Below are 57343 nucleotides of genomic sequence, written 5' to 3'. Positions count from 1 at the left end.
ATAGAAATGTAACCGGTGGTGAAAATATTTATAAATACTTGTTAAATATTTTTGCAGGTCAACCTACAGTTCCACCTAAAGCTTTAAAAAATACAGCTGTTAGTTCTTTATGTTTGTTCAGCAATGCTGAGCAAATTTTACCTTCAGATTTTACACCAAACTGGATTAAAGATAACTTGCCAGATATTCTTGAATCGAGAATAATTGCTAGGTCAGGTGAGGTGATACACAAAAACTCGATGATAGGATTTATATTTTCTATCGCAGAAACTCCCAAGGAAGCTGAATATCTTTGTGAGTTGGCATTCAATAAAATTAGGAAAGACTTCAAATTAAACTTACTTACATGATTTTAAATTTCAAAAATGTACTGATCGCTAAAATTTACTTGAAAAATAAATGTTTTCGCTGATAACTGCCCTTAATCCTTCACCGGGCAGATCAGAGTCAGAAACCAACGTTAAAATTATCCAAGAGAACTTTATACCGTGGTCAGTTTTTTACTCATAAAAACGGTCGTGCCACCTTTGAACGGTTCACGTCTATCGATTTTATATCCGAGCGCTGTATATAGTGCGATGTTCGCCTCGAACGCCTCGTTCGTCTGCAAGCGGATTTCCCCAAGCATCGATTGAGCAGTCTTACTTTCAACATGCGCCAGCAATGTACGCCCGATCCCCATTCCCTGCCAGTGCGGATGGACCGCTATATTTTCTATCCAGAAATGATCGGCACCTGGCCATACTTCGATCAGGCCGACAACTTCCCCTGCGACAATAGCGAGATTAATATCATGCTCACGGACGGTTTTGTTAAAATCAGCCGTCATGGGCGTCGGTTCGCGACCAATAACCGAAATCCATTTGGAATAGGCAGCACACACTATCTCACGCACTAATTCTGCTTCATCTTCTTCCGCGCGGCGTACCGAAAGGATTGCTTCAAGCGACTTGCTCATATAAACCCCTTAAAGCTCGACTTGTCACTAGAATATACAACATAGCAGGCTTTGCAGTTTTGCTACTGCTTAACCCTAGATTGCTGCCACCAATTTGGCCTTGCCACTGCCGGATGGTTGGCGCTGGACAGAATAACTAAAGTGTATAACTGGAGGGAAAATTAAGAAAGAATCCGTGCTAGCGACCTGGCTGTGCGGATTGAATCGATAATTGGGATCTCCCCTGTATCATCAAATTGAACAGGCAGGTAACGTCCGTTTCTCCCAGCTCATAACAGACCTAAGCCGTTTCCGTGAATAGTTTTGTATAAGAAGAGGACCTCACACTTTCGATTCACGCAAGTTAATCCGGTTGAAGATGCTCATAAACGGCTTAACAATTTCTCCGAATTAAAGCCAGAAAAATGCCGTACCAGTACAGACTGATACGGCTTTTTTTGAGGTTTATTTTGTCAGAAGGGCTATCTCATTGTGTAACTGATTTCCTTCCCACAAATATAAGGCGGCACATACTCTTTCCGGCACATATCCAGATAATCCGACCACCATTGCATCATCGCTTTACGGGCATCGAGATATTCTGCTTTATGGATGTAAGCCGCTCGAACGCTGTTACGCTCCTGGTGACTCATCTGCCGTTCAACCGCATCCTGCGGCCACAGCCCAGACTCCATCAGGGCACTACAGGCCATTGCCCGAAACCCGTGGCCGCAGATTTCATCTTTTGTGTCATAACCCATCAGGCGTAGCGCCTTGTTGACCGTGTTTTCACACATCGGTTTATACGGATTGTGATCGCCGGGGAATACCAACACCTGATGCCCGGATATTTCCCGTATCTGTTTCAGAATAGCAATAGACTGACAGGAGAGTGGAACGATATGTGGAGTACGCATTTTTGCACCACGCCCAGAGTAGCGGACACCGGGGATGGACTCGCGAGTGGCAGGAATGGTCCAGATTCTATTTTTGAAATCGATCTCAGACCAACGGGCGAAACGCAGTTCGCTGGAACGGATGAAAAGGTGCAGGGTTAGTGATACGGCCAGGCGGGTTAACTCTCGTCCTTGCTGGTAGTCCTTAATGCGAATCAACAGTTCCGGCAGTCGCTCCAGCGGAAGGGCAGGGTAGTGGCGTTTAATGGGAGGGGCGATGATACCGTCCAGATTTGCTGCCGGATTGTTCTCTATCAACTCCTGATGTACGGCATGACGTATGATGTTGCACATATGCTGCCGGGTACGTGCTGCGACTTCCAGCAGACCTTTTTTCTCAATCCCTTTCAGCAGGTCGATGAAATGGCGGGTTTTCAGTTCTGTGACCGGCAGGTGTCCAATTATCGGGAAGATATGGTTGTTCATGCTGGCAAGCAGGCGGGTTGCGTGGTTCTCTGACCATGTCCGGTTGCTGTTATGCCACTCCAGTGCCACATGTTTGAAGGTTTTTTCTGGTGTGGAAGGGGTTCTTTCAGCAGAGCGCTGCTGTGCTGGATTGATATTCTGCGCCAGCAGCTTGCGGATACCGTCACGCTGTTGTCGGGCATAAGCCAGAGAAACATCGGGATAGGCCCCTAAACCGAGGCGGGATTCTTTTCTATCGATACGATATTTGAGATACCAGAGACGTGAACCGCCTGGATTGACCAAAAGGTATAGACCGTGCGAGTCGGAGACTTTGAAGGGTTTTTCGGATGGTTTTAAGTTGCGGATTTTTGTGTCGTTAAGAGACATTTGGGGGTCACTCCGTCATCGAACCAACTTGACCCCAAATCTGACCACCAAATTCTCCCGATGCGGAGGGAAAACTGAAAATGCATCGGGAAGACTTTTCACGCTAACTCATTGAATTCGAATCATATAGGGATTCGCAAAGTGGCATGAAAATAAGAATTTGGCTCCTCTGACTGGACTCGAACCAGTGACATACGGATTAACAGTCCGCCGTTCTACCGACTGAACTACAGAGGAATCGTTGGAACGGGGCGAATAATAGCGACTGCCTGTGGGCATGTCAAAGGGTTAACGAAAAAAGTTGTCTGACTGCTTTCTTAATATTCAACTTGTTGACTATTAAGGCAAAGTGATTAAAACCTCTGCCATTTTTCTGTACGTCACGCCTTTTCACGTCTGTATTGCACTAAAAGTATTCACAAGTTGCCTGATTGTTGTGCAGGAGTTATCGGTAAGTTTTATTCTGGCCGTTATTCTGCAAGTTTTTTGCCAGCCACTGGCCATAAAATCGTCATAAATTCAGATCTGCTGCACAAATTTCACTCATATTTCGAAACTGGCACACCCCGTGCATTGTTATTTTACTAACAACGGCTAGCTTTTTGACAATGAAGCAACAGGGGATTAACTGATGCAGCCAGCGCAGGATGTGATTGAACAAATCGAAGCCTCGTTTGCCGGGCAGACACCCACGGGCAAACGCATTGCCAGCTATCTGCTGGCAAATCTTGCACAGATCCCGTTTGAAACGGCGGACAGCATTGCGCGCAGCGCGGCGACCAGTGGCATTTCTGTCGGGCGATATCTGCGCAGTCTCGGCTATCGCAATCTCGATCACTTCAAGCAAACGCTGCGCCTGCAAAGCGGCACATCATATCAGCCGTGGGTGGTTACCGACCGTCTGGGCGCTTATCGCGAACGCAGCAAACAGCCGCAGCAGGAAAAGTTGCAACAGTCGCTGACGCTCGAACTCGAAGCCATTAATCACGTGTATCGGCTGGCGCAAACTGACAGTTTTGCACAGGTCAGCCGCCGTCTGGCCGATGCGGAGGCGGTGTTTATTCTCGGTATCCAGTCGGTACGCGGCATTGCCAACAACTTCTCCAGTTATCTCGAGTACTTACGGCCAAAAGTCTATTTCGCCGACGGGCTTTCCGGCACCTATGTCGAATCCCTGAATTCGGAATTCGCGCAGCCTTATCTGGTGGTGACCGACACCCGTGCCTATTCGAAGATGGCGCAAACTTATTGCGAAGCTGCCTGTGAACGCGGCCTGAACGTGGCACTGATCACCGACATTTACTGTCCGTGGGCGCGCGATTATCCGGTGGATTTATTGCAGGTGAAAACCGACACCGGCCAGTTCTGGGACTCGATGGCGCCGCTAAGCTGCCTGTTCAATCTGTTGTGCTCGGCGGTGCTCGAACTGCGCGGTCACGATGTAGAACAGCGCCTGGCGAATAACCGCATCCTGCAAAAACAGCTCGGACAATTTGAATCCTGAACTTCTAAACCAGCGGACAGATTTATTGATGAATACGAAAACACCTGATGTTGCCCTGATCGATCTGGCTGAAATTCTGCCCGATGCGGTGATCGACCTGAAATATGCCACCGCCGATAACCTGACCGGTCAGCCGATTTATCGCGAATCCCTCTGCCTGCTGCATCCCGATGCCGCGTCGGCGTTGGTTCGTTGTAACGAAGTCGCGAAACTGGCCGGATTCACGTTGAAAATCTATGACGCTTACCGGCCGCAGGCGGCGCAGGCCTGTTTGTGGGCGGCGTTTCCGAATCCGGATTATGTGGTGGATATCAGACTCGGTTCGCACCATAGCCGCGGTGTGGCGGTGGATCTGACCTTGCTGGATGAGCAGGGTGAGGCGGTGGATATGGGCGCGGGCTTCGATGAAATGACCGAAGTATCGCATCCGTTTTACCCTGATTTACCGCCACATATTCAGCGTAACCGCTTGCTGCTTAACGCCGTGATGGCGGCGGGGGGCTTTAAGGGTATCACCAGCGAGTGGTGGCACTTTGAATTACCGGATGCCAAAACGTATCCGTTGTTGGAAGAGCGGTTCGGCTGCTATCCGCCGGTTAATGCCGCGTAATTATTGCACGTCTCTTATCACTTTTTGACAGAGCCAGGAGTTCTCAGATGAGCAACACAGCAATCAACACGTTCCGCAAAAATACGAAAACACAGGTCGCCGGTGCCATTTTTCTCGCCTTGTCAGGCTTAAGTTTTGCCACGCAGGCCGCCGTGCCGAAAGACATGCTGGTGATTGGTAAAGCAGCCGATCCGCAAACGTTGGATCCTGCGGTGACTATCGACAACAACGACTGGACGGTCACGTATCCGGCGTATCAGCGTCTGGTGCAGTATAAAACCGAAGACGGCAAAGGCTCGACGCAGGTTGAAGGGGATCTGGCGGCAAGCTGGACGGCATCACCGGATCAACGGGTCTGGACCTTCAAACTCAAGCCGGGCGCTAAATTTGATGACGGTTCCGACGTCAATGCCGATGCGGTGAAATGGTCGTTCGAACGACTGATGAAAATCGGTCAGGGGCCGTCGGAAGCCTTCCCGAAAGACATGACGGTGACCGTTGTCGATCCGATGACGGTGACCTTTACGCTCAAAACGCCGTTCGCGCCATTCCTCTATACACTGGCGAATGACGGCGCGGGTATCGTCAATCCGGCGATTGCCAAAGCCAATCCGGCCGATGAAGGTAAGGCGTGGCTGGCGGGACATACTGCCGGTTCCGGCCCTTATAAACTCGATCGCTGGCAAAAAGGTCAGCAACTGGTGCTGGTGCCCAATCCGCATTACAGCGGCGCAAAACCAGCCTTTAAACGTGTGACCGTGAAAATTATCGGTGAAAGCGCCACCCGCCGCCTGCAACTGTCGCGCGGGGATCTGGACATTGCCGATTCCCTGCCGATGGACCAGCTGGCTGCCCTGAAAAAAGAAAATAAAGTCGCCGTGGAAGAATTCCCGTCGTTGCGCGTGACCTATCTGTATCTCAATAACGGCAAAACGCCGCTGAATCAGGTGGATTTACGCCGCGCAATTTCTTCTGCCGTGGATTATCAGGGCATGGTGAAAGGCATTCTCGGCGGTAACGCCAAACAAATGCGCGGGCCAATTCCTGATGGCATGTGGGGTTTCGACCCGACGGCGAAGCAATACACCTTAGATCTGACGCAGGCCAAAGCTGACCTGGAGAAAGTCAAAGACAAGCCGCAGACGCTGGACTTCCTGTATTCCGATAACGATCCGAACTGGGAATCCATCGCGCTTTCCGTGCAGGCCAGCCTCGGCCAGGCCGGGATTAACGTGAAGCTGGAAAAACTGGCTAACGCCACCATGCGTGACCGCATCGGGCAGGGTGATTACGACATCTCAATTGGTAACTGGAGCCCGGATTTCGCCGACCCGTACATGTTTATGAACTACTGGTTTGAGTCCGACAAAAAAGGCCTGCCCGGTAACCGTTCCTTCTACTCAAATCCTGACGTTGATGCGTTGCTGAAAAAAGCCGTGTCAGTGACCGATCAGAAACAGCGCACCGACTATTACCAGCAGGCGCAGAAAATCGTTATCGACGAAGCGGCATACGTGTATTTGTTCCAGAAAAACTATCAGGTGGCGATGAACAAAGACGTCAAAGGCTTTGTTTTCAACCCGATGCTGGAGCAAGTCTTCAATGTTGGTCAGATGCATAAGCAATAACCGCAATATCATTCACGAAAACCCCTTTCACGACCTGAAAGGGGTTTTACGGGGAAAAACTATGACTTTTTGGACTCTGATTCGCCAGCGCTGCTGGGGTCTGATACTGGTGATGGCGGGCGTGTGCGTCATTACTTTTATCATCTCGCATATGATCCCGGGTGATCCGGCGCGGCTGCTGGCGGGCGATCGTGCAAGCAATGAAATGGTCGAACATATCCGTGAGCAACTGGGGCTGAATCAGCCGCTTTACGTGCAGTTTTTCCGTTACGTCAGCGATTTGTTGCACGGCGATTTGGGCACGTCGATCCGTACCGGTCGTCCGGTACTCGAAGACCTGAAAGCGTTCTTCCCGGCGACCCTGGAACTGGCGGTCAGCGCACTGTTTCTGGCGATTGTGCTCGGCATTCCGCTGGGCGTGTTGTCGGCGGTGTACCGCAATAAATTTCCGGATCATCTGGTGCGTCTGCTTTCCGTGCTCGGCATTTCCACGCCTGCGTTCTGGCTGGGACTGGGCGTCATCATCCTGTTCTACGGGCATCTGAACCTGCTGCCGGGCGGCGGAAGGCTGGATGACTGGATGGATCCGCCCGCCAATATCACCGGCTTTTATGTGCTCGATTCCCTGCTGACCGGTAACCGGGACGCCTTCTGGAACAGCCTGCAACATCTGGCGATGCCTGCGCTGACGCTGGCGTTTGTACACATGGGGATCGTGGCGCGGCAAATTCGCTCGGCGATGCTTGAGCAACTGAGTGAAGACTACATTCGGACGGCGCGGGCTAACGGGTTGTCACGCTGGCGGGTGATCCTGAGCCACGCCTTGCCGAACGCGCTGATCCCGTCGGTCACCGTGCTTGGGCTGGCGATGGGCGATTTGTTGTATGGCGCGGTGCTGACCGAAACGGTGTTTGCCTGGCCGGGTATGGGCGCGTACGTGGTGAATTCGATTCAGGCGCTGGATTTCCCGGCGGTGATGGGTTTTGCGGTGGTGGTGTCGTTTGCCTACGTCATCGTCAATTTATGCGTCGATTTACTGTATGTGTGGATCGATCCGCGCATCGGCCGTGAGGGGTGAGCCAATGTCTGTGATTGAACCGGGCGTCAATAATCCTCGGGCCGACATCGTGGCGCCAGATGTCAAACCGCGCTTTGCCAACTGGCGGCGCACATTCTATCTGCTGAGCCGCAGTCCGCTGACGATGTTAGGGCTGGCGATCATGCTGATTGTGCTTTTCATCATGATCTTTTCGCCGTGGCTGGTGCCGCACGATCCTAACGCCATCAGCCTGACTGACCGCTTGCAGGCACCTTCCGCGCTGCACTGGTTTGGGACTGATGAAGTCGGGCGGGATCTGTTCAGTCGTGTGCTGATAGGTAGCCAGCAATCCGTAGCCGCCGGGCTGGCGGTGGTGATCATCGCGGGCACGACAGGCTCGTTGCTTGGCTGTTTTTCCGGCGTGGTCGGCGGTGTGGTGGATGCGCTGATTATGCGCTGTATGGACATCATGCTGTCGGTGCCGTCGCTGGTATTAACCATGGCGCTGGCCGCCGCGCTCGGGCCGAGTTTGTTTAACGCCATGCTGGCGATTGCGGTGGTGCGCATTCCGTTTTATGTGCGGCTGGCGCGCGGTCAGACGCTGATGCTGCGTCATCAGGCTTATATGCAGGCTACGCGGACGTTCGGCGCGTCACGCTGGCATCTCATTACCTGGCACGTGCTGCGCAATGTGATGCCGCCGCTGGTGGTGCAGGCTTCTCTGGATATCGGTACCTCGATTCTGATGGCGGCAACGTTAGGGTTCATCGGCCTGGGCGCTCAGCAACCGACCGCAGAGTGGGGCGCGATGGTCTCCAACGGCCGCAATTATATTCTCGATCAATGGTGGTATTCAGCCTTTCCAGGTGTGGCAATTCTGATTACCGCCACCGGTTTTAACCTGTTCGGCGACGGTCTGCGCGACCTGCTGGATCCGAAAAGCAGAGGGCGCTGAGATGACTGAACAATCCCAGGCGCCGGTACTGGAAATCGACAATCTGCAACTGGTCTTTCCGGTTTACGGCGGAGAAGTGAAAGCGCTGAATCAGGTGTCGCTTTCAGTGAACGCTGGCGAAATCGTCGGCGTGGTCGGTGAATCCGGCTCAGGCAAATCGGTCACGGCGATGATGGCGATGCGCCTGCTGCCACCTGACGGTTTTACCGTGACCGGCGGTGCGTTACGCATGCTCGGCACCGACGTGATTCACGCCAGTGAGGAGCAGATGCGCACATTGCGCGGCGCGCGCGTGGCGATGATTTTCCAGGAGCCGATGAACGCCCTGAATCCGACGCGTAAAATTGGCCGTCAGATGTGCGAAGTCATTTGTCTGCACCAAAAACTCAGCAAGGCACAGGCGTGGCAAAAAGCCATCGGCCTGCTGCAGGACATGCAGATTGCCGATGCGGAGCAGGTGATGTCACGTTATCCGTTCGAACTCTCCGGTGGTATGCGTCAGCGTGTGCTGATCGCCATGGCATTTTCCTGCGAGCCGGAGCTGATTATCGCCGATGAACCGACCACGGCGCTGGATGTTACGGTGCAGCGTCAGGTTTTGCGTTTGCTCCAGCGCAAAGCCCGTGCCAGCGGAACCGCCGTGTTATTTATCACTCACGATATGGCGGTGGTGTCCCAGTTGTGCGACCGGGTGTACGTGATGTACGCCGGACACGTCATTGAAAGCGGCAACACGACGGATGTGATCGACACGCCGTCGCATCCGTATTCCATCGGATTATTACAGGCGGCACCGGAAAACGGCGAGCCGCGCAGCCTGCTGAAAGCCATTCCGGGCACGGTGCCGAATCTGGCAAAACTGCCGCAGGGCTGTGCGTTTCGTGGCCGCTGCAATCATGCCGATGACCGCTGCATTGCGACACCGGCGCTGGCCTCGTTGCCGCATTTTCCGCAGCAATCTGTTGCGTGCTGGCATCCGCAGCGTTATGCCGGCGACATCCACATTCAACGCATTGAGGAGCATTCCTGATGATGGCTGAGGCACTGGTAGAGTTGCAGGATGTGCGCGTGCGGTTCGCGGCCAGTTATAACTGGCGCGGCAAACCCACCAGTTATGTGCATGCGCTGAACGGGCTGGATCTCAATATTATCCGCGGCGAAACGTTAGGCATTGTCGGCGAATCCGGTTGCGGGAAAAGCACGCTGGCGCAGTTGCTGATGGGGCTGCAAAAGCCGAGCAGCGGCGAAGTGCACCGTGCACGCCATGACAATTCCTGGTTCGGCTCCGGTATGCAAATGGTGTTTCAGGACCCGCAATCGTCGCTGGATCCGCGTCTGCCGGTCTGGCGGATCATCACCGAACCGGTGTTCGTGCAAAAACACAACAGCAGCCGCGAGCGTCGTGAACTGGCTGCGACGCTGGCAGAGCAGGTGGGGATCCGCAGGGAATACCTCGACCGTCTGCCGCATGAGTTTTCCGGCGGTCAGCGTCAGCGTATTTCTATCGCCCGTGCGCTGTCTTCAGAGCCAGACATCATCGTGCTGGATGAGCCGACCTCGGCGCTGGATATTTCAGTGCAGGCGCAAATCCTTAATTTGCTGGTGGAACTGCAACGCCAGCGCAACCTGACTTATGTGCTGATTTCTCACAATGTGTCGGTTGTTCGCCACATGAGTGACCGCGTGGCGGTGATGTATCTCGGGCAAATTGTCGAGCTGGGCACTGCGGAAAAAGTATTGTCCGAACCGCAACATCCTTACACCCGTCTGCTGCTGGATTCGGTTCCCCGCGCCGGTCGTCAGCTTGATGAAGGGATAGTCGATAAGAAAGGTGAATTACCCAGCAACCGTAACCTGCCGATGGGATGTTACTTCCGCGAACGTTGTCCGCTGGCCGGGGATGGTTGTCAGATGCCGCAGGATCTTGTGCATGGGGCGGGCGGCGTGGTGGCGAGGTGTCATCGGGTTATGCCGGAGCGGGTGTAGTTTTTAGCTCCTCCCCCTGCGAAGGGAAGGAAGCACGCCAGTTAAATCTGACCAGAGTTTGGTTTTAGCTCCTCCCCCTGCGAAGGGAAGGAAGCACGCCGGTTAAATCTGACCAGAGTTTGGTTTTAGCTCCTCCCCCTGCGAAGGGGGAGGCGGGGAGGGGGTATTAATGGCGAAACGATTGTTGAAGTATCCGCCGGGTAAAAACGTGCCAAAGCAAACTTCAACGCTATGATTTCTCTGTAATACCCCACCCCAACCCTCCCCTTCGCAGGGGAGGGAGTTGACCGGTTTTCTCCTCCGGTCAGGTGAGAAAGGGACAACTTATTTTCGTAAAAGATCTACTGTCCTCCCCCAGTCAAACGGCTCCAGATCCGAATACCTGATCCCCTTCGCGGCCAGCGCATCCACCAGCCCCTGCTGGGCAAGTACGGTTCCCCGGCTCAGGTTGGGCGCGACGCCGACGTCTTCCAGTGTTTTCACCACTTCACGCATTTCCTCGGCGCGGCGCTTGCCGTGTTCAGCGATGCGGCTGATAAGATAATGCGGAAACGGTCCGTCCCAGCCCAGTGACGGAAAGCTGGCGTGCAACGAGGCGAGCACTTCTTTCTCGACGCCGTACTGACGTGCGGCGCTCAGGCATTCGGCGGTCAGCGCTTCCAGGCCTTTTATCATCACACTGCGGCACATTTTTATCGCCGAGGCTTCTCCGACGGTGTTGCTGTGAACTTTGCTGTTAAATCCGTTTTCATTCAGCCATTCATTGATCGCGTAAACATGTGTGCCGCCCAGCAGTAACGGGGTTTTCAGCCTTGCAGGCGGATAGGGGGCCATGACGGCGACATCAATGTAATTGCCACCCGCCTGCTCAATCAGCGCCATCGCTTCGCGTTTGGTGTGCGGCGAAACTGAATTCAGATCGAGAAAGAACTGACCGGGTGCGAGATGCCGGGCGACGGCACCGGCCACATTCAACGCTTCGGCGGCGGTCACAGCGGAGAAAATGATCTGACTGCCTTTCACGGCGTCTTCCGGTGACGGCGCAAAATGCACTCCGGCGTCACGGGCGCGCTGCCGGATAACCGCTGAATCTGTCAGCTTATCAAACGCCACGATATCCGGTGCCGGATTTTGCTTTTTCAGATCCGTTGCCAGAATGGTGCCCACTTCGCCGAGGCCGATGAGGGTAATGCGGGTCACGTTATTCATGATGAGATCCCTGTTGATCGTCCTGATGACCCTCCCAGACGCTGGCGGGGATGGCGACACGGCCTTCAAAAATCAGCCTTGCGGTACGTAACAGGGCACAGCCAGCCAGCCGTTCTGCCCCTGTTTTTGTCGGATCGAGTTGTAATTCCACGCTGAATTCCCCGGCCGGATGTTCCACGCTGATTAAAGGCGTGTTGCCGGACGGCGTATGTGCCAGCCCTTCGGTGATGCTGCCGGGGATCAGGCAGGCGCTGGCGACGCTGACCGCGCCGAGTACGCCAATCGAGGCGTGGCAGCGATGCGGAATAAACGTCCGGCTGGAGATGGCACCGCCATTTCGCGGTTCGGCAATTAATGTCATTTTTGGCACGGTGCGCTGCGTGACATCGCCGAGTTTCATTTTCGGGCCCGCCTGTAAGCGGATGGATTCGAGGCGTTTTTTCAGCTCCGTGTCTGCATCCAGCTGTTCACGGCTTTCATAACCACTGCGCCCGAAATCGGCGGCGCGCAGCAGAATAACGGGCATGCCATTATCGATGCAGGTGACGTCGATACCGTCAAACGTGTCACGGGCGTTACCGGTCGGCAGCAACGCGCCACAACTGGAACCGGCGATATCGGCGAATTCCACGCTGATTTTGGCCGCAGTGCCGGGTACGCCGTCAATGCGCAAATCACCCTGATAGCACACCTGCGCGTCTTTTACCGGCACATGAGCGGTCGCAATCTGGCCGGTGTTTTCCATGAAGATCCGCACCGGGGTAATCCCTTCAACCGCGCTCAGCAGTTGCCTTTCAATGGCGAACGGGCCAACGGCAGCCAGGATATTGCCGCAGTTTTGTCCGTAATCCACCACGGCTTTATCGACATTAACCTGCGCAAAAAGATAATCGACGTCGGCGTCAGGGCGTGCCGAAGGGCGGATAATCGCCACTTTGCTGGTCAGCGGATCGGCGCCGCCAAGGCCATCAATCTGGCGCGGATCGGGGGAACCCATCGCCGCCAGCAGCACATTGTCGCGTAAGGCCTGCTCGTGCGGTAAATCGTCCGCCAGAAAAAATGCGCCTTTTGACGTCCCGCCGCGCATCAGCAGGCAGGGGATTCGGGTCTGCGGCATATCGGCTCCTCAGCGCCTTGCGGCATTTTCCAGTTCTTCCAGCGAATCGAAATACTTCAGGCCTTTTTCTGCCAGACGCGGGCGCATATTGTAGATATCCAATCCGAGTTCACCGTCTGCCATCCTGGCACGTTTACTTTCTTCCAGCGCTTCACGCTCACGGCTGGCCTGTGCCACTTGCGCGACCTCTTGGCGGGGGATGACCACAACGCCGTCATCATCGGCCACAATGGCATCGCCCGGATTCACTAACTGTCCGGCGCAAACCACCGGCACGTTCACGGAGCCGAGCGTTTCTTTGATCGTACCCTGCGCGTGAACGGCCCGTGACCAGACGCGGAAACCCATATCTCGCAGCGTTTTGGTATCACGCACGCCGAGATCGGCAATCAGCCCGACCACGCCGCGCGCTTTCAGTGACGTTGCCAGCAAATCGCCGAAGAAGCCGTCGGAACAGGGCGAGGTTGGCGCAACCACCAGAATATCGCCCGGCTGACACTGTTCCACTGCCACATGGAACATCCAGTTATCGCCCGGTGCGGTGAGCACGGTGACGGCGCTGCCGGAAATCGCACAATCCTGCTGTATCGGACGGATGCCCGCATCCAGCAAGCCTTTGCGACCCTGCGCTTCATGTACCGTCGCCACGCCAAAAGCCGCCAGTGCCGATACATCTGCTTTATTTGCCCGTGGAATATGGCGAACCACGACGCCTTTTTTGCCGACCAGACTCATGCTAAATCCTCCGTCACTCGCGGGAAGAGGCTCTGATAGCCTTCGCCGTAAACGATGTGTTTGGCGCTGGTGATCCCGACGTTACGTTTGGCCTGCACGCCGCGCTGTTGGGCGACGCGGGTATAGTATTTCCACAGATGTTCCTGACCGGCCATGCATTGAATGGCCTGATATTTCTTGTCCCAGACATCAGTGATATCGAGCAGAACATCGGGTTTCCAGTCGCACTGTTCCGGCTGATGTGGTTCAAAACAGTAAACCGGGGGTGCACCGACAATGGTTTCGCCCGGCTTATAGCCTTCTGCCTGCGCGATAATCCGCGCTTCCTGTGCCAGATGCGTCGCCATCGGGTGATCGTAGTTGTACGGGTCTTTCAGCGAATGGGTCAGCACAAAATGCGGCTGTACGCGGCGGTAAACATCGGCCAGACGGAACAACGATTCCTTGTCGGCGCGCAGCGGATAATCGCCCATATCGAAAAACTCGACACTGGCCCCGAGGATTTCGGCGGCGGCCATGGCTTCTTCGCGGCGTGATGCTTTCACGACTTCTTCGGTCATATTGCCTTTGCGCCACAGTTTGGCAGACTCACCGCGTTCACCAAACGACAGGCAAACGATGTGCACGGCGTAACCGGCCTGAGTATGTCTGGCGATGGCGCCACCCGCACGCCAGACGAAATCGGCAGAGTGGGCACTGACGACTAATGCACTTTTAGTGTTCTCTTTTTTTGGCTGAGTCATGGAGATGTCCTTGGTTTTTTGTTCTCAAAAAGTCTGAGTTCCATGCTGTCAGTCTGAGTCTGCGACGGGTAATTCATTTGATTGCAGGGGGTATGCGTTTTATTTATATTGCAGGGAAAGGTCACGCAAAAAAAGCTGAAGGGAGAAGGGGATGGCAGAGTCTGAGATGCTGAGTAACCTGATGCAAATACGGGCATTTTGTCAGGTGGTCGACCAGGGAAGTGTATCCCGCGCGGCTGATGAGCTGTACCGCACGCAATCTGCGGTAACACGGGCGATACGGGATCTGGAACAGTCCCTCGATGTTCCGCTGTTTGAACGTCATGCCAACGGCATGCTACTGACGGATTTCGGTAAATGCGTGCTGCCGCGTGCGCGACGTGCGATTGCCGAATTGCGGCAGATCCCCTCACAGCTGGCGAAATTACAGGGCAAAAGCGGGCAAAGGCGCGGGGATACCGAACCGCTGTATCTGTTTAACGTCCGGCGTCTGCAAATTTTTATCTCTCTGTGTAAAACCCGGCATATGCAGACGGTCGCCACGCTGCTCGGCCTCAGCCAGCCCGCGGTCAGTGCTGCGCTGAAAGTACTGGAAAACGGTGCCGGTGTTGCGCTGCTGGAACGCACACCGCATGGCATGATGCCTTCACTTGCGGGGCAGGATATCGTGCCGAACCTGCGTCGTGCGCTTAATGAATTGCGTCATATTCCCGCCGACATTGCCGCCCGTCGCGGTGTGCTGGAAGGCACTGTGCAGGTTGGCGCTTTGCCACTCGGGCGCACGCGCTTACTGCCGCAGGCGATTATCGGCCTGACGCAGCGCTACAGCGGCGTGAAAGTGGTGACCAACGAAAGTGCCTTCAGCGCACTGGCGTCCGAGCTGCGGTCCGGCGAAGTGGACTTTATTTTTGGCGCGCTGAGATCCCGTGATTATGCGGCTGATATGGCAACAGAAACATTGTTTACCGAAAGCATGGTGATTCTGGCGAGAAAAGGACATCCGTTGCTGGCAGAAAATGTCACGCAGGAAACTCTGCGCGAGGCGCGCTGGGTGTTGCCGCGTGCTGAAACCCCGGCAAGACACCTGCTGGATAACAGTTTTGCCGCCATGGGGATACCGCCGCCGGACCCGGTGGTGGAAAGCGGTGATCTGGGGATTGTGCGTGGGCTGCTGCTCGGTTCGGACATGCTGGCAGCAGTATCAGCCCGCCAGCTTGAGCATGAGCTTGAATCCGGCGAACTGGTTAAACTGCCGCTGGATCTGGCCGATACGCACCGCGCCATTGGCCTGACCTTCCGCGCCGGAAGTCTGCTTTCACCTGCCGCAGAGGCGCTGGTGATGGAGATCAGAAAAGTGTGTGGCAACCCCATTTTCATATGAAAATTTTGATTACGGGTAATTATCGTGTGTGAAATATGAACGATGTTGTTATGTGCTTTGGGTTTTGGGTCATTATTATCCTTAATACAAACAGGATGAATTCCGGTTCGTTGTATAAACAAAATACCTGTATCAGATCGCCCTCGTTTTACAGGCCCTGTCAGTATTGGGAATTCTCTAATTTTTAAGACAAGGTTACGTTTGTGTCTGTTTTGTACATGAATGGCCTGTCATTTTAAGGTAAGATGTCCGCCCTTGTGAAGGGAATGCCTGTTTTTTGATAAACCTTGTATAAATATGTGTTGAGAAATAAAGGTTGAATATTGCTCTCGCGGTTTGAGGGCTGTGAAGAGACTGGACTATGATAACTAAAGAAAAAGAAGTTATTAATAAAAAGAAAATAGTGCTTGTGACAGATTTACTTATCGGGCGTGGCGGCATGGAAAACGTGACCAGCCAGGTAATATCAGCACTCAAAAAGAGTGAAGAGTTTGAGGCGGGTTTTTTCGTCATCAATAGTGGTGAAAAGACGTACTCAAAATCTTGGCTCGATAATGCCGTGCTATTTGAAAGTGTCTGCACACTACGAAATAAAAAAGTAAAAAACTTCATACATACTCTGCGGCTTCTCTTATTTATCAGAAAATATAAACCAGAACATGTCATTACACTTAATACAATACCCAGCTTAATGGCACGTCGTGCAATTACCTTTTCTGCGCATAAGACTGTTTTATCGACATGGATGCATCTTCCACCCCGGGAGCGGTATCGCCCGCATTATCTGTTATCAGCAGAACATCATTTTGCGATCAGCGATGAAATAAAAAATCAACTGACAGAGTTGGGTGTCGACAAAAATAACGTCGATGTGGTTTTTAACCCCGTGAAAAAAACGGATACGGTTATTTTAAGACCCGAGTCGCTCAGAATCCTCTACATCGGCAGAATACATTTTGAAAGACAAAAGCAGTTAAAAGATCTCTTTGATTCGCTTGCCCGGGTCAATGTCCGCTGGTCATTAGATATCGTGGGAGATGGTGAAGATTTGGCCATATGTCAATCTTATACGCAACAGTCGGGGATTTCTGATCAGATTACCTGGCATGGATGGCAAAGTGCCCCCTGGGAATATGTCGAAAATAATATCAAAGAAGTCACTTGCCTGGTCATGACGTCTAATTTCGAAGGCTTCCCGCTTGTGCTGCTGGAAGCGATATCCCGGGGAATATATTGCGTCTCCTCTGATTGTATCAGCGGTCCGTCAGAAATAATTGAAAACAATATTAATGGGCAACTTTATCCGCAAAATGACATTATTACGCTTTCTCAAATCATTAATAAAATAGGCAGTGATCGGGTATTGCCAGAGCAGGCCGTGATAAAGGAAAGTATCGGGAAGTTTTACGAAGATGCGTATATGAATAATTTTAAGAATATTCTTAATAAGATTGCTGAGGGAAAAGATGAATAGCAAATCTGCTACAGCTCCTTTGAAAATAATTGTTAATGCATCAGTTATTGCTCTTTGCATTTCACTTTCATTGAGCATGTTTATTACCGGATGGCCACAAAAAATATTCTATGTTGTTTCTTACGTCAGTTTTTTTACCACTTTATATGCTATTTACAAAAAGGATATCTCATTTAAGAATGAACATTTTTATCTGGTGATGTTCTTTTCATTGTTTTTTTTAGCCGCAGTCCGTTTTGTCTGGGCAATGATGCTAAAGCATAATGGCATAGATCCCTCGCCGACGAGCGCAGGCATCATTAACAATTATTTAGTAGGGAGCAAAAGGATCCTGCTGGGTGCTTTTGTCATCTTATGTCTTTCTGTGTATGGTTCGCTGACAACTCAAAAAACTATATTCTTAAGTAAAGTAATAATCGTGGTGGGGTTGATTGTTACGCTGGGCTTCGGGTTACATGAACATTTTTATACCGTGAATGACCGGATAAAACTGACGACTGATGCATCGTCAATGTCCTCTTATATGATTATTTTCATATACGCGGCTTATCTGGGGTTAAGCCGGTTAGAAAATCATCGTTATTCAAAATGTGTGGATCTAGGGGCTTTTATACTGACCTTTATCCTCCTGTATTTATGTGGGACAAGAATTACCATTCTCGCTCTCATATTCCTTAAGCTTACCTTTATATTTTTAGAGTATAAAATAGACTTAAGAAAAAATTGGCAGATGGCGGGGTTGGTCGTGCTCGCTATTGTGACGATTTTAGGCATCACCGGGCATCGCTGGGCCCAGGGTATTAATGATATCCAGAAATATGATGTACAAAGTTCAACATCACTGGGGGCCAGGGTGGCGATCTGGCAAAGTGGTATATACCTGTTACATCACCATATTGGTTTTACTACGCCTGATGAGAGAACCACGTTGGCCAGAGCGTTTATCAAAACGCATCATCCGGAAAACACGGAAGGCTATACCAATGTTCAATATAATATGCACAACGAATTTCTTGAGGTCACTACACTTCAGGGATTATTAGGAACGTTTTCCTTATTGCTGCCTTATCTGGTTTTAATCTATGGGTGGGTGAGGAAAGTTAATATTAAAGGCATGGTGCTACCATTTATTGCTTTATTCGTTACCGGACTGACGGATTCAGTGATTCTTTATGATCAGACAGCAACATTGTTTGTCATGTCGCTGGCAGTCTGCTGTATTGGTATTCGAAAATCTGCTGAATAACATGCCTGAAATATAAGGATTCACACTCTGAATCCTTATATTATTTAAGTTTTTTTCCAAAAATCTGCTTTATTTATTCAGATTCACCACAGCCTGTCTGATCGCATATTCATAGCCCTGAATGCCAAAACCGCAGATTACGCCGACGGCAACGTCGGAAAGGAATGAATGGTGGCGGAAGGCGTCGCGTTTATGCACGTTGGTGATATGCACTTCGTACAGCGGCAGGCTGACGGCGGTCACGGCGTCGCGGATGGCGACGGACGTGTGCGTCCACGCAGCGGCGTTGAGCACAATCGCGTCCACTTTGCCACGGCATGCCTGAATGCGGTCAATCAGATCTCCTTCGTGATTGGTCTGGAAGAATTCGATTTTTGCGCCGCAGTTTTCGCCAGTCTGATGACAAAGCTTTTCGATGGTCGCCAGCGTGTCGTGACCGTAGGTTTCCGGTTCACGGGTGCCCAGTAAATTGAGATTCGGGCCGTTGAATACGGCAATGTTGTAGTTCATCAGTGTCTGCCTTTTTTCAGTAATCCGTAAATCCAAACAAATCTTTCGGGGTCTGCCACAAAATCTGCTGGCGGATCTTTTCATCAGGAAATAATTGTCCGACCAGCATCAGTAACGTACCGAGATCCATCCGGTGCTCCGCCCGCAGGAACGGCCAGTCGGAACCCCACATGCAATGCTCCGCGCCGAAGGCATCCAGCAGGGCGTGCTGGTAGGCGTGCCCGTCCTGATACGGGAAAGGCTGACGGCTGAATTTCGCTAAGCCTGAGAGTTTTACCCAGGCTCTTTGCTGGTCAGCGAGGCTGAGCAGTGCCTGAAAAGCCGGTTGTTGCAGCCCCTGCGTGACGTCAGGTCGCCCGGAGTGATCAATCAGCAGCCGTGCGCGGGTACGGTTAATCAGCGGCAACAATGCCAGAAGCTGATCGTTTTGCACCTGAATGGCGGCGAACATATCCAGTTCGGCAAGACGCCCCATCAGGCCGTCGAGATGCAAAAACGGCTCCGTGCCGAGCATCGCGACGTTCATGGCAATTCCGACCACACCGGCATTTTTCAGGTTTACAAGCCGCTCAATGCCGATGTCAAACGGCACCACGGCAATGCCTTTGAAGCGCCCGTTGCCTTTTGCCAGCGCATCCAGCAGACACGCACTGTCGGTGTTATATCCCGAGGTCGGGCCGACAATCAGCGAGTGGCGGATGTTGTACGCCTGCATCACGGCACGGTAATACTCGGTGGTGCCAATCTCGTGACCTTCCGGACGATACGGCGTGTCCGGAAGGTACGGAAAGCGCGCCGGATCAAACACGTGGTGATGGGTGTCGATCTTGGGTTGCTCAAAAATTGTCATGCTTTCGCTTTACCTGCTACTGAATAGAGAACTTGCTGATTGCGGGTTTTCTGGAATTCTTCCAGCGATTCGCCCCGCATCGCGGAATAAATATGTAAGTTGGACACACCGACTACCGCGCCGAGTTTTTCCAGCAGAAAGAAACTGACGCCGTAATGGATCATGCCGCGCCAGTCGAGTTCGCGCAGCAGTTGCTGTTCCTCGTCCGTCAGCTTGTTTTCGGTAAACAGCGCATGTTGATCGATAAGAAAACGTTCACGCCATGCAGGCTGGATCAGACGGTGCAGGAAACGGTTGATGCGCAACGCTTTCAGACTGCGTGCCTGGGTGAACGGATAGGTGCCCGGCAGCTTTTCAACGCCCGCCATTTGTTGCGCGATTTTGTCACGCTGGCGCTGTTGCACATCATACGGTGCTTCACGCGACTGATTTTCGAGGATCAGCGTGGCGATACCGGTCATCGACGGCAGGTAATAAGCCTGATGCAGTTTCTTCACATTGGCTGACAGCGCACCACGCATCACCAGCCACATGATCACTTCCGCGCCTTCCATGCCGCCCAGCGTGGCGAATTCGGCCAGCGTCATTTCGGTCAGACGTTCCGGGTCGTTGACGATCATATCGACAAACTGCTCATCCCAGTCCGGGTTGTTAAACCCGCAGCGTTCGCCGTGAACCTGATGCGACACGCCGCCGGTGGCGACAATCGCCACGTTTAAATCTTCCGGGAAACTTTCAATCGCACGGCGCAGCGCCTGACCGAGTTTGTAGCAGCGGCGGGCGGTGGGAATAGGGAACTGTAATACGCCGATTTGCAGCGGAACGATTTGTGTCGGCCAGCCGCCTTCATGCGGGAGAAGGGCGGAAAGCGGCGAGAACAAACCGTGATCCAACGGCTTATCCTGGAAGAACGACATATCGAATTCATCCGCCATCAGGCTGGCACCGATATGCTGAGACAGCGCCGCATGGCCTTTGACCGCAGGCAGGTCACGCGGGCCGCCGCCTTCATCGGCCACTTCATACTGCTCGTCGATACCTAACGTAAAGGCGGAATAGTGATCGAAGAAGAACGAGGTCACGTGGTCGTTGAAAATGTAGACCAGCACGTCCGGTTTTTTCTCATCCAGCCATTTTTGCATCGGCGCAAAGCTCTCGAAAATCGGCACCCAGGCGCTTTCTTCCTGCTTGTTATGGTCAACCGCAAAACCGATGGTCGGGGTATGTGAAACTGCTAAACCGCCTATGATTTTCGCCATCTTAAATCCTCAATACTTTTTGTAGGGTAACTGCGACACGCACGTCGCGCCGCATTATTTATGGTGATGAATATGTTTCTAATTATCAGGTGGCTAATCCGGAGACTAGCGGATATTCATGGTGCGCGACAACTCCGGGATGTCAGTAATATCAACGCCTTTGATCATCTCGGCCGGGTGCGCCGCGCGGTGTAAAAGAATGCTCAGCCCCGCCAGCAACGCAGGCAGCGCCAGAATAATAAAGATCATGTTTTGGCCGGAGAAAACGCCCAGCAGAACGCCGCCCATCGATGAGCTGATAATCGCGCCGCTGCGGCCGATACCGTGCATCCAGCAGACGCCGGTGGCACGCATTTCGGTCGGATAGAAGGCCGGAGAAAACGCCTGCAAACCGGTCTGTGCGCCGTTAATACACACACCGCTGATGAACACCAGCAGGGCGAGAATATCCGGGCCAAAGTTGCCAATACCTTGCGACAGCAGGCTGACCACGCCCATCATGTAGAAACCCGCAATGACACGTTTGGCGGTGAATCTGTCCATCAGCCCGCCGACCATCAGGCCGCCGAAAGTGCCGCCCAACTGGAACAAACCGGCGACGATAGCCGCGCGTTCCAGCGAGAAACCGCCGTTACGCATAATGGTTGGCAACCAGCCGTTGAGCAGATAAATCACGAACAGGCCCATGAAGTAAGTGACCCACAACACCATCGTGCCTTTGGCGTAGCCGTTGGTGAAAAGCTGGAATACTTTGGCCTTTTTCTGGATAACCGGTGCCTTGAGCACAAATTTGGTTCCTTCGCTGAAAACACCCCCGGCGCGGGTCAGCACTTTGGCAATTTTTTCTTTCGCGACGTTACGCACCACCATGTACATGGCGGATTCCGGCAGGATCCACAGCAGTAACGGCAGCATCAGCAGCGGCAAAATCCCACCGGCAAAAATTACTGCTTTCCAGCCAAAGTGCGGCAACAGACCGGCCGCGACAAATCCCCCCGCGCCGGAACCGACGTTAAAGCCGCTGTACATCACAGTGATCATCAGGCTGCGGCGGCGTTCGGGCATGTATTCCGACACCAGCGTCACGGTATTAGGCATGACCGCGCCTAAGCCGAGACCGGTGAGAAAACGCAGGATTGCCATTTCCATCGGCGTGCGGGCAAAGGTACTCAGCAGACTGAACAGGGCAAAACACAGAATCGACCACATCAGCACCCGCTTGCGGCCAAAGCGATCCGCGTTCGGTCCGGCAATCAGCGCGCCGATCGCCACGCCAAACATGGCGGCACCCAGGATCGGCCCCATTTCCGCACGGCTGATGCCCCAGTCTTCGATCAGCGCCGGGGCGATAAAGCCCATCACCGCGGCGTCATAACCGTCGAACATGATGATGATGAAACACAGTGACAAAACCACCCATTGATATTTCGATATCGGGCGTTCATCTATCCACGTTTTCACATCCACGATGGTGTTGTTGCTCATAGGGTACGCTCTCTGTTTTTTTTATTAATATGTGATCGGATTAAAACTTTGAACAAAATTTCACTGACCGGTTAAGCACAGAAAACGGCCGTGAGAGGTTTTTATAAGTGTTATTTTATTTATTAAACAGTAAGTTGGTTATCAATTGTTGTGTTTCCTGATAACCAACTTAGGGGCTGCAAAGCATGCTGTCTGCCATAAAATCATTATGCAGGTATGAGTTTTATTTATAGGGGGTGTACGGAAAGAGCGGCAGACAGGCTGCCGTCAGGAGAGTTTCATGCAAGGGAAGTGAGTCGGGAACGTCCAGCAGGCCAGAATGCTATGCCGGCATATCCCGGAAGCAGTCGTTATCGAGGGTAATTATGGCGATTTTCTGCACCGGGCCACGCATGTTGACCTGAAAGTCGCCGCTGAAACTGATGGCGAGTTTTCCGCCCGGCATCTGTACCGTGACATGGTCATCCACCAGCCCGAGTTTGCGCATCGCGCTGGCTGCCGCGCAACTGCTGCTGCCGGAAGCCAGCGTATAACCCGCGCCGCGCTCCCAGATACCGATGCTGATATTATTGCGATCAAGGACTTGCGCGAACTGCACGTTGGTACGTTTCGGGAAAATCGCCAGCGTTTCAATCTCTGAGCCGAGTTGCTTTACTAAATCCAGATCCAGTTTGTCCACCCGGATCACGCAGTGCGGATTGCCCATGGATACCAGCGTCGCACTGAGATTATGCCCGCCCGCGACGATGGGTAGCGCGAGAGCTTCATCGCCTTCTACACTGGCGGGTAAAGCGGCTGGCGAGAATTTTGCCTGCCCCATATCCACGATCACCTGATGGGCGCCGTCGGTGACTTCGCAACGTACTTGCCCGCCCGGTGTATTCACCAGAAACGGCTCATGCGCGACGCGGCCAATATCAAACAGATAACGGGCGTAAATACGCAGACCGTTGCCGCTTTTCTCAGCTTCTGAACCGTCAGGATTGATAATACGCAGGGAGGGGATATCTGCATCGTCATTGTCGATCAGCAAACCGTCGGAACCGATGCCGTAATGACGATCGCAGATGCGCCGGATTTGCTGGTTACTGAGCAGGGCGGCGACGCGGTGATGGCAGACCAGATAATCGTTACCCAGTCCGTGATAGCGGTGAAAAATCATAATGGCAGCTCCGGAATTATTTATTATTGTTATAAATATCATTAACAGGAAATACCAGAATTTACTTTTAACCCATGTCTGCCATAAAAAAGGAGTTGTTTATGCAGTCTTTTACCGTCCCCGTTGCATCGCCGCCGCTGGCTATCACCACATCGCGACTGATTTTGCGCCAGTGGCAGGATAAAGATTTTGAACCTTTTGCCGCCATGAACGCTGATCCGCAGGTGATGGAATTTTTCCCGTCAGTGCTGGGCCGTGAAAAAAGTGATGAAATGGCGATCCGCTGTCGGGATTTGATCACTGAACGTGGGTGGGGGATCTGGGTGGTTGAGTTACGTGAAACCGGCGAGTTTATGGGCTTCGTCGGGTTGCATACACCGGGATATAACCTGCCGTTCAACCCGTGCGTTGAAGTCGGCTGGCGTTTACGGGCGGATGCGTGGGGACAGGGTTTTTGCACCGAAGCTGCCCGCGCTGCGCTGGATGCCGGGTTTATTCAGCTAGGGCTCAACGAAATTGTGGCATTTACAGCGCTGCCGAATGTCCGCTCACAGGCAGTGATGAAAAAGCTGGGAATGGTGTGCGATCCCGAAGAGAACTTCATGCATCCGGTGATTGAGGAAGGGCACTGGTTGCGGGAACATTGTTTGTATCGGCTAAAACGGGTCTGACTCCCTCCCCTGCGAAGGGGAGGGTTGGGGTGGGGTATTAAAGATAAATCAGTGGGATACGTGACCACGCAGGCCTTTGTTTCAATACTTAAAACCCCCTCCCTGCCTCCCCCTTCGCAGGGGGAGGAGTTGAAACCAAAACTGTACGGCCATTGCAGGGAAAGGATCAAACAACTAACTCTGCATCCTCCCCAGTACCGATGCCCCCACTAATCCGCCGTCGGTCAAAAATTTCCCCGGTATCAGCAACGGTTCTGCATAAGTGTGCAGCACCCCCCCGCGTACTTTCACATCCAGTGCGGCGATAAGTTCTTTTGCCGAGGCCAGCCCGCCGCCCGCGACGATACGGGAAGGGCCGAGGATGTTGACCAGCAGCGCCAGCGGTTCGGCGACCAGTTCCAGCCAGGCATTCACGGTCAGCGAACAGTCGGGATGCCCGTTCAGCCAGCCGGTGACAATCTCCAGACTGGTATTTTGCTGGCTGTGAAAATGCTGATGCAAACGTTCCATGCCACGCGCACCGCCGAGCATATCGAGGCAGCCAGTCTGGCCGCAGCCACATTTCAGGCGCGGAACGGCGTATTTTTTGTTGTCAATCGTCAGTTCCGTGCGGGTAATCGCCCCGTGTCCCCATTCGCCGGTGACGCCGCCGTGACCGCGGACGAGCTGGCCGTTGATCACCAGTCCTCCGCCGACGCCGGTACCTAAAATAATCGCCGCCACGACGGACTGATGTTGTGCGTTACCGGCATGGGCTTCAGCGAGGGCAAAACAATCTGCATCGTTGGCGGCGGTGACCGGGCGGTCCAGCGCAGCACTGAGATCTTGCGCCAGAGAATGTCCGGTGAACGCGGGAATGTTGGTGGCCAGCATTTCGCCGGTTTGGGGGGAGACCAGCCCGGCGGTGGAAATCGCCAGTGGTGTGCCAGCCGGTAAATCAGCACCATACGTGTCGATCAGATTTTGCATGGCGTTAACGAAATCATTCCATGAGGCAACGGGTGTCGGCACTTTGCCGCATTCTTCCACTTCGCCGGAATAACGTGAAACACCAAATTTAATAAATGAACCGCCGATATCGGCGCAAAAAACTGCAGAACTCATGAGCGTGTGTCCAGTAAATCTCGCAGTCCGTCGCCCAGTACGTTAAAACCAAGCACGGTCAGCATAATGGCCAGACCGGGGAACAGCGAAAGGTAGATATTAATGCCGAGGAAGTTCCGGCCATCGCTCATCATGGTACCCCATTCCGGCATCGGCGGCTGCACGCCAAGCCCCAGAAATGACAGGCTGGCAGCGGCGAGAATCACTGTGCCGGCAGTCAGCGTCGATTGCACGATAATCGGCCCGATGGCATTGCGCAAAATGTAATGCACGATAATACGGTAATTTGATAAACCCAGCGCCTGCGCGGCTTCCACGTATTCCATCTGCTTTAAACCGAGCGTCAGGTTACGGCTGAGGCGTGCATATACCGGAATGGCAAACAATGAAATCGCGATCAGCAAGTTCACCAGCCCGCCGCCGAGAATACTGACCACCAGAATGGCCAGCACGATGCCCGGAAAAGCAAACAGCATGTCCATAAACCACATGATGATCATGTCGGTATAACGGCCCGCCATGCCGGCGATAATTCCCAGCGGAATGCCGATAATCATTGCCAGCCCGACGCTCAGTACCACTTCGATAATCGAAATCCGCGCACCATAAATCACTCTGGCGAAGATATCGCGGCCATAATCATCCGTACCGAACCAGTGACTTGCATTCGGAGAAAGCAGGGTATCAATCAGGTCTTGTGCGTAAGGATCGTGACGGGTGATCAATGGCGCAAACAAGCCCATCAGCACGATCAGGCTGACAATAAATCCCCCGAGAGCCACGGCCGGATGACGCCATAACCAGCGGAACAACCGCAACGTGCGCGGTTTGCGACGGGGTAATTGCGTGATAATGGCAGACATTAATCGAACCTTATTTTTGGATTCAGGAAAGCAATCAGTAATTCACCGAGCAGGTTCATTACCACCACGCCGCAGACGGCGACCAGCGCCACGCCCTGAATGACCGGATAATCGCGATAACGCACGGAATCCACCAGCAGGCGACCAATGCCCGGCCAGTTAAACACGGATTCGGTGACGACTGCGCCGCCAATCAGGCTGCCGAAATTGAGCGCCACAATAGTGACAATCGGGATCAGCGCATTGCGAAACGCATGGCTGCAATACACGGTAGTGGCGGACAAACCTTTGGCGCGCGCGGTGCGGATATAATCTTCCGACAAGACATCCAGCATGCTGGAACGCGTCATGCGCGCCATCACCGCCATGGGTAAAACCGCCAGCGTCACGGAAGGCAGAATGTAGCTTTTCCATGATGTCGCGCCGAGCAGCGGCAGCCAGCCGAGATTGACCGAAAAAGTATTCATTGCCATCAGCCCCAGCCAGAAGTTGGCGATGGACGCGCCGGCAATCGCCAGTAACATCACGCCAAAATCCGGCCAGCGGTTGCGGTAAACCGCGCCTATCATGCCCGCCGGAACGCCAACCGCTACAGCCAGAAAGTACGCCAGCACCGCCAGCATCAGGGTATACGGCATTCGTTCCCCGATTTCCTGCGTGACCGGCTGCTGCGACTGTAGCGAGATGCCGAGATTGCCATGCAACACATCACCGGCAAAATGCAGATACTGCGTCACCAGCGGCTGATCCAGCCCGAGACGAACGCGCATGGCATCGACCGCTTCCTGCGTCGCTTCAGGCCCGGCCATCAGACGCGCCGGATCGCCCGGCAGCGCGCGGATGGACACAAAAATCAGCATCGACACCCCGATCAGGATGACCGGGAAGGCGATGAGCTTTTTGGCAAGATAGGCTTTCATGGCTATTTTCCACTGTAGATACTGCGGTTATTTTTTCTGTGCATCTTTCACCACAATTTGTCCACCCGGGATCATCGTGACGCCTGAAATATTCGTGCCGGTAGCGTACAAATCATTCTGGTAATACAACAGCACCTGCGGTGCCTGCTGGTTAATTTCTTTCTGGGCGTCAACGTAAATCGCGTTGCGGGTGTTTTCATCCAGCGTTGAGGCGGCTTTGTCTAACATGTCGTCCAGTTTCGGGTCACTGAAGAAGCCCAGATTTGCGCCGCCGGGTGCGAAGCTTTTGCTGTAATACAGCGGACGGAGTTGCAGATCTGCGCCGTTGGCGCCGGAAGACCAGGAAGCCAGCACCGCACCGGTGTTATCGGCTTTTTTACCGGCCTGATCGGCAAACGCGGCTTTAGTCCACACGCCGCTTTCCATGATCCGCACGTCAAGTTTCACGCCGATTTTCGCCCACATGCTTTGCAGCACCTGACCGATACGGGCATCCTGGCCCTGTACGGCAATCGACATCGTGAAACCGTCAGCCACACCGGCTTCTTTGAGCAGGGCTTTGGCTTTTGCCAGATCCAGCGGATACGGATTCAGTGTTTTGTCATAACCGGCGGTCACCGGTGCCAGCGGGGAATTCGCCGGTTGTGCGAAACCGGACATGATGGCGCGCACCAGTCCGTCGCGGTCGGTGGCATAGTTCAGTGCCTGACGGACGCGGACGTCACTCAGGGGTTTAAGGTCGGTATTCAGCGCAACCCAGAACACGGCGGCACCCGGGCTTTCATGCAAACTGAATTTAGGATTATTTTTCAGTACGCGGGCAAATTGTGGCGGCACAGGGTTGATGACGTCGGTTTCACCCGCCTGCAACGCCATGTTCATGACCGAAGGCTCAGCGCTCCAGGTCCATTTAATGTCGTCCGGCCCGGCGGCTTTATCACCCCAGTAACCCGGATATTTTTCTTCCAGCACGAATTCGCCGGTTTTGTACTGCACCATTTTGTACGGGCCGGTGCCGACCGCTTTGCTGTCCAGCGTACCGGTTTTATCCGCTGCAGGGCTGACCATCAGACAGGCGCCGGTAGTCAGTAAATTCAGGAAGGCGGGATAGGGTTTTTTCAGTTTGAAGACAACGGTGGAATCGTCGGTTTTGGTGACGCTGTCAAGGAAAGTACGCAGACGTCCGCTGGCGGCCAGCCCGCGTTTGGTATCGAGATGGCGGGCAAAGTTGGCGACAACAGCGTCAGCGTTAAACGGTGTACCGTCGTGGAAAGTGACGCCACTGCGCAGTTTGAAGGTCCACACCAGCCCGCTTTCATCGCTGCTCCACGAAGTCGCCAGCGCCGCTTCCGGTTTGAGTTGCGGCGACATGCGCAGCAGACCTTCATACATTGGATCCAGTACCGTGCCGGTAAAGGTCGCGGTCTGGTTGCCCGGATCCATACTGCGCGGCGCTTCGTTTTGCATCACGTTCAGCGTGGCGGCAAACACCGGCAGCGAAAACGCGGCGAGAAGGGCGCTGCTCAGCAGCGTTAACGGTAAGGGACGCCGGATATAACGGGTAATCTTCATGTTCTGCCCTCTGCGTGAAAAATCGGATTAAGTGGCTCTGGCTCAGTCTGCCGGTTGAGTAAAACGCCGGTTTTAATGACAGTTTGTTTTAACAAAGAGATTTAACAAATAGTTCATATGAAATACTTATATCGGAACATTTAGTTTAATTTGTGAACTAATTGGCATTGATATATCCATTTCTACCGTTTAATGTCAATGCAGATGAGCGAAAACTGAGAGCGCCAAAACGAATATGCTAACAACTTTGCAACGTCAGATTTTGGGCGCAGTGAATGCCGCAGGCGGTTTAAGCCGTACCGAACTGGCGCAGTCCTCAGGAATGAGTAAAGCGGCTATCGGCGGCGTGGTACGCGAGATGATCGAGGCCGGTTTTCTGCATGAGGCAGAAACGGTGCCGGGCAGCGGACAGGGGAGACCGTCGGTACGTCTGGTCGTGCATCCTGACGGCGCGTGGTTTGCCGGTGTTTCTTTGCTGCAAAATCCGGCGCAAATGGCCCTGATCAATCTGCATGGCGAAATACTTTCGCGGGTGTCTTTTGCTGCTGATGCGGATCCGCAACAACTGGCAGCCAATATCGCCAGCGCCTTACCGGCGTTACTCGAGCCTCATCCCGAGGCGGCAAAAAAGCTGGTCGGGCTGGGCGTGACGCTATCGGGTCTTATTGATGAGCATCAGTCAACCTGCGTGCAGTCGGCGTTGCTGGGCTGGCGGGATGTGCCGCTGGCCAGGCTGATTTCGCAGGCGACAGGCATGGACGTGGCTATTGAAAATGACGCCAAAGCGCTGGCGGTAAGCGAGAAAAGTTTTGGTCAGGCGCGTGATCTGAGCAGCTTTACGCTGGTCAGCCACGGGGCGGGGATTGGCAGCGCGCATTTCATCGCCGGGCAATTGCATCGTGGTTTACACGGCGGTGCAGGGGAGATCGCGCACTGCACGCTGGAGCTGAACGGTTCACCATGCCGCTGCGGCAAGCGCGGTTGTCTCGACACGCTGGCCTCCCTCAATGCTATTGCGGAAATGGCCAAAGCTGAAGGGCTGGATGCTTCCACGATCGGCGGGCTGGAACAACTGGCGATGCAGGGCCAGACGGCGGCAATCCGTATTTTGCACCGTGCCGGTTCTGCGCTGGGCCTGGCGATATCGCATCTGATTCAAATCAATGACCCGGACCTGATCCTGATTGCCCATCAGGATGCCGATTTTTCCGGGCTGTTCGGCACGGTTGTACATCAGTCTGTTGAAGCCAATGTGTTGCCGGGCAACGCCGGTAAAACACCGGTTCGTACTTTTACCCTAAACGACGACACCTGGGCGCGCGCGGCGGCGAGTATAGCCGCACACCGCTTTCTGGTTGGTCTGAAGCCTGTCTGAGGAATGAGCAACATGCGTATAGCGGTCAGCGGTATCCATATTGAATGCAGCACTTACAATCCGGTGCTTAACGAGGAAAAGGATTTCACCGTCGTGCGTGATGCGCAGTTACTGGCATCACCGCGCTTTCGTTTTTTGCAGGACTATCCTGCGACGTTTTTACCGACAATTCACGCCCGTGCTATTGCCGGTGGTCCGGTAGCGCGTGCGACGTACGATAAATTCAAAGCGGAAATGCTGGCGGGTCTGGAGGCGCGAAAACCGTTCGACGGTTTGTATCTGGCGATGCACGGCGCGATGTATGTTGAAGGGCTGGAGGATGCCGAAGGTGACTGGATTGCCGCGGCGCGTAAAGCCGTCGGGCCGGATTGCCCGATCAGCGTCAGTTATGATCTGCACGGCAACGTGTCACAACGCATTATTGACGCCATTGATATGTTTTCGACCTACCGCACTGCGCCGCATATTGATGTGGAGGAAACCATGCGCCGTTCTGTCGCGATGCTGGTAAAGCATCTGCAAACCGGCGTAAAACCGACGCTGCTGTGGGTGCCGGTACCGGTGGTGTTACCCGGCGAGCGCACCAGTACGGAAGATGAACCGGCGAAAAGTTTGTACGCCCGTTTGCCGGAAATGGATGAAGTTGACGGCGTGTGGGACAGCTCACTGATGGTGGGTTATGTGTGGGCGGATGAGCCGCGTGCGACGGCGGCGGTGATCATGACCGGCACCGACCGTACTGTGCTGGAACAGCAGGCCACTCAACTGGCACAGGCTTACTGGGACGCACGGGAAGATTTTGTGTTTGGCTGCGAAACCGACACCGTTGAGGCCTGTGTGAAAAAAGCGATTGCCAGTGAAACGCGGCCGGTGGTGCTGGCGGATTCCGGCGATAATCCGACAGGTGGCGGTGTCGGTGACCGCGCGGATGTGTTGCAGGAACTGATCAAACAGTATGCGCAGAATACCATTGTGGCCGGGATTGCCGATGCGCCGGCAACCGATGCGGCATTCAATGCTGGTGTCGGGTCAATACTGACGCTGACACTTGGCGCGTCGCTCGATCATTCCAGCCCGCAGGTGAAAGGTGAATTTGAAGTCGTCTTTCTGCTTGACGCACTTGCACCGTCTGACCGTCAGGCCGTGCTGCGCATTGGCGGAATTGATGTGGTGGTGTCGGCGCGCCGCCGCCCGTATCACAACATCAGCGACTTTACCGTGCTGGAACTGGATCCGCATACCGCAGACATTGTTGTCGTGAAATCCGGCTATCTGTCACCGGAACTGGCACCGATTGCCAGCCCGAACCTGATGGCGCTGTCGAATGGCGTGGTCGATCAGTTTGTCGAACGCCTGCCACGCCATCGCAAACCGCGTAAAACGTTCCCGTTTGACCGTGACTTCAGCTACGTGCCGCAGGTGCAGCTTTCCTCCAGGAGCAAATGAAATGACCCCGACCACCGGACAACCGGAAAACCGTCAGCCCGTGCTGAGCGTGAAACATCTCACTACCTCGTTTCGCGGCGAAGACGACTGGCTGCCGGTGGTACGCGATTTGTCGTTTGATGTCTATCCCGGCGAAACGCTGGCGATCGTCGGCGAATCCGGTTCGGGAAAAAGCGTGACGTCGTTGTCGGTGATGCGCTTGCTGAAAGCACAAAGCAGCCGGATTGAGGGTGAAGTCTGGCTGAATCAGCGCAGTTTGCTGGCGCTTTCGGATAAGCAGATGCGTGATATTCGCGGCAATGACATGGCGATGATTTTCCAGGAGCCAATGACGTCGCTCAATCCTACATTCAGTATCGGCAGGCAAATCGCCGAAAGTCTCAAACGGCACCGGGGCATGTCATCTTCCGAAGCGCGGGCAGAAACTCTGCGGTTGCTGGAAAAAGTCCGTATTCCCAATGCAACCAAAAGGTTTGATGAATATCCCCATCAGTTTTCCGGCGGCATGCGCCAGCGCGTGATGATCGCCATGGCGCTGGCGCTGAAACCGAAATTATTGATTGCCGACGAACCCACGACCGCGCTGGATGTGACCATTCAGGGACAGATTCTGGATTTGATCAAGACGTTGCAGGAAGAAGAAGGGATGGCGGTGTTGTTTATCACGCACGATATGGGCGTGGTGGCGGAAATCGCTGACCGCACGCTGGTGATGTATCGTGGTGAAGCGGTGGAAAGCGGGGTGACGGAGGATATTTTCCATCGCCCGCAACATCCTTATACCCGTGCTTTGCTGGCCGCCGTGCCGAAACTCGGGTCGATGCAGGGGCGTGACTGGCCGTTGCGTTTTCCGCAAATCAATCTGCAAACCGGTGAGGCAAGCGTGCCGGGGGAAGTGGCAGGAACGGTCGCTTCGGGGCTGACGCCATTGCTCTCGGTGAAAAATCTCAGCGCACGTTTCCCGGTGTATGGCGGCATCTTCAGCCGTCAGGTCGGTGCGGTACATGCGGTAGAAAACATCAGCTTTGATTTATTCCAGGGTGAAACGCTGTCGCTGGTGGGGGAATCCGGTTGCGGAAAATCCACTACCGGCCGCGCGGTAACACGGCTGCTGAAACCACACAGCGGCGCGATTGATTTCGACGGTTTTGATGTGATGAATCTGGGCAAGCGCGATATTTTACAGATGCGGCAGCGGATTCAGATGATATTCCAGGATCCGTTTGCCAGCCTGAATCCGCGTATGCGTATTGGTGACGCGCTGATTGAACCGATGCTGCAACATAAACTGCATAACCGCAGCGATGCAAAAGAGAAAGCCGCGTCGTTACTGCAAAAAGTCGGACTGTCGCCGGACATGCTGCGCCGCTTTCCGCACGAGTTTTCCGGTGGTCAGCGCCAGCGGATTTGTATTGCGCGCGCGCTGACGCTCGATCCGAAAGTGATTGTCGCGGATGAATCAGTCTCCGCGCTGGATGTGTCGGTGAAAGCGCAGGTGGTGAATTTACTGCTCGATTTGCAGGAAAGCATGAATCTGTCGTACCTGTTTATTTCGCATGATATGGCGGTGGTCGAGCGGGTGAGTCATCGCGTGGCGGTGATGTATCTCGGGGAGATTGTGGAGATTGGCCCGCGTGCGGCGATATTCGATAATCCCCAGCATGCCTATACACGAAAACTGATGGCGTCAGTGCCGGTGCCGGATCCGTCGCGCAGAATGCTTAAGCGGCAAATGCAGGTCGATGAGCTGAAAAGCCCGGTGCGCGATAACGGCTATATTCCGCCGCAAAGGCAATATCAGGAAGTCTCAGCAGGGCATTTTGTTCAGGTTTGATAGTTAACGGCCCGAACCTTCGTGTCGAAGATTCTTCATCCTTCCCGATTTGAGTTTTTATTTAGTTTGGGATTTTTCGGAAGGGGCGGTTGCATATAGAAGATGGTGGTGGGGGAAGGATTACTCGGCCACTGGCCTCGCCCTGCGGGTCGTTGCTGCGCAACGCTGTCTCGCTTCGCTCGGCTCGAACCTTCGTGTCGAAGATTCTTCATCCTTCCCGATTTGAGTTTTTATTTAGTTTGGGATTTTTCGGAAGGTGCGATTGCACATAGAAGATGGTGGTGGGGGAAGGATTCGAACCTTCGAAGTCGATGACGGCAGATTTACAGTCTGCTCCCTTTGGCCGCTCGGGAACCCCACCACAACTTTTGTGGCATTTACTACATACTTCTTGGCCAAAACCATCATGTGCTACATGGATGATTTTTGTCGCTGCAGCGGTTAGCTGCGAACGGGGCGCATAATACCAAATGATTCGAAGGTGTAAAGCGCTGAAAGCGATAATAAAGTTCGTTTGCGGATTTTTTGCGCTTAACGGTGCTTCTCTGAGCGAAAAGCACCGTCAGAAGGCGGATTACAGAATGACAGTGCGGTTGCCGTAAACAAAGACACGCTGCGCCAGCACGCGATATAAGGCACGGCTGAGCACGTTTTTCTCAACGTCGCGACCGGCGCGCATCATATCTTCCGCCGTATAAGTATGATCGACGTTAATCACGTCCTGCATGATGATCGGACCTTCATCCAGGTTGTCATTCACGTAGTGCGCGGTAGCACCAATCAGTTTCACGCCGCGCTCATACGCCTGATGATACGGGCGGGCGCCAATAAATGCCGGCAAGAATGAGTGGTGAATGTTGATCACCTGATGCGGATAATGCTGCACAAAGCCCGGCGTCAGCACGCGCATGTATTTAGCCAGCACCACATAATCAGGCTGATACTGGTCGATTTGCGCAATCATTGCGCTGTCGTGCTGTTCGCGGGTCAGGCCGTCATGACTGACCAGATGGAACGGAATATCAAAACGCTCGACCAGCGTTTGCAGAGTGTCGTGATTACCGATCACCGCAGCGATTTCGACATCCAGACCGCCGTAAGCCGCTTTCATCAGCAGATCGCCCAGACAATGGGCTTCTTTGGTGACCAGGATAACAATGCGGCGGCGTCCGGTGCTGTTGAGTTCGCGCACGGAACCCGCAGGCAGCGCGCTGTCAAGATCGGCCAGCAGCGTGGTGTCGTTGAAAATCCCTTCCAGCTCGGTACGCATAAAGAAGCGTCCGGTGCGGTGATCGACGAATTCGTTGTTTTGCACGATATTAAGTTCGTGCTTGTAGCAAATATTGGTAATTTTGGCGATCAGACCTTTTGCGTCAGGGCAAATGGTGCGTAGTACCTTGGTTTGTACGTTCTGTTGCGGCATGAGGTTGTGGATCCTGTCCAAGACTTAAAATAGTACGGTTGAATTATTTACCGCAGCACTTCTTATATTTTTTACCCGATCCGCACGGGCAGGCGTCATTGCGTCCTGTCTGCGGTTTAATTCCGTCGATATAGTACCAGCGTTCGTTCAAACGAAGAAATCGCGAACGCTCATGGATCAGATGAATATGTTCGTCGCCGGTTTCGGTAAATCGTGCAGCAAACTCAACGAAACCTTCATCAGCATTGCGTCCCTCTGACTGAGCGATCACCTGTAAACCTTGCCAGTGCGTACTGGTAAAGCCTTCCTGTAAACTCTCACGCCAGCGCCCGGGTTGACAATCCGGATGCCAGGTGGCGATCAGATAACTCGCATTTTTCAGGACGTAGGCGGTGTAGCGCGAGCGCATCAGCGCAGACGGTGTCGGCGCCACTTTACACTCAGCGATGTATGGCTGGCAGCACTCTTCGAAAGAAAGGTTGCTGCAGCATGGGCAAAGTTCTGACACGGAAACTCCTGAATTGCAGGGCTTATAAATTTAACAACGCAGGTTGCGCTATTGAATGCACCAAACCGATATGTTACCTAACAAACTCGCCGGGTGACAACGCGCTTGCCCGTTGATTCTAATGCTATGCGCAACATAAGGTCATCAGATGAGCAGAAAAGTCACCATTGGTCTTGCCCTTGGCTCGGGAGCCGCGAAAGGGTGGGCACACATTGGCGTGATTAATGCCCTGAAGGAAATGGATATCGACGTTGATGTCGTCGCCGGTTGTTCAGTTGGCGCACTGGTCGGCGCGGCCTACGCCAGTAACAGATTGCCTGCAATAGAAAGCTGGGTTCGCTCGTTCAGTTACTGGGATGTGCTGCGACTGATGGACTTTTCGTGGAAGCGCGGAGGATTGCTGCGTGGAGAGCGTGTGTTCAATGCCGTGGGGCAGTTGATCCGCATTGATGAGTTTGAAAAGTGCTCGAAGAAGTTTGGCGCAGTCGCCACCAATCTGAGTACCGGTCGCGAATTGTGGCTGACAAAAGGGGACTTGCATGAGGCTATCCGCGCCTCGTGCAGTATGCCCGGCCTGCTGGCACCGGTCTGGCACAACGGTTACTGGCTGGTTGATGGGGCGGTGGTGAATCCTGTGCCCATTTCGCTGACTCGTGCACTTGGCGCTGATATCGTTATCGCCGTTGATCTCCAGCACGACGCGCATCTGATGCAGCAGGATTTGCTGACGGTACAACCGACCGGCGAAGCACTGGATACTGAGAAAGAAGTGAGCTGGCGTGACAGAATACGTCAGCGTTTAACCCGTCCAAATGCCAGAAAACCCAACGTCAGCCCCTCGGCGATGGAAATTATGTCAACGTCCATTCAGGTGCTGGAAAACCGCCTCAAACGTAATCGCATGGCAGGCGACCCGCCGGATGTGTTGATCCAGCCTTATTGCCCGCAAATTTCGACGCTGGACTTCCATCGGGCAGAAGAAGCGATCGAGGCAGGCCGTCTTGCCGTTGAAAAACAGAGAGAGCAATTGCTACCCCTGATTAAAAATAGACAGTTCTGAATGGCTTAAAATGTGTTTGGCCTAATCTGACAATTCTGCCAAGCAAAAACAGGCTTTATGAGCCACTATTAGAATAAGAAATTCTGGGGGACCCTGATGGACAAGCCACTTACAAGCAAGCATATTCTCATCGTTGAAGACGAAGCCGTCTTCCGATCCATACTTGCTGGCTATGTAAGTTCCCTCGGTGCGACATTTACGGAAGCCGAAAATGGCCTTGAGGCTTTGTCTCTGGTCGAAGATTACCCGCCTGACCTGATTCTCTGCGATTTGGCGATGCCTGAGATGGGCGGTATGGAGTTCGTCGAAAACCTGCGATTACAGGGAAATAAAATCCCTGTTCTGGTGATCTCCGCCACGGATAAAATGACCGACGTTGCATCAATGCTGCGACTCGGCGTGGAAGATGTTCTTCTCAAACCGATCAGCGATCTCAACCGGTTACGCGAAGCGCTGCTTTCGTCTTTATACCCGAAGCTTTTTTCATCACAGGCGATGGAGGAAAGCTCGCTGGTTCAGGACTGGGAAGCGCTGTGCCGCAACCCTAATGAAGCACAGCGTTTGTTGCAGGAATTACAGCCACCGGTTCAGCAGAGGCTGGCGCATTGCCGCATCAACTACCGGCAACTGACATCAGCGGAAAGTCCGGGACTGGTGCTGGATATCGCCGCGCTTTCCTCCAAAGATCTCGGTTTCTATTGTCTGGACGTGACCCGTGCCAACGAAAATGGCGTACTGGCGGCGTTATTGTTGCGTGCTATTTTTAACAGCTTATTACGTGAGCACTTAAGTAATCAGCATCAGCGGTTGCCACAAATGTCGACGCTGCTTAAACAGGTCAACCATTTATTCAAGCAGGCAAATCTCGAAGGACAATTCCCGTTGCTGCTTGGTTATTATCATGCCGGGTATAAGAATCTCATTCTGGTTTCTGCGGGATTACATGCCAACGTGAATACCGGCACCAATATGATTCAGCTCAGCAATGGTGTGCCGCTCGGCACCACTGGCGCAACATACTCCAATCAAATCAGTCAGAAATGTGATGCCTGGCAATGTCAGGTCTGGGGTTCGGGTGGTCGTCTGAGATTAATGCTGTCTGTTGATTGAGCAAATTTATTACTATTGATAATAATTTATTAATAATCCTGAGCATTTTTCCCACACGTTTTTTTGTCTTCCCACTTTATTTCAATCTTCTAAGATGTATCTCAATGCAAAATATGCCTTTGCAGGCGCACTTGCGGCTGAAACTGGTATAATCCGTTCCGGTAAATTTGGCTGTCTATTTTACATTGTTTAAAATAACAAATAGGAATTCGCTGATGAAAGTAACAGTTTTTGGTATCGGTTACGTCGGACTTGTTCAGGCGGCGGTTCTTGCTGAAGTTGGGCATGAAGTTTTGTGTATCGATGTAGATGCAAAGAAAGTAGAAAACCTGAAAAACGGGCAGATCCCAATTTTTGAACCGGGCCTGACGCCGCTGGTTCAGAGCAACTATGAAGCAGGGCGCTTGCTTTTCAGTACCAATGCGGCTGACGGTGTAGCGCATGCAACGGTACAATTTATCGCGGTGGGTACTCCACCGGATGAAGACGGTTCCGCTGATCTGAAATATGTGACTGCCGTGGCGCGTACGATTGCTGAGTACATGACCGAACCCAAAGTGGTCATTGATAAATCCACCGTTCCGGTCGGTACTGCGGACAAGGTCCGTGCAGTAATGACCGAGAAACTCAAAGAACGTGGTGCAGATATCAACTTTGATGTGGTATCAAACCCTGAATTCCTCAAAGAAGGTGCAGCAGTCGCAGACTGTATGCGACCTGAACGTATTGTCATCGGTACTGATAACCCGGATGCTATTGATCCGATCCGTGAACTTTACGAACCTTTCAATCGTAATCACGATCGTATGATCCTGATGGATATCCGCAGTGCAGAGCTGACCAAATATGCCGCTAACTGTATGCTGGCGACCAAAATCAGTTTCATGAATGAAATGTCTAATCTGGCAGAAATGCTCGGTGCGGATATCGAGAAAGTCCGCCAGGGTATCGGTTCTGATTCACGCATTGGCTACCACTTTATCTACCCTGGCTGCGGCTACGGCGGTTCGTGTTTCCCTAAAGACGTCCAGGCGTTGATCCGCACTGCTGAGCATATTGGCTATCAACCTAAATTGTTGCAGGCGGTAGAACAGGTCAATTACCAGCAAAAATATAAATTGCCTGCTTTCATTCAGCGCCATTTTGGCGATGACCTGAAAGGGAAAACCTTTGCACTGTGGGGGCTGTCATTTAAGCCTAATACCGATGATATGCGTGAAGCATCGAGTCGCGTATTAATGGAACAACTCTGGGCTGCAGGCGCGAAAATCAAAGCCTATGATCCTGAAGCGATGAATGAAACGCAGCGGATCTATGGTCACCGTGATGATCTGGAATTGATGGGCACCAAAGAAGCGGCATTGCACAATGCTGATGCGTTGATTATTTGTACGGAGTGGCAGAATTTCCGTGCCCCTGATTTTGATGTGATCAAAAAAGCATTAAAAGAGCCGGTTATCTTTGATGGTCGTAATTTATTCGATCCTGAACGTTTGGAGAAACGCGGATTTACTTACTACGGCATAGGTCGTGGCGCATCAATCAATCCGGTTCTGTAAGGAGTTTTCATGAAATATCTGGTCACTGGCGCAGCGGGCTTTATTGGGTTCTATGTGTCACAACGTTTGTTGGCTGCGGGTCATTCCGTTATCGGCATTGATAATCTGAATGACTACTATGACGTCAATCTGAAACTTGCCCGCCTTGCTCAGCTGGAAAATAAAGTCGGCTTTGAATTTATTAAGCTGGATTTAGCTGATCGTGAGGGTATGGCCGCATTGTTTGCGGAACAGCGTTTTGAACGGGTTATCCATTTAGCCGCGCAGGCGGGTGTCCGATATTCAATCGAAAATCCTCTGGCTTATGCGGATGCCAACCTCATAGGATTTGTTAATGTTCTGGAAGGTTGTCGTCATAATAAAGTCGGACATTTGCTTTATGCCTCTTCCAGTTCAGTTTATGGACTGAACAAAAAACAGCCTTTTTCAACGGATGATTCTGTGGATCATCCTGTTTCGCTGTATGCCGCAACGAAAAAGGCTAATGAATTAATGGCTCACACTTATTCACATCTTTATAAGATCCCTACGACCGGATTACGTTTCTTCACCGTATATGGCCCGTGGGGACGCCCGGACATGGCATTGTTTAAGTTCACCAAAGCAATACTTGCCGGGCAGAATATCGATGTTTATAACCATGGCGAAATGCGTCGTGATTTTACTTATATCGATGATATCGCCGAAGCCATTGTTCGTTTACAGGATGTTATTCCACAATCTGATCCGGACTGGACTGTAGAAGGTGGCTCTCCTGCCAGCAGTTCTGCACCTTATAGTGTTTATAATATTGGCAACAGCAACCCCGTGAAACTGATGACGTATATCAGTGCGCTGGAGAAGGCGTTGGGAATGGTTGCGGGTAAGAATATGCTGCCAATGCAGCCAGGCGATGTACACGAGACCAGCGCAGACACATCACCGCTGGCTAAGGCGATTGACTTCAAGCCTGAGACACCTGTAGAGCAAGGCGTACAGCGCTTTGTGGACTGGTATCGCGACTTTTATCAGGTTTGATTTTGTATTTCTTGCTAAAGGCTGCTGACGCAGCCTTTTTTTATGGAATCAGTTAAATCTTATAGATGTTTATTGAACAGGTTGTATCAATCTGTTTTATCAGTTTTGTATTTTCGGTACGCCTGTTACAGCGTAATAAAAACAAAAAGCCCATCAGAGTGATGGGCTTTTTAGCATTAACAGTAACGTTAATGAGGGCAATTACAGCAGGAAATCGTCCAGTGATTTACCTTGCTCTTCGATTGCTTTCTTGATTATAGCTGGAGTACGACCCTGGCCAGTCCAGGTTTTGTTTTCGCCGTTTTCATCAACGTATTTGTATTTAGCCGGGCGTGCTGCACGTTTTGCTTTACCGGTCGCTTTAGTCGCAGCCATTGTCTGCAGCAATTCATTAGGATCAATACCGTCCGCAATCAGCATTTCGCGGTATTGTTGCAGTTTACGGGTGCGCTCTTCAATCTCAGCAGCTGCCTGAGAATCTTCTTCGCGACGCTCGTTCACAACAACTTCTAATTTTTCCAGCATCTCTTCCAGAGTTTCCAGAGTGCATTCTCTTGCTTGCGCACGCAGAGTACGGATGTTGTTCAGAATCTTTAATGCTTCGCTCATTATACTAGTCTCAAATTATATTGGTGGGGGGCGTTTGGCTAATAATAGAATGCTCTTCTGTATTCTGCAATAGCGAATTTGTTTGCTTGACCTTAATTTACGCATTTAAAGCAAATAATGTTTATCCGCAGAGAAATATAGCCAGGTCGCTTAGCGCTATTAATCTGGGGATGATAACCCTAATTTCAATCCTCTGTTGAGGATTGTTGATGCTTTGTGTAAGTGTTTTTTTAAGTCAGCGAGAGTTCACAAAATTAAAGGATCCGTGAAGTCATGTAATGTAAGGATATGGAAAGGCTTGAGAGATGAAGCACAAGATCAGAAAAATGATTCTTTGCCGGTAGCATTTCAATTGTCTTTTTTAATGTATAGACAAACTCTTACTCTGCAATGCAGACATATAAACTGCGCTTTCATTGCGGGTATTCTGCCGTGTCAGCAGGCCATAATTATCTCATGTCGTATAATTTTTATTGTAAGCCTCTGTGATTTCTTTACCGGGAATGAATGCCCGCCCGTGCCAGATATCAGTGCCACTCTCCGGTTGTTATAGTCTGCCAGGCATGTGATACAATACATGCCGAAAATTTATGCCATCCATTACTTTATGGGATCACTTCTTTATGGCTCAGCTTTATTTCTATTACTCGGCGATGAATGCCGGTAAGTCCACCTCGTTGCTGCAATCTTCATATAATTATCAAGAACGTGGTATGCGCACGCTGGTGTTAACAGCAGAACTCGATAACCGGTATGGTCAGGGTAAAGTCAGTTCGCGAATCGGCTTGTCGTCTCCTGCAGAGCTTTACAACACAGAGACAGAACTCTTCAATCTGGTGGCTCAGGAGAACCGCACACAGCGTTTGAGTTGCGTTCTGATTGATGAGTGCCAGTTTCTCACCAAAGCTCAGGTATCGCAGCTGACGGACGTTGTGGACGATCTGGATGTGCCTGTACTTTGCTATGGTCTGAGAACGGATTTTCGCGGAGAACTTTTTGAGGGCAGTGAATATCTGCTGGCCTGGGCGGATAAACTGGTTGAGCTTAAAACCATCTGCCATTGTGGTCGCAAAGCCAACCGCAACCTGAGACTGGATGAGAACGGTAACGCCTTACATGATGGCGCACAGGTCGTTATTGGCGGTGATGAAAGTTATGTTTCGGTCTGCCGTAAGCATTACAAAGAAGCGATGGCTGCGTTTGATGGCAGGGATGAAAGTAAGACTCTCTAAGTCATGAGCGCTGACTAAGTTCGATGAGCCAGAGTTGAATGATAAATCGCGAATTCGGACCATAAAAAAACCCGCCTTTCAGCGGGTTTTTTACTATCAGTATCTCAGCAGATTATTTTTTGCTGGTTTTCTTTTCAGCTTTTGGCGCAGGAGCAGCAACTTCTTCTGCTACGTCTTCACTGTATTCACGGCCGTAGTAAGTATCCATCAGAATCTGTTTCAATTCGGCGATCAGCGGGTAACGTGGGTTAGCACCGGTACACTGGTCATCAAACGCATCTTCAGACAGTTTGTCTACTTTAGCCAGGAAGTCAGCTTCCTGAACGCCAGCTTCACGAATAGAGGTTGGGATACCCAGTTCAGCTTTGATTTCATCCAACCAGGTCAGCAGTTTCTGGATTTTCTGTGCAGTACGGTCACCAGGAGCGCCCAGACCTAAATGGTCTGCAATTTCTGCGTAACGACGACGCGCTTGCGGACGGTCATACTGACTGAAAGCCGTCTGTTTCGTTGGGTTATCGTTGGCGTTATAACGGATAACGTTTGAAATCAGCATGGCGTTAGCCAGACCGTGCGGAATGTGGAACTCTGAACCCAGTTTGTGGGCCATTGAGTGACAAACCCCAAGGAAGGCGTTAGCAAACGCGATACCCGCGATAGTCGCCGCATTGTGAACACGTTCACGGGCAACCGGGTTTTTAGCGCCATCTTTGTAGCTGGCTGGCAGGTTTTCTTTCAGCAGTTTCAGTGCCTGCAGAGCCTGACCGTCGGAGTATTCGTTCGCCAGTACAGAAACATAAGCTTCCAGTGCGTGAGTGACGGCATCCAGACCACCGAAGGCACACAGTGATTTCGGCATGTTCATGACAAGATTGGCGTCAACGATAGCCATGTCAGGTGTCAGAGCATAGTCAGCCAGTGGGTATTTCTGGCCAGTCGCATCGTCAGTAACAACGGCAAATGGTGTAACTTCTGAACCAGTACCGGAAGTGGTCGTGACGGCGATCATTTTCGCTTTTACGCCCATTTTCGGGAATTTGTAGATACGTTTACGGATATCCATAAAACGCAGCGCCAAATCTTCGAACTGAGTATTCGGGTGTTCATACAGAACCCACATAATCTTCGCAGCATCCATTGGTGAACCACCACCCAGCGCGATGATAACGTCTGGTTTGAAGGAGTTCATCTGCTCAGCACCTTTACGAACAATGCTCAGCGTCGGGTCAGCTTCAACTTCGAAGAATACTTCAGTTTCAATACCATGACCTTTCAGAACGCTGGTGATCTGATCGGCATAGCCGTTATTGAACAGGAAGCGGTCAGTTACGATGAAGGCGCGTTTTGCTCCATCAGTCGCCACTTCTTCCAGTGCGATTGGCAGTGAGCCACGACGGAAGTAGATAGATTTAGGAAGTTTATGCCACAACATGTTTTCTGCTCGCTTCGCTACAGTTTTCTTGTTGATCAAGTGTTTAGGACCGACGTTTTCAGAGATGGAGTTACCACCCCAGGAACCGCAACCCAGCGTCAGAGACGGAGCAAGTTTGAAGTTGTACAGGTCACCGATACCACCCTGTGAAGCCGGGGTGTTGATCAGAATACGTGCGGTTTTCATTTTGTTGCCAAAATAATTCACACGTTCTGGTTGGTTGTCCTGGTCTGTATACAGGCAAGAGGTATGGCCGATACCGCCCATTTCTACCAGTTTCTCTGCTTTAGCGACGGCGTCTTCGAAATTCTTAGCGCGGTACATAGCGAGGGTAGGGGACAGTTTTTCATGCGCAAACGGTTCAGATTCGTCAACAATGGTGACTTCACCGATGAGCACTTTAGTATTCGCAGGCACTTTAATGCCAGCCATTTCAGCAATTTTCACTGCTGGCTGACCTACGATAGCGGCGTTGAGGCCGCCATTTTTCAGAATGATATCTGAAACGGCTTTGAGTTCTTTACCCTGCAGCATGTAGCCGCCGTGAGAAGCGAAACGTTCACGGACTGCATTATAAGCTGAATCAACCACGATGATGGACTGCTCAGAGGCACAGATGACACCGTTATCGAAGGTTTTAGACATCAGGACGGAAGCAACAACACGTTTGATATCTGCGGTTTCATCAACAACGACTGGTGTATTACCTGCACCCACGCCGATTGCTGGTTTACCGGAGCTATAAGCTGCTTTAACCATGCCCGGACCACCTGTTGCCAGAATCAGGTTCAGATCCGGGTGGTGCATCAGTTGGTTGGAAAGCTCTACGCTTGGTTCATCAATCCAGCCAATGATATCTTTTGGCGCGCCGGCAGCGATGGCCGCTTGCAGAACGATATCCGCAGCCTTGTTCGTTGCATTCTTGGCACGTGGATGTGGAGAGAAGATAATACCGTTACGGGTTTTCAGGCTGATAAGCGCCTTGAAAATTGCAGTAGAAGTTGGGTTGGTAGTCGGGACAATACCGCAAATCAGACCAATTGGCTCAGCGATAGTGATGGTACCGAAGGTGTCATCCTGGCCCAGGATGCCACAAGTTTTTTCATCTTTGTAGGCATTGTAGATATATTCAGAGGCGAAGTGGTTTTTAATCACTTTGTCTTCGACGATACCCATTCCGGATTCTTCAACAGCCAGTTTTGCCAGCAGAATTCGAGAATCGGCAGCAGCCAGGGCGGCGGCAGCGAAAATCTTATCGACTTGCTCTTGACTGAAGTTGGCATATTCGCGCTGTGCCTTCTTGACCCGAGCAACGAGTGCGTTTAGTTCAGCGACATTTGTTACAGCCATAATGCTCTCCTGATAAAGTTAAACTCTTTTAGTAAATAATCCGCCAAAGACTAGTATAGACCTGCTATCAGTCACCGTGAGAAACTAATTAAATCTAAGATTCTCAATGTGTTGTCTTTGTCTCTTTATTTGCTCAAAGAGCTTTCAGTTGTGAAGCACCGGGTAAAGCAGATGACGTTAAATAAATCACCTTCATCACTGGACGTTTTATCTTTCATGTAACGCTGAGTGACTATGTACTGAGATTACCTATTTGTAGGCAGCGTCAATTTGATCTGGATCACTAAATACTGATGCTGACACCTTTCAGCAACTTGATATTGAGAATGGTTATCAAATTCTCCCTTGGATAATACAGTTTTGTATCTAAAGTTATCAATAAAAAATCTGTTTTTTAACAAAAGTTGTATTCACTGCCTTTGTTCGGAAATCTGGTGATAAAAACTATGAAACGACGTGGCGCCTTTACGGGGATTCCAGTACATTAGCGCCCATCAAAACCTTCATCTACTGGCATAGTTATGCGGAGTTCTGCGTGAGCCAATCTTTATTAGATTTTTCAGGGTATATCAAGTTTTTCGTCGGGCTGTTTGCGCTGGTCAACCCTGTGGGGATCTTGCCAGTCTTCATCAGTATGACAAGCTATCAGGCGGCAGCGGGGCGTAATAAAACCAATATGACGGCAAACCTGTCGGTTGCCATTATATTGTCGACTGCACTTTTCCTGGGCGATGCCATTTTACATCTGTTTGGTATATCTATTGATTCATTCCGAATTGCGGGTGGGATCCTGGTGGTGACTATTGCGATGTCTATGATCAGCGGGAAACTGGGCGAGGACAAACAGAACAAGCAGGAAAAATCAGAAACAGCGATACGTGAAAATGTCGGGGTGGTTCCGCTTGCGCTACCTCTGATGGCCGGACCGGGCGCAATCAGTTCAACGATTGTATGGAGTTCACGCTATCACAGTTGGCCGAATCTGCTGGGACTGACACTTGCGATTATCTTCTTTGCATTTTGTTGCTGGTTACTGTTCAGAGCGGCACCATTGCTGGTGCGATTACTGGGGCAAACCGGGATTAACGTGATTACGCGTATCATGGGGCTTTTGCTGATGTCTCTGGGTATCGAATTTATTGTGACAGGGATTAAAGCTATTTTCCCTGGCCTGCTCTAACCTGCTGGTCACTGAATTATCACGGAAACACGGGTGGGTTTTCGTGATAATTATTACCTTTCCTTATAATGCGATGCATTAATATAGTGCAGCTAATGACTTAATTAAGCGCGTTTGCACCTAAATGTGGCGTAAAGCCACGTCTCATTCTTCTTTTCGAACCAAGTCTTCATTTCTTCTAATAAACTTAGCGAATTTTTAGCTAAATACGCATCTTTACTGCCCGTTTTGACGCTAATTTATCCACATCATTCTGTAAGGCTTGTGCATGCTGTATCGAGATGTTATTAGTGTTAACACCGCAGTTAACAGGTGTTTATCCTTGAAAACATCTTAATGTTAACGGATTGTGTCAGGCGAGTTCTTATGCAATCAGTGACGTTAATTTTGCGCTAAAAATTATCGTAAAAATGCCAATAAACAATGAGTTAAACAAGGTTTCCAAATGTTTCCTTGTGGATGGCTCATCGGGCTTGTAACCAGTAAAAGAGAATTGCGTAACAAATTTGCAAAATTTATTGGCGCCTGTATCAGGCTTCTGATAATTTTCAAATCGCCTTCAAAAATGGAATTTTGTTAAGCGGGATGCTCTGAGTGAGAACGAATCTTGCTAGAGACAGAAAGATTGAAGCCATTTTATTTGTTTTTGGAGAGTATCGTGTCGCAATGCGTACCACAAAATTATCCTCATCCGCTTTCTGCGAAAAGAAAGCCGGGCATTGTGCTGGCGACATTACATAGTCTTTTGTTGAGTCTGCCGGTTCAGCAAAACAAACCTTCATCTCTTCTTCTCATTAATTGAATTCAGGCGCTTAACTGCGAAGGGCTTTCTATCGCCGTCAGGCGAATAAGAAAATAATATTGTTAAGGTTAGGAATAACAGTATGTGATTACCTGGTGTGACGCAGAACCTTGTTTTGTTGTGCACGGGGTAAATCAAATGGGGTGGGATCATCCTTAACGATCCCGGAAACAACATGGCGAACAACAGCCTGACGTTTCCAACGTTATTGAGTAATACATGCAGTAATAGGGGACAGCCATCTGCGGGTGGTAACTACATGGGGGCCTTTCTTGAGCAATTCGTTCCTGCTTTTGAAACCCATTGACCCAGCAAGGGTTTATCTTGCACCCGGGCGTGCAAGTTCATAATAAAAACTGGAGTTGAATAAAAATGACCAACATCACAAAAAAAAATCTGCTCGCTGCCTGCATTCTGGCTGCAGTAGGATCTGTTTCAATCAATAATGCATTCGCAGCCAACGTGCCAGCAGGCGTGACTCTGGCCGCCAAACAAGAGCTGGTGCGCAACAACGGTTCTGAAGTTCAGTCTCTCGACCCGCATAAAGTCGAAGGCGTGCCGGAATCTAACGTTATCCGTGATTTGCTGGAAGGTCTGGTAAATACCGATAGCAAAGACGGCAGCGTCATTCCTGGTGTAGCCACCAGTTGGGAAAACAAAGATTTTAAAGTCTGGACCTTCCACCTGCGCCCGGAAGCTAAATGGTCTAACGGCGACCCTGTAACAGCCGAAGATTTTGTCTACAGCTGGCAGCGTCTGGCGGATCCGAAAACTGCGTCTCCGTATGAAAGCTATCTGCAATACGGTCATATCGAAAACATTGACGACATCATCAGCGGTAAGAAAAGCCCTGATACTCTGGGTGTGAAAGCGATTGACGACCATACCCTGCAAGTCACTCTGACCGAGCCTGTTCCCTATTTCGTCAAAATGCTGTCTCACACCGCGATGAAGCCGGTAAACAAAAGTGTTGTTGAGAAATTTGGCGACAAATGGACTCAGCCAGAAAACTACGTGAGCAACGGTGCATACAAACTGAAAACCTGGACCGTTAACGAACGTATTGTTCTGGAGCGTAGCCCGACTTACTGGGATAACGCGAAAACCGTTATTAATCAGGTCACTTACCTGCCAATCTCCTCTGAAGTGACTGACGTTAACCGCTACCGTAGCGGCGAAATCGACATGACCTATAACAACATGCCGATCGAACTGTTCCAGAAACTGAAAAAAGAAATCCCGACCGAAGTCCACGTTGACCCGTACCTGTGCACTTATTACTACGAAATCAATAACCAGAAAGCACCATTCACTGATTCACGCGTTCGTGAAGCGCTGAAACTGGGCCTGGATCGCGACATCATCGTGAACAAAGTAAAAGCGCAGGGCGATTTGCCAGCTTATGGCTATACCCCTCCTTACACTGATGGTGCAAAACTGACGCCTCCGGCCTGGTTCAAAGAGACTCAGGAACAGCGTAACGAGCAGGCTAAAAAACTGCTGGCTGAAGCGGGTTATACCCCAGCTAAACCACTGACTTTCGACCTGCTGTACAACACGTCTGATCTGCACAAAAAACTGGCTATCGCCGCTGCCGCTATCTGGAAGAAAAACCTGGGTGTTGACGTGAAACTCGTTAACCAGGAGTGGAAAACCTTCCTGGACAGCCGTCATCAGGGCAACTTCGATATCGCCCGTGCTGGCTGGTGCTCCGATTACAACGAACCTTCTTCCTTCCTGAACACCATGCTGTCTGACAGCAGCAACAACACGGCTCACTATAAGAGCCCTGCGTTTGATAAAGACATCGCGGACACGCTGACCGCGAAAACTGACGAAGAACGCGCAGCGCTGTATCAGAAAGCTGAAACCCAGCTCGATAAAGATTCTGCGATTGTGCCTGTCTATTACTACGTGAACGCGCGTCTGGTGAAACCATACGTTGGTGGTTACACCGGTAAAGATCCACAGGACAACGTCTACGTTAAAGACTTATACATCATCAAACACTAATTAATCAGTGTCAGAGCAAGGCATCCCCGAGCTGCCTTGCTCCTTCTTTATTGATGAAGGTAATGTTTTTAGTGCCGGTTTTCGGTGCTGAAGCAAAGAGCCACCACGGCGGCTATCACCCGATAGTCGTCGTGACCAAGCCAAAACTATCAAGCTGTAGTGACAGGCTTAGAAACAGGTACGGGCAATGTTAAAGTTTATTTTACGCCGCTGTCTGGAAGCGATTCCGACGCTATTCATTCTGATCACCATTTCGTTTTTTATGATGCGTCTTGCACCTGGCAGCCCTTTTACGGGTGAGCGTAATCTTCCGCCAGAAGTGATGGCGAACATTGAGGCGAAATATCACCTCAATGACCCAATGTATAAGCAATATTTCCATTATTTAGAACAACTGGCGAAAGGCGATTTTGGCCCGTCGTTCAAATATAAGGACTACACCGTTAATGATCTGGTTGCGGCTTCTTTCCCGGTTTCAGCGAAACTGGGTCTGGCGGCATTTATCATGGCGATTGTGTTTGGAGTCAGTGCGGGCGTTATCGCAGCACTCAATCAGAACACGAAATGGGATTACACGGTGATGGGCGTTGCGATGACGGGGGTGGTCATACCCAGTTTCGTGGTTGCGCCGTTACTGGTGCTGATATTTGCCATCACGCTTAAATGGTTGCCTGGCGGCGGCTGGAATGGCGGTGGTGCCAAATATATGGTCCTGCCGATGGTGGCACTGTCACTGGCTTATATCGCCAGTATTGCGCGTATCACCCGCGGTTCAATGATCGAAATTCTGCATTCCAACTTCATCCGTACAGCTCGCGCCAAAGGGTTGCCGCTGCGTCGCATCATTTTGCGCCACGCGCTTAAACCTGCACTGCTGCCGGTATTGTCATACATGGGACCGGCCTTCGTTGGGATTATCACCGGTTCGATGGTCATCGAGAGCATTTTCGGATTGCCGGGCATTGGCCAGCTGTTTGTTAACGGTGCATTAAACCGTGACTACTCACTGGTCTTGAGCCTGACCATTTTAGTGGGCGCATTGACCATATTATTCAATGCGATCGTCGACGTGCTTTATGCCGTCATCGACCCGAAAATCCGTTATTAATGCCGGAGTACGTCAATGATGTTAAGTAAGAAAAATAGCGACGTCGTAGAAAACTTCAGCGAAAAACTCGAAGTTGAAGGCCGCAGTCTGTGGCAGGATGCACGACGTCGTTTTATGCACAACCGTGCCGCGGTCACCAGCCTGATCGTGCTGGCATTTATCGCGCTATTCGTGGCGTTTGCGCCGATGTTATCCCAGTTTTCCTACGATGATACCGACTGGAATATGATGTCAGCGGCGCCTGATTTTGCTTCTCACCACTATTTCGGCACTGACTCTTCAGGCCGTGATTTGCTGGTACGTGTGGCGATCGGCGGACGTATTTCCCTGATGGTCGGTGTAGCGGCAGCGTTAGTGGCCGTTATTCTCGGTACGCTTTACGGGTCGTTGTCCGGTTATCTTGGCGGTAAAATTGACTCCGCAATGATGCGTCTGCTGGAAATTCTCAACTCCTTCCCGTTCATGTTCTTCGTTATTCTGCTGGTGACCTTCTTCGGGCAAAACATCCTGCTGATATTCGTGGCGATCGGGATGGTGTCCTGGCTGGACATGGCGCGTATCGTGCGTGGACAGACTCTCAGCCTCAAGCGTAAAGAATTCATCGAAGCGGCGCTGGTGAGTGGTGTGAGCACGCGCAATATTGTCCTGCGTCACATTGTTCCCAATGTGCTGGGCGTTGTCGTGGTCTACGCATCGCTGCTGGTGCCGAGCATGATTTTGTTTGAATCCTTCCTGAGCTTCCTGGGATTGGGTACACAGGAACCACTGAGCAGTTGGGGCGCGTTGTTAAGCGATGGCGCCAACTCGATGGAAGTTTCACCTTGGTTACTGCTGTTCCCGGCAGGCTTCCTGGTTGTAACTCTGTTTTGTTTCAATTTTATCGGCGATGGCTTGCGTGATGCCCTCGACCCGAAAGATCGTTAAGGAGTGCAATCATGAGCACCATTGAACATTCCACATTTGCAGCCCCCGCCGCGGTTGACGGCAAAGTTCCGCCAATCTTACTTGATGTTCAGGATTTGCGCGTCACGTTCGAGACTCCGGACGGTGACGTTACCGCAGTGAACGATCTGAATTTCGATCTGCGTGCTGGCGAAACGCTGGGCATTGTGGGCGAATCCGGTTCTGGCAAATCACAAACCGCCTTTGCCCTGATGGGATTACTGGCCAGTAATGGCCGCATCGGCGGTTCGGCGAAATTTAATGGCCGCGAAATCCTCAATCTGCCACAACAACAGCTCAATAAGCTGCGCGCAGAACAGATTTCGATGATCTTCCAGGATCCGATGACCTCTCTCAACCCGTACATGCGCGTGGGTGAACAGTTGATGGAAGTCCTGATCCTGCATAAAAAAATGAGTAAGCGCGAAGCGTTTGAAGAATCCGTACGCATGCTGGACGCGGTGAAAATGCCGGAAGCCCGCAAGCGTATGAAAATGTTCCCACATGAATTCTCCGGTGGTATGCGCCAGCGTGTGATGATTGCAATGGCGTTGCTGTGCCGCCCTAAATTGCTGATTGCCGATGAGCCGACCACGGCGCTGGACGTGACCGTTCAGGCGCAAATCATGACATTACTGAATGAACTGAAATCAGAGTTCAACACAGCAATCATTATGATTACGCATGACCTTGGCGTGGTGGCCGGTATCTGCGACAAAGTGCTGGTGATGTACGCTGGGCGAACCATGGAATATGGCCGTGCACGCGATGTGTTTTATGAACCTTGTCATCCTTATTCCATCGGCCTGCTCAATGCGGTTCCTCGTCTTGATGCCGAAGGTGGCGCGATGATGACTATTCCGGGCAACCCGCCAAACTTGCTGCGCCTGCCAAAAGGTTGTCCGTTCCAGCCGCGCTGTCCGCATGCGATGGATATCTGCTCCTCGGCACCGCCGCTGGAGCGTTTCGGGGATGGCCGTTTGCGTGCATGCTTTAAGCCGCTGGAGGAGCTGGTATGACAGACAACACAATCATGAACAGTGCGGCAATGAACACCCACGCGCCAGAGAAAAAAGTTCTGCTCGAAGTGGCTGATCTTAAAGTCCATTTCGACATCAAAGACGGTAAACAATGGTTCTGGCAGCCCTCGAAAACCCTGAAAGCCGTCGACGGCGTGACCCTGCGTCTTTATGAAGGGGAAACGCTGGGCGTAGTGGGGGAATCTGGTTGTGGTAAATCGACCTTTGCCCGTGCGCTGATCGGGTTGGTGAAAGCCACTGACGGTCGTGTCGCATGGCTGGGCAAAGATCTGCTGAATATGTCGGACAGCGAGTGGCGCCACACGCGCAGTGATATCCAGATGATTTTCCAGGATCCGCTGGCGTCCCTGAACCCGCGTATGACCATTGGTGAAATCATTGCCGAGCCGCTGAAAACCTATAATCCGAAGATGCCTCGTCTTGAGGTGAAGGAAAAAGTGAAGGCAATGATGTTAAAGGTCGGGCTGCTGCCTAACCTGATTAACCGTTACCCGCACGAATTCTCCGGTGGTCAGTGTCAGCGTATTGGCATCGCGCGCGCACTCATCCTGGAACCGAAACTGATTATCTGTGATGAGCCAGTCTCTGCACTGGATGTGTCCATCCAGGCGCAGGTGGTTAACCTGCTTCAGCAGTTGCAGCGTGAAATGGGCTTGTCGCTGATTTTCATCGCGCACGATCTGGCGGTGGTAAAGCACATCTCTGACCGTGTTCTGGTGATGTATCTTGGTCATGCCGTCGAGCTGGGGACTTATGATGAGGTGTACAACAATCCTCAGCATCCGTATACCCGTGCCCTGATGTCTGCGGTGCCGGTTCCTGATCCGGACAAAGAGCGCAACAAAGTCATTCAGTTGCTGGAAGGGGAGTTACCTTCGCCAATTAATCCGCCGTCAGGTTGCGTGTTCCGTACCCGCTGCCCGATCGCCGGACCAGAATGTGCGATAACCCGTCCGTTGCTGGAAGGCAGCTTCCGCCACGCGGTATCCTGTCTGAAAGTCGATCCGCTCTGATAAATATTCTCAGACGGAAAGCATAAAAAAACCTGCCAATGGCAGGTTTTTCTTTTCTGTTAACCGCCCCCCTAAATCATTCGAGTTGCATGAAAGCAGCCAACACAGAGCCAGTCTGAAGGACGACGGAGAAGATTATTCTTTCCAGAGGATATGGCACAGCTTGTGATCTTTCTCGCGACACAGCAGAACACGGGCGAAAATATCATTGATAGGCTGGTCTTCAGCGTCAGCCAGGCCAATCACCACTTCAGCAAAGAAGTCCGGATTTAAGTCGAAATCCACGTGCTCAACCCAGTCTTCAGCCGGGTCATATAATTCAGCGCCGCCACGTTCTTCAAATTGCAGATTGAAGATCAGGATGTCTGCCGGATCAAGGTTATCTCCGGCCAGTTCCAGAAAGATGTCGTAGGCTTGTTCAAGCGTTTCGTCTTCGGTCAGGCGATTATTCAGGTCCATATCATTCTCGTTTACAGATGAGTGTATTCAGGCTGGTTCAGGCCGGTACTGTGTGTATTACATCATGCCCGACGTGGCTTTTACAGCAGCGGACTGAAAAAGTAGAACAATCGTTCGACGATGCGGTGCCAGAAAGGACGTTTAAGCCAGGCTTCCACATCCAGCAAATGCGAGCGGGCAATATAATCTTCCTGCACGCGGCCCAAATCATCGCCAAATCCGGCGTCATCAATGACCAGTGTTATCTCAAAATTGAGCCACAGACTGCGCATATCCAGATTCACCGTGCCGACCAGACTGAGCTGGCCGTCGACCAGAATACTTTTGGTATGCAGCAGGCCGTCTTCGAACTGGTAAATTTTGACACCGGCTTCCAGCAATTCGCCAAAGAACGCCTTACTTGCCCAGTTCACCATCATCGAATCGTTCTTCATCGGCAGAATGATACTGACATCCACTCCGCGCTGCGCCGCTGTGCAAATGGCATGCAGCAGATCGTCGCTTGGCACGAGATACGGTGTCGTCATCACCAGTTGTTCGCGTGCAGAATAGGTCGCGGTCAGCAGAGCCTGATGAATCATATCTTCAGGGAAGCCAGGGCCGGAAGCGATCACCTGAATGGTATGGCCGCTTTCCTGCTCGAACGGCATCTGGTTGAGATCCGGTTCCGGCGGTAAAATCCGTTTGCCGGTTTCAATCTCCCAGTCGCAGGAATACACGATACCCATTGTGGTGGCGACAGGGCCTTCCATGCGCGCCATCAAGTCCACCCACTGACCGACGCCAGCATCCTGTTTGAAGAAACGCGGATCGACCATATTCATGCTGCCGGTATAGGCGACATAGTTGTCGATCAGTACGACTTTACGGTGCTGACGCAGATCCATCCGGCGCAGGAACACACGGAACAGATTCACCTGCAACGCTTCAACGACTTCGATACCCGCGTTGCGCATCATGGCCGGGTAAGGGCTGCGGAAAAAGGCCACGCTGCCAGCGGAATCCAGCATCAGACGGCAATGAATGCCACGGCGAGAGGCCGCCATCAGGGATTCTGCGACCTGATCAACCAGACCGCCCGGTTGCCAGATATAAAACACCATTTCGATGTTACTGCGTGCCAGTCCGATATCACGCATCATCGCGTGCAGCACGTCATCGCTGGTGGTCAGCAGTTGCAACTGATTACCTTTTACACCGGCAATGCCCTGACGGCGCTCGCAAAGCTGGAAAAGTGAGGCGGCAATTTCACTGTTCTCAGTGGCAAAAATACGCTTACAGTCTTTGAGATCATTGAGCCAGCGGGCGGTGGAGGGCCACATGGCTTTTGCCCGTTCCGCACGGCGTTTGCCTAAGTGCAGTTCCCCAAACGAGAGATAGGCAATAATACCGACCAGCGGAATGATGTAGATGATCAGCAGCCATGCCATTGCGGACGGAACTGCCCGGCGCTTCATCAGAATGCGCAGGGTGACACCGGCAATCAGTAACCAGTAACCGAAAACCAGAAGACCGCTGATTACCGTATAAAATGTTGTCATAAAGGCGAAAAGTCCTGTTCGCAAGCCATCGGCATGAGTGTACGTGAAAGGGGAAACCTTTTAACTAACTTTATCCTGCTAATCAATCAGCTACCTCTGTAATCTGTATCAGATTAATAAAAGAGTCATCGCCCTGACATCAAGGTTAGCTGATAACGTGGAGGAAGGGGGAAAACAAGACTTGGATCACAACGTCATCGGCCTATAATGTCCCGCAGTTTTTCCGCTCAAGACACTTTCTGTAAAAGAAGCGCTTTCGTTAAAGAAGCAGCCACGGGCATTACGGGACACAAGTGAATGAAACACAGTAGAAATGAAGTCGGCCGGTGGCGGATGTTACGCCAGACCCAGCGCCGGAGAAGCCGCTGGCTGGAAGGGCAGTCAAGACGCTACCGCCATATTTACCGTATTCGTCAAATCCATCATCAGCAGCACCAGCGCCTTTCATTGTATGCCGTGAACTACGAATGGAATTCCTGATTAACGGGATTTAGGCTGAAAAAGCGCGCCACATTTTTTGCAGACCAGCGTGGCGTTTTTGCGCACTTTCGAGCTCATCTGTTCTGAAACATAACCGCATTCCGGGCAGGTGACCTTCGTGGTCGTGCTGGTTAGAAACTTCAGTCCGTCGAAGAATGACATAATGCTTACCTCATGGGTAGGGGTAAGCATTCTAACACAGAAGCGATGAATGCAATGTGACGGCATTCGGGGAATCACGCCATGAGGTGTGATGTCATGGCGCGTGAGGGGTGAAATCAGTCGAAAAGCTCTGAAAGGAAGCTCTTCTTTTTATAGGGCTTTTGGGACGGGTAATGGCCGCGGTTGTCATAATTGCCTTGCGGCCGGTGATCGTCTCGACGGTCACGTTCCTCATAGCGTGCAGTTGCAGGGCGTTCTGCGGCCTGTAATGTGGCAGATTTCTCGATGATTTTATCCAGCTCACCGCGATCCAGCCATACTCCGCGACAGTCAGGACAATAATCGATTTCAATGCCCTGACGTTCGGACATCACTAACTGACTTTCTTTGCATACCGGACATTGCATATCAGGTTCTCCGCTCGACTGTTAAAGAAAAAAGGCGCAGGTAACTGTTTGAGTAACCGGATATTTAGACAATCAACTGACGTAAGCAAAAGTAAAGTTGATTAAAGAGAAGGCGGGAAGGCACAGGGAATAGCGGGCAGCCCGAAAAACTGCCCATAAAACATCAGAATACGCGTTTGAACGGTTTGACAGTCACGGCTTTATACACGCCAGCTTTAACGTACGGATCGGCATCTGCCCACACTCTGGCGTCTTCCAGTGTTTCGAATTCGACAATCAGCACGGATCCGGTCATGCCGGCGGCGCCCGGATCTTCGCTGTCAATGGACGGGGTCGGACCTGCAATCAGTACGCGGCCTTGTTCATGCAATTTTTTCAGGCGTTCGATGTGAGCAGGGCGGGCAGCAGCGCGTTTCTCCAGCGAGTCGGAAACATCTTCAGAATAAATAACGTAAAGCATGAGTCACCTTTAATGGGGTTTTAGTGAGCGTTTTTTGGCAGCCAGAGGCTGCCTGACTATTTTACAGAATTAACATAGCTAAACCTGAAGTCCGGGGAAAGCGCTTTGCGTAGGATCAAAACAAGGGTTATTTGAGAATAGTTGTCATCTCGGTGTTGAATATGATTGCTATTTACATTTAAACTTGCGGCTTCACGGGGAAAATGAATCATTATGCCGCTAAAAAAGTTTAGATTTATCCGCAAGGTGACGGTGCCGGTTTTGCTTGCTGTTAGTTTACATGTCGCAGTCATTGCGGGCGTGTTGTATATGACGGTGGGCGAGTCAATCAAATTGCCAAGTCAGGATCAGAAGGTGATGAGTGTAACGATGGTCAATCCGGCCGACTTTGCACCCCCTCCGCCGCCGCCACAACCTGAACCGACACCGCCAGCACCTGAGCCGGAACCGGAAGTCGTGCCGGAGCCACCGCCGCCGCCTGAAGCCGTTGTGATTCCGGAGCCCCCAAAACCTAAGCCAAAACCGGTGAAAAAGCCGGTCGTTAAACCGAAGGTGAAACCCGTTGAACGTCCCGTCGAAAAACCGGCGCAAACGGTACAAACTGCCCCGGTAACCAGCAACCAGCCGGTCACTAAACCCGTGAGTCAGCCTCCGGCGTCTACCAATGCGCAGAGCAATACCGGTCCGCGGCCGCTGCAGCGTGGCGAACCTGCTTATCCGGCGCGAGCACTGGCCTTACGTATCGAAGGGCGGGTTCGTGTACAGTTTGATGTGGACAGCGATGGTCGTGTGCAAAACGTACGTGTTCTGTCAGCTGAGCCGCGCAATATGTTTGAGCGGGAAGTGAAACAGGCGATGAGCAAATGGCGCTATGAACCGAAGGCTGCCAGCAATCTCGTGGTGAACCTGGTGTTCAGGATTAAAGGCGGTTCTGCTGTCGAATAAGCCAGGACAGGTCATCACCAGTGATTTCCACGCAAAAAAAGGTCGCCATGAAGGCTAATGCCGGTCACTTAAGGTGACCGGCATTGTTTTTTAAGGGATATTTCGACCTTTTTTCTCTCACTTCC

52 protein-coding genes, 2 tRNA genes and 1 other RNA gene (1 of these 55 cut by a window edge) are annotated in these 57343 nt (G+C 51.7%); 28 read left to right on the top strand and 27 right to left on the bottom strand.

The window, feature by feature from the left end; translation table 11 throughout:
• On the top strand, window positions 1-350 hold the final stretch of the coding sequence (locus DXU84_RS19710) for an acetyl-CoA carboxylase biotin carboxylase subunit family protein (protein ID WP_153376541.1). 886 nt of this gene lie to the left of the window's left edge; only the last 350 of its 1236 coding nucleotides appear in the window; its start codon lies beyond the left edge, outside the window; the stop codon is at window positions 348-350.
• 131 nt (window positions 351-481) lie between these two features.
• Here the strand turns inward: DXU84_RS19710 and DXU84_RS19705 are convergent, their stop codons facing one another.
• From DXU84_RS19705 to DXU84_RS19695, 3 genes are all read right to left on the bottom strand, one after another.
• On the bottom strand, window positions 482-958 hold the full coding sequence (locus DXU84_RS19705) for an N-acetyltransferase (protein ID WP_153376540.1): 477 nt from the start codon (window positions 956-958) through the stop codon (window positions 482-484).
• Between the two features lie 461 nt (window positions 959-1419).
• Complete coding sequence (locus tag DXU84_RS19700) at window positions 1420-2688, bottom strand: integrase arm-type DNA-binding domain-containing protein (protein ID WP_153376539.1); 1269 nt, start codon at window positions 2686-2688, stop codon at window positions 1420-1422.
• 161 nt (window positions 2689-2849) lie between these two features.
• Window positions 2850-2925: transfer RNA gene (locus DXU84_RS19695), tRNA-Asn, on the bottom strand.
• A gap of 394 nt (window positions 2926-3319) precedes the next feature.
• On the opposite strand from DXU84_RS19695, the gene DXU84_RS19690 reads away from it, so the two are divergent.
• From DXU84_RS19690 to DXU84_RS19660, 7 genes are all read left to right on the top strand, one after another.
• Window positions 3320-4192, top strand: coding sequence for a MurR/RpiR family transcriptional regulator (locus DXU84_RS19690; RefSeq protein ID WP_119261755.1), 873 nt, complete (start codon window positions 3320-3322; stop codon window positions 4190-4192).
• A 28-nt stretch (window positions 4193-4220) separates the two neighbouring features.
• Complete coding sequence (gene ddpX, locus DXU84_RS19685; protein WP_013575982.1) at window positions 4221-4802, top strand: D-alanyl-D-alanine dipeptidase; 582 nt, start codon at window positions 4221-4223, stop codon at window positions 4800-4802.
• Between the two features lie 47 nt (window positions 4803-4849).
• A complete protein-coding gene (locus DXU84_RS19680; RefSeq protein ID WP_131637888.1) occupies window positions 4850-6430 on the top strand; it encodes an ABC transporter substrate-binding protein in 1581 nt (526 codons plus the stop codon).
• 61 nt (window positions 6431-6491) lie between these two features.
• The gene (locus tag DXU84_RS19675) at window positions 6492-7508 is read left to right on the top strand and encodes an ABC transporter permease (RefSeq protein ID WP_015690085.1); all 1017 of its coding nucleotides are present in this window, start codon (window positions 6492-6494) and stop codon (window positions 7506-7508) included.
• 4 nt (window positions 7509-7512) lie between these two features.
• Window positions 7513-8424, top strand: coding sequence for a D,D-dipeptide ABC transporter permease (gene ddpC / locus DXU84_RS19670; protein WP_112152523.1), 912 nt, complete (start codon window positions 7513-7515; stop codon window positions 8422-8424).
• Between the two features lies 1 nt (window position 8425).
• Window positions 8426-9454 (top strand): ABC transporter ATP-binding protein, encoded by a 1029-nt coding sequence (locus tag DXU84_RS19665; RefSeq protein ID WP_119261754.1) that lies wholly within the window; start codon window positions 8426-8428, stop codon window positions 9452-9454.
• Entirely contained in the window at window positions 9454-10410 is a 957-nt protein-coding gene (locus DXU84_RS19660) for an ABC transporter ATP-binding protein (RefSeq protein WP_119261753.1), read from the top strand. Before DXU84_RS19665 ends, DXU84_RS19660 begins: the two co-directional genes overlap by 1 nt.
• Before the next feature lie 324 nt (window positions 10411-10734).
• Here the strand turns inward: DXU84_RS19660 and DXU84_RS19655 are convergent, their stop codons facing one another.
• The 4 genes from DXU84_RS19655 to galB are packed head-to-tail and all read right to left on the bottom strand — an operon-like array spanning window position 10735 to window position 14214.
• Window positions 10735-11619 carry an NAD(P)-dependent oxidoreductase gene (locus DXU84_RS19655; protein WP_153376538.1) on the bottom strand — a complete coding sequence of 295 codons (885 nt, stop codon included), beginning with the start codon at window positions 11617-11619 and terminating at the stop codon, window positions 10735-10737.
• The gene (locus DXU84_RS19650) at window positions 11612-12736 is read right to left on the bottom strand and encodes a 4-oxalomesaconate tautomerase (protein ID WP_153376537.1); all 1125 of its coding nucleotides are present in this window, start codon (window positions 12734-12736) and stop codon (window positions 11612-11614) included. The genes DXU84_RS19655 and DXU84_RS19650 overlap by 8 nt, the downstream gene beginning before the upstream one ends.
• 9 nt (window positions 12737-12745) lie before the next feature.
• Window positions 12746-13471 carry a 4-carboxy-4-hydroxy-2-oxoadipate aldolase/oxaloacetate decarboxylase gene (locus tag DXU84_RS19645; RefSeq protein ID WP_013575974.1) on the bottom strand — a complete coding sequence of 242 codons (726 nt, stop codon included), beginning with the start codon at window positions 13469-13471 and terminating at the stop codon, window positions 12746-12748.
• Window positions 13468-14214, bottom strand: coding sequence for a 4-oxalmesaconate hydratase (gene galB / locus DXU84_RS19640; protein WP_153376536.1), 747 nt, complete (start codon window positions 14212-14214; stop codon window positions 13468-13470). The genes DXU84_RS19645 and galB overlap by 4 nt, the downstream gene beginning before the upstream one ends.
• A gap of 151 nt (window positions 14215-14365) precedes the next feature.
• Between galB and DXU84_RS19635 the strand changes: the two genes are divergently transcribed.
• From DXU84_RS19635 to DXU84_RS19625, 3 genes are all read left to right on the top strand, one after another.
• Window positions 14366-15595 (top strand): LysR family transcriptional regulator, encoded by a 1230-nt coding sequence (locus DXU84_RS19635; protein ID WP_013575972.1) that lies wholly within the window; start codon window positions 14366-14368, stop codon window positions 15593-15595.
• Window positions 15596-15956: 361 nt separating this feature from the next.
• Entirely contained in the window at window positions 15957-17069 is a 1113-nt protein-coding gene (locus DXU84_RS19630) for a glycosyltransferase (protein ID WP_153376535.1), read from the top strand.
• Window positions 17062-18315 carry an O-antigen ligase gene (locus tag DXU84_RS19625; protein ID WP_153376534.1) on the top strand — a complete coding sequence of 418 codons (1254 nt, stop codon included), beginning with the start codon at window positions 17062-17064 and terminating at the stop codon, window positions 18313-18315. The genes DXU84_RS19630 and DXU84_RS19625 overlap by 8 nt, the downstream gene beginning before the upstream one ends.
• 69 nt (window positions 18316-18384) lie before the next feature.
• On the opposite strand, the gene aroQ is transcribed toward DXU84_RS19625, so the two are convergent.
• From aroQ to dapF, 5 genes are all read right to left on the bottom strand, one after another.
• Window positions 18385-18825 (bottom strand): type II 3-dehydroquinate dehydratase, encoded by a 441-nt coding sequence (gene aroQ / locus DXU84_RS19620; RefSeq protein WP_015690079.1) that lies wholly within the window; start codon window positions 18823-18825, stop codon window positions 18385-18387.
• 16 nt (window positions 18826-18841) lie between these two features.
• Window positions 18842-19675, bottom strand: coding sequence for an amidohydrolase (locus DXU84_RS19615; RefSeq protein ID WP_153376533.1), 834 nt, complete (start codon window positions 19673-19675; stop codon window positions 18842-18844).
• Window positions 19672-20934: a gallate dioxygenase gene (locus DXU84_RS19610; protein ID WP_153376532.1), complete on the bottom strand. Its 1263-nt coding sequence runs from the start codon at window positions 20932-20934 to the stop codon at window positions 19672-19674. The genes DXU84_RS19615 and DXU84_RS19610 overlap by 4 nt, the downstream gene beginning before the upstream one ends.
• Before the next feature lie 105 nt (window positions 20935-21039).
• Entirely contained in the window at window positions 21040-22419 is a 1380-nt protein-coding gene (locus tag DXU84_RS19605) for an aromatic acid/H+ symport family MFS transporter (RefSeq protein WP_013575966.1), read from the bottom strand.
• Window positions 22420-22741: 322 nt separating this feature from the next.
• Window positions 22742-23581, bottom strand: coding sequence for a diaminopimelate epimerase (gene dapF / locus DXU84_RS19600; RefSeq protein ID WP_015690076.1), 840 nt, complete (start codon window positions 23579-23581; stop codon window positions 22742-22744).
• A 101-nt stretch (window positions 23582-23682) separates the two neighbouring features.
• Here dapF and DXU84_RS19595 point away from each other — a divergent pair, with 101 nt between their 5' ends.
• Window positions 23683-24252, top strand: a complete 570-nt coding sequence (locus DXU84_RS19595; protein WP_153376531.1) for a GNAT family N-acetyltransferase — start codon at window positions 23683-23685, stop codon at window positions 24250-24252.
• A 174-nt stretch (window positions 24253-24426) separates the two neighbouring features.
• Here the strand turns inward: DXU84_RS19595 and DXU84_RS19590 are convergent, their stop codons facing one another.
• From DXU84_RS19590 to DXU84_RS19575, 4 genes are read right to left on the bottom strand one after another with little or no spacing between them, the layout of a single operon-like run.
• The gene (locus DXU84_RS19590; protein ID WP_112152534.1) at window positions 24427-25356 is read right to left on the bottom strand and encodes an ROK family protein; all 930 of its coding nucleotides are present in this window, start codon (window positions 25354-25356) and stop codon (window positions 24427-24429) included.
• Complete coding sequence (locus tag DXU84_RS19585; protein WP_121019210.1) at window positions 25353-26219, bottom strand: ABC transporter permease; 867 nt, start codon at window positions 26217-26219, stop codon at window positions 25353-25355. Before DXU84_RS19585 ends, DXU84_RS19590 begins: the two co-directional genes overlap by 4 nt.
• The gene (locus DXU84_RS19580; RefSeq protein WP_013575961.1) at window positions 26219-27139 is read right to left on the bottom strand and encodes an ABC transporter permease; all 921 of its coding nucleotides are present in this window, start codon (window positions 27137-27139) and stop codon (window positions 26219-26221) included. Before DXU84_RS19580 ends, DXU84_RS19585 begins: the two co-directional genes overlap by 1 nt.
• Before the next feature lie 27 nt (window positions 27140-27166).
• Window positions 27167-28711 (bottom strand): ABC transporter substrate-binding protein, encoded by a 1545-nt coding sequence (locus tag DXU84_RS19575; protein ID WP_013575960.1) that lies wholly within the window; start codon window positions 28709-28711, stop codon window positions 27167-27169.
• 235 nt (window positions 28712-28946) lie between these two features.
• Here DXU84_RS19575 and DXU84_RS19570 point away from each other — a divergent pair, with 235 nt between their 5' ends.
• From DXU84_RS19570 to DXU84_RS19560, 3 genes are read left to right on the top strand one after another with little or no spacing between them, the layout of a single operon-like run.
• Window positions 28947-30086 carry an ROK family transcriptional regulator gene (locus tag DXU84_RS19570; RefSeq protein ID WP_013575959.1) on the top strand — a complete coding sequence of 380 codons (1140 nt, stop codon included), beginning with the start codon at window positions 28947-28949 and terminating at the stop codon, window positions 30084-30086.
• Between the two features lie 12 nt (window positions 30087-30098).
• On the top strand, window positions 30099-31532 hold the full coding sequence (locus DXU84_RS19565) for a M81 family metallopeptidase (RefSeq protein ID WP_013575958.1): 1434 nt from the start codon (window positions 30099-30101) through the stop codon (window positions 31530-31532).
• 1 nt (window position 31533) lies between these two features.
• Window positions 31534-33366: an ABC transporter ATP-binding protein gene (locus DXU84_RS19560; protein WP_112198673.1), complete on the top strand. Its 1833-nt coding sequence runs from the start codon at window positions 31534-31536 to the stop codon at window positions 33364-33366.
• A gap of 103 nt (window positions 33367-33469) precedes the next feature.
• On the opposite strand, the gene DXU84_RS19555 is transcribed toward DXU84_RS19560, so the two are convergent.
• The 4 genes from DXU84_RS19555 to DXU84_RS19540 all read right to left on the bottom strand — a co-directional run bounded on the left by DXU84_RS19555 (window position 33470) and on the right by DXU84_RS19540 (window position 35297).
• Window positions 33470-33599: non-coding RNA, RtT sRNA (locus DXU84_RS19555), on the bottom strand.
• A gap of 43 nt (window positions 33600-33642) precedes the next feature.
• Window positions 33643-33727 (bottom strand) — tRNA-Tyr (locus DXU84_RS19550).
• A 213-nt stretch (window positions 33728-33940) separates the two neighbouring features.
• Window positions 33941-34789 (bottom strand): formyltetrahydrofolate deformylase, encoded by an 849-nt coding sequence (gene purU, locus DXU84_RS19545; protein WP_013575956.1) that lies wholly within the window; start codon window positions 34787-34789, stop codon window positions 33941-33943.
• 43 nt (window positions 34790-34832) lie between these two features.
• Window positions 34833-35297 (bottom strand): YchJ family protein, encoded by a 465-nt coding sequence (locus tag DXU84_RS19540; protein ID WP_013575955.1) that lies wholly within the window; start codon window positions 35295-35297, stop codon window positions 34833-34835.
• A 148-nt stretch (window positions 35298-35445) separates the two neighbouring features.
• Between DXU84_RS19540 and rssA the strand changes: the two genes are divergently transcribed.
• The 4 genes from rssA (at window position 35446) to DXU84_RS19520 (ending at window position 40043) form a co-directional block, all read left to right on the top strand.
• A complete protein-coding gene (rssA, locus tag DXU84_RS19535; RefSeq protein ID WP_013575954.1) occupies window positions 35446-36357 on the top strand; it encodes a patatin-like phospholipase RssA in 912 nt (303 codons plus the stop codon).
• Between the two features lie 96 nt (window positions 36358-36453).
• Window positions 36454-37467 (top strand): two-component system response regulator RssB, encoded by a 1014-nt coding sequence (gene rssB, locus DXU84_RS19530; protein WP_013575953.1) that lies wholly within the window; start codon window positions 36454-36456, stop codon window positions 37465-37467.
• A 215-nt stretch (window positions 37468-37682) separates the two neighbouring features.
• Window positions 37683-39026 carry a UDP-glucose/GDP-mannose dehydrogenase family protein gene (locus DXU84_RS19525; RefSeq protein WP_013575952.1) on the top strand — a complete coding sequence of 448 codons (1344 nt, stop codon included), beginning with the start codon at window positions 37683-37685 and terminating at the stop codon, window positions 39024-39026.
• A gap of 9 nt (window positions 39027-39035) precedes the next feature.
• A complete protein-coding gene (locus tag DXU84_RS19520; protein WP_013575951.1) occupies window positions 39036-40043 on the top strand; it encodes an NAD-dependent epimerase in 1008 nt (335 codons plus the stop codon).
• Window positions 40044-40244: 201 nt separating this feature from the next.
• Here the strand turns inward: DXU84_RS19520 and hns are convergent, their stop codons facing one another.
• A complete protein-coding gene (hns, locus tag DXU84_RS19515) occupies window positions 40245-40652 on the bottom strand; it encodes a histone-like nucleoid-structuring protein H-NS (RefSeq protein WP_112152537.1) in 408 nt (135 codons plus the stop codon).
• Window positions 40653-41275: 623 nt separating this feature from the next.
• Between hns and DXU84_RS19510 the strand changes: the two genes are divergently transcribed.
• Window positions 41276-41884: a thymidine kinase gene (locus DXU84_RS19510; RefSeq protein WP_013575949.1), complete on the top strand. Its 609-nt coding sequence runs from the start codon at window positions 41276-41278 to the stop codon at window positions 41882-41884.
• 112 nt (window positions 41885-41996) lie between these two features.
• On the opposite strand, the gene adhE is transcribed toward DXU84_RS19510, so the two are convergent.
• Window positions 41997-44666, bottom strand: a complete 2670-nt coding sequence (gene adhE, locus DXU84_RS19505; protein ID WP_013575948.1) for a bifunctional acetaldehyde-CoA/alcohol dehydrogenase — start codon at window positions 44664-44666, stop codon at window positions 41997-41999.
• Window positions 44667-45201: 535 nt separating this feature from the next.
• Here adhE and DXU84_RS19500 point away from each other — a divergent pair.
• The 6 genes from DXU84_RS19500 to oppF all read left to right on the top strand — a co-directional run bounded on the left by DXU84_RS19500 (window position 45202) and on the right by oppF (window position 52764).
• Window positions 45202-45846, top strand: coding sequence for a YchE family NAAT transporter (locus DXU84_RS19500; protein WP_013575947.1), 645 nt, complete (start codon window positions 45202-45204; stop codon window positions 45844-45846).
• 1174 nt (window positions 45847-47020) lie between these two features.
• Window positions 47021-48661 carry an oligopeptide ABC transporter substrate-binding protein OppA gene (gene oppA / locus DXU84_RS19495; protein ID WP_112152289.1) on the top strand — a complete coding sequence of 547 codons (1641 nt, stop codon included), beginning with the start codon at window positions 47021-47023 and terminating at the stop codon, window positions 48659-48661.
• A 187-nt stretch (window positions 48662-48848) separates the two neighbouring features.
• Window positions 48849-49769, top strand: coding sequence for an oligopeptide ABC transporter permease OppB (gene oppB, locus DXU84_RS19490; RefSeq protein ID WP_153376530.1), 921 nt, complete (start codon window positions 48849-48851; stop codon window positions 49767-49769).
• Window positions 49770-49784: 15 nt separating this feature from the next.
• The gene (oppC, locus tag DXU84_RS19485; RefSeq protein ID WP_013575944.1) at window positions 49785-50693 is read left to right on the top strand and encodes an oligopeptide ABC transporter permease OppC; all 909 of its coding nucleotides are present in this window, start codon (window positions 49785-49787) and stop codon (window positions 50691-50693) included.
• 11 nt (window positions 50694-50704) lie between these two features.
• Entirely contained in the window at window positions 50705-51730 is a 1026-nt protein-coding gene (locus DXU84_RS19480) for an ABC transporter ATP-binding protein (RefSeq protein ID WP_153376529.1), read from the top strand.
• A 29-nt stretch (window positions 51731-51759) separates the two neighbouring features.
• The gene (gene oppF / locus DXU84_RS19475) at window positions 51760-52764 is read left to right on the top strand and encodes a murein tripeptide/oligopeptide ABC transporter ATP binding protein OppF (RefSeq protein ID WP_015690069.1); all 1005 of its coding nucleotides are present in this window, start codon (window positions 51760-51762) and stop codon (window positions 52762-52764) included.
• A gap of 135 nt (window positions 52765-52899) precedes the next feature.
• On the opposite strand, the gene DXU84_RS19470 is transcribed toward oppF, so the two are convergent.
• Both DXU84_RS19470 and cls read right to left on the bottom strand, forming a co-directional pair.
• A complete protein-coding gene (locus DXU84_RS19470; protein ID WP_013575941.1) occupies window positions 52900-53223 on the bottom strand; it encodes an HI1450 family dsDNA-mimic protein in 324 nt (107 codons plus the stop codon).
• Between the two features lie 80 nt (window positions 53224-53303).
• The gene (gene cls, locus DXU84_RS19465; protein ID WP_013575940.1) at window positions 53304-54764 is read right to left on the bottom strand and encodes a cardiolipin synthase; all 1461 of its coding nucleotides are present in this window, start codon (window positions 54762-54764) and stop codon (window positions 53304-53306) included.
• A 297-nt stretch (window positions 54765-55061) separates the two neighbouring features.
• On the opposite strand from cls, the gene DXU84_RS19460 reads away from it, so the two are divergent.
• On the top strand, window positions 55062-55244 hold the full coding sequence (locus DXU84_RS19460) for a YciY family protein (RefSeq protein ID WP_037034487.1): 183 nt from the start codon (window positions 55062-55064) through the stop codon (window positions 55242-55244).
• Here the strand turns inward: DXU84_RS19460 and DXU84_RS25040 are convergent, their stop codons facing one another.
• The 3 genes from DXU84_RS25040 to DXU84_RS19450 all read right to left on the bottom strand — a co-directional run bounded on the left by DXU84_RS25040 (window position 55245) and on the right by DXU84_RS19450 (window position 56273).
• A complete protein-coding gene (locus DXU84_RS25040; protein WP_013575939.1) occupies window positions 55245-55406 on the bottom strand; it encodes a YnfU family zinc-binding protein in 162 nt (53 codons plus the stop codon).
• A 116-nt stretch (window positions 55407-55522) separates the two neighbouring features.
• Entirely contained in the window at window positions 55523-55813 is a 291-nt protein-coding gene (locus DXU84_RS19455; protein WP_013575938.1) for a zf-TFIIB domain-containing protein, read from the bottom strand.
• Between the two features lie 163 nt (window positions 55814-55976).
• Window positions 55977-56273, bottom strand: a complete 297-nt coding sequence (locus tag DXU84_RS19450; protein ID WP_037034485.1) for a YciI family protein — start codon at window positions 56271-56273, stop codon at window positions 55977-55979.
• 213 nt (window positions 56274-56486) lie between these two features.
• On the opposite strand from DXU84_RS19450, the gene DXU84_RS19445 reads away from it, so the two are divergent.
• Window positions 56487-57218: an energy transducer TonB gene (locus DXU84_RS19445; protein ID WP_013575936.1), complete on the top strand. Its 732-nt coding sequence runs from the start codon at window positions 56487-56489 to the stop codon at window positions 57216-57218.
• The last annotated feature ends 125 nt before the right edge of the window (window positions 57219-57343 follow it).

Origin of the sequence: Rahnella sp. RcJ3, from assembly GCF_009498575.1 — a bacterium.
In the GTDB taxonomy this organism is placed as follows: Bacteria; Pseudomonadota; Gammaproteobacteria; order Enterobacterales; family Enterobacteriaceae; genus Rahnella; species Rahnella aceris.
Note: the sequence above shows the minus strand (reverse complement) of the source record. Positions and strands in the feature narration are given on the sequence as shown.

What these genes read in the sequence shown, in the direction of transcription:
- DXU84_RS19580 (WP_013575961.1), bottom strand. Translation starts at nt 27,139, where the DNA reads ATGAAAGCCTATCTTGCCAAAAAGCTCATCGCCTTCCCGGTCATCCTG.
- DXU84_RS19480 (WP_153376529.1), top strand. Translation starts at nt 50,705, where the DNA reads ATGAGCACCATTGAACATTCCACATTTGCAGCCCCCGCCGCGGTTGAC.
- DXU84_RS19520 (WP_013575951.1), top strand. Translation starts at nt 39,036, where the DNA reads ATGAAATATCTGGTCACTGGCGCAGCGGGCTTTATTGGGTTCTATGTG.
- DXU84_RS19525 (WP_013575952.1), top strand. Translation starts at nt 37,683, where the DNA reads ATGAAAGTAACAGTTTTTGGTATCGGTTACGTCGGACTTGTTCAGGCG.
- oppF (WP_015690069.1), top strand. Translation starts at nt 51,760, where the DNA reads ATGAACACCCACGCGCCAGAGAAAAAAGTTCTGCTCGAAGTGGCTGAT.
- DXU84_RS19560 (WP_112198673.1), top strand. Translation starts at nt 31,534, where the DNA reads ATGACCCCGACCACCGGACAACCGGAAAACCGTCAGCCCGTGCTGAGC.
- DXU84_RS19470 (WP_013575941.1), bottom strand. Translation starts at nt 53,223, where the DNA reads ATGGACCTGAATAATCGCCTGACCGAAGACGAAACGCTTGAACAAGCC.
- DXU84_RS19510 (WP_013575949.1), top strand. Translation starts at nt 41,276, where the DNA reads ATGGCTCAGCTTTATTTCTATTACTCGGCGATGAATGCCGGTAAGTCC.
- DXU84_RS19445 (WP_013575936.1), top strand. Translation starts at nt 56,487, where the DNA reads ATGCCGCTAAAAAAGTTTAGATTTATCCGCAAGGTGACGGTGCCGGTT.
- galB (WP_153376536.1), bottom strand. Translation starts at nt 14,214, where the DNA reads ATGACTCAGCCAAAAAAAGAGAACACTAAAAGTGCATTAGTCGTCAGT.
- DXU84_RS19570 (WP_013575959.1), top strand. Translation starts at nt 28,947, where the DNA reads ATGCTAACAACTTTGCAACGTCAGATTTTGGGCGCAGTGAATGCCGCA.
- cls (WP_013575940.1), bottom strand. Translation starts at nt 54,764, where the DNA reads ATGACAACATTTTATACGGTAATCAGCGGTCTTCTGGTTTTCGGTTAC.
- ddpC (WP_112152523.1), top strand. Translation starts at nt 7,513, where the DNA reads ATGTCTGTGATTGAACCGGGCGTCAATAATCCTCGGGCCGACATCGTG.
- DXU84_RS19705 (WP_153376540.1), bottom strand. Translation starts at nt 958, where the DNA reads ATGAGCAAGTCGCTTGAAGCAATCCTTTCGGTACGCCGCGCGGAAGAA.
- purU (WP_013575956.1), bottom strand. Translation starts at nt 34,789, where the DNA reads ATGCCGCAACAGAACGTACAAACCAAGGTACTACGCACCATTTGCCCT.
- DXU84_RS19660 (WP_119261753.1), top strand. Translation starts at nt 9,454, where the DNA reads ATGATGGCTGAGGCACTGGTAGAGTTGCAGGATGTGCGCGTGCGGTTC.
- DXU84_RS19615 (WP_153376533.1), bottom strand. Translation starts at nt 19,675, where the DNA reads ATGACAATTTTTGAGCAACCCAAGATCGACACCCATCACCACGTGTTT.
- DXU84_RS19680 (WP_131637888.1), top strand. Translation starts at nt 4,850, where the DNA reads ATGAGCAACACAGCAATCAACACGTTCCGCAAAAATACGAAAACACAG.
- DXU84_RS19675 (WP_015690085.1), top strand. Translation starts at nt 6,492, where the DNA reads ATGACTTTTTGGACTCTGATTCGCCAGCGCTGCTGGGGTCTGATACTG.
- DXU84_RS19605 (WP_013575966.1), bottom strand. Translation starts at nt 22,419, where the DNA reads ATGAGCAACAACACCATCGTGGATGTGAAAACGTGGATAGATGAACGC.
- DXU84_RS19585 (WP_121019210.1), bottom strand. Translation starts at nt 26,219, where the DNA reads ATGTCTGCCATTATCACGCAATTACCCCGTCGCAAACCGCGCACGTTG.
- DXU84_RS19665 (WP_119261754.1), top strand. Translation starts at nt 8,426, where the DNA reads ATGACTGAACAATCCCAGGCGCCGGTACTGGAAATCGACAATCTGCAA.
- ddpX (WP_013575982.1), top strand. Translation starts at nt 4,221, where the DNA reads ATGAATACGAAAACACCTGATGTTGCCCTGATCGATCTGGCTGAAATT.
- oppB (WP_153376530.1), top strand. Translation starts at nt 48,849, where the DNA reads ATGTTAAAGTTTATTTTACGCCGCTGTCTGGAAGCGATTCCGACGCTA.
- DXU84_RS19650 (WP_153376537.1), bottom strand. Translation starts at nt 12,736, where the DNA reads ATGCCGCAGACCCGAATCCCCTGCCTGCTGATGCGCGGCGGGACGTCA.
- hns (WP_112152537.1), bottom strand. Translation starts at nt 40,652, where the DNA reads ATGAGCGAAGCATTAAAGATTCTGAACAACATCCGTACTCTGCGTGCG.
- DXU84_RS19625 (WP_153376534.1), top strand. Translation starts at nt 17,062, where the DNA reads ATGAATAGCAAATCTGCTACAGCTCCTTTGAAAATAATTGTTAATGCA.
- DXU84_RS19450 (WP_037034485.1), bottom strand. Translation starts at nt 56,273, where the DNA reads ATGCTTTACGTTATTTATTCTGAAGATGTTTCCGACTCGCTGGAGAAA.
- oppC (WP_013575944.1), top strand. Translation starts at nt 49,785, where the DNA reads ATGATGTTAAGTAAGAAAAATAGCGACGTCGTAGAAAACTTCAGCGAA.
- DXU84_RS19630 (WP_153376535.1), top strand. Translation starts at nt 15,957, where the DNA reads ATGATAACTAAAGAAAAAGAAGTTATTAATAAAAAGAAAATAGTGCTT.
- DXU84_RS19635 (WP_013575972.1), top strand. Translation starts at nt 14,366, where the DNA reads ATGGCAGAGTCTGAGATGCTGAGTAACCTGATGCAAATACGGGCATTT.
- DXU84_RS19700 (WP_153376539.1), bottom strand. Translation starts at nt 2,688, where the DNA reads ATGTCTCTTAACGACACAAAAATCCGCAACTTAAAACCATCCGAAAAA.
- dapF (WP_015690076.1), bottom strand. Translation starts at nt 23,581, where the DNA reads ATGATTTTTCACCGCTATCACGGACTGGGTAACGATTATCTGGTCTGC.
- rssA (WP_013575954.1), top strand. Translation starts at nt 35,446, where the DNA reads ATGAGCAGAAAAGTCACCATTGGTCTTGCCCTTGGCTCGGGAGCCGCG.
- adhE (WP_013575948.1), bottom strand. Translation starts at nt 44,666, where the DNA reads ATGGCTGTAACAAATGTCGCTGAACTAAACGCACTCGTTGCTCGGGTC.
- rssB (WP_013575953.1), top strand. Translation starts at nt 36,454, where the DNA reads ATGGACAAGCCACTTACAAGCAAGCATATTCTCATCGTTGAAGACGAA.
- DXU84_RS19575 (WP_013575960.1), bottom strand. Translation starts at nt 28,711, where the DNA reads ATGAAGATTACCCGTTATATCCGGCGTCCCTTACCGTTAACGCTGCTG.
- DXU84_RS19610 (WP_153376532.1), bottom strand. Translation starts at nt 20,934, where the DNA reads ATGGCGAAAATCATAGGCGGTTTAGCAGTTTCACATACCCCGACCATC.
- DXU84_RS19455 (WP_013575938.1), bottom strand. Translation starts at nt 55,813, where the DNA reads ATGCAATGTCCGGTATGCAAAGAAAGTCAGTTAGTGATGTCCGAACGT.
- DXU84_RS19595 (WP_153376531.1), top strand. Translation starts at nt 23,683, where the DNA reads ATGCAGTCTTTTACCGTCCCCGTTGCATCGCCGCCGCTGGCTATCACC.
- DXU84_RS19590 (WP_112152534.1), bottom strand. Translation starts at nt 25,356, where the DNA reads ATGAGTTCTGCAGTTTTTTGCGCCGATATCGGCGGTTCATTTATTAAA.
- DXU84_RS19655 (WP_153376538.1), bottom strand. Translation starts at nt 11,619, where the DNA reads ATGAATAACGTGACCCGCATTACCCTCATCGGCCTCGGCGAAGTGGGC.
- DXU84_RS19645 (WP_013575974.1), bottom strand. Translation starts at nt 13,471, where the DNA reads ATGAGTCTGGTCGGCAAAAAAGGCGTCGTGGTTCGCCATATTCCACGG.
- oppA (WP_112152289.1), top strand. Translation starts at nt 47,021, where the DNA reads ATGACCAACATCACAAAAAAAAATCTGCTCGCTGCCTGCATTCTGGCT.
- DXU84_RS19690 (WP_119261755.1), top strand. Translation starts at nt 3,320, where the DNA reads ATGCAGCCAGCGCAGGATGTGATTGAACAAATCGAAGCCTCGTTTGCC.
- DXU84_RS25040 (WP_013575939.1), bottom strand. Translation starts at nt 55,406, where the DNA reads ATGTCATTCTTCGACGGACTGAAGTTTCTAACCAGCACGACCACGAAG.
- aroQ (WP_015690079.1), bottom strand. Translation starts at nt 18,825, where the DNA reads ATGAACTACAACATTGCCGTATTCAACGGCCCGAATCTCAATTTACTG.
- DXU84_RS19565 (WP_013575958.1), top strand. Translation starts at nt 30,099, where the DNA reads ATGCGTATAGCGGTCAGCGGTATCCATATTGAATGCAGCACTTACAAT.
- DXU84_RS19460 (WP_037034487.1), top strand. Translation starts at nt 55,062, where the DNA reads ATGAAACACAGTAGAAATGAAGTCGGCCGGTGGCGGATGTTACGCCAG.